General features: G+C 62.8%; 56 protein-coding genes and 1 other RNA gene (2 of these 57 cut by a window edge). 40 read left to right on the top strand and 17 right to left on the bottom strand.

Annotated elements, in window-relative coordinates; translation table 11 throughout:
• From OCX61_RS22820 to OCX61_RS22805, 4 genes are all read left to right on the top strand, one after another.
• Window positions 1-523, top strand: the 3' portion of a protein-coding gene (locus OCX61_RS22820) for a Nif3-like dinuclear metal center hexameric protein (protein WP_261941490.1). Its footprint begins 236 nt before the window's first position; 523 of the gene's 759 nt are visible here — the last part of the coding sequence; its start codon lies beyond the left edge, outside the window; its stop codon occupies window positions 521-523.
• A 229-nt stretch (window positions 524-752) separates the two neighbouring features.
• On the top strand, window positions 753-1,670 hold the full coding sequence (gene cysD, locus OCX61_RS22815) for a sulfate adenylyltransferase subunit CysD (protein ID WP_009684445.1): 918 nt from the start codon (window positions 753-755) through the stop codon (window positions 1,668-1,670).
• 15 nt (window positions 1,671-1,685) lie between these two features.
• Window positions 1,686-3,587 (top strand): sulfate adenylyltransferase subunit CysN, encoded by a 1,902-nt coding sequence (cysN, locus tag OCX61_RS22810; protein WP_261941489.1) that lies wholly within the window; start codon window positions 1,686-1,688, stop codon window positions 3,585-3,587.
• Between the two features lie 154 nt (window positions 3,588-3,741).
• Window positions 3,742-4,374, top strand: a complete 633-nt coding sequence (locus OCX61_RS22805) for a hypothetical protein (RefSeq protein WP_261941488.1) — start codon at window positions 3,742-3,744, stop codon at window positions 4,372-4,374.
• Between the two features lie 32 nt (window positions 4,375-4,406).
• Here the strand turns inward: OCX61_RS22805 and OCX61_RS22800 are convergent, their stop codons facing one another.
• From OCX61_RS22800 to OCX61_RS22780, 5 genes are all read right to left on the bottom strand, one after another.
• Window positions 4,407-4,670, bottom strand: a complete 264-nt coding sequence (locus OCX61_RS22800) for an RES domain-containing protein (RefSeq protein ID WP_261941487.1) — start codon at window positions 4,668-4,670, stop codon at window positions 4,407-4,409.
• The gene (locus tag OCX61_RS22795; protein ID WP_261941486.1) at window positions 4,671-4,853 is read right to left on the bottom strand and encodes a hypothetical protein; all 183 of its coding nucleotides are present in this window, start codon (window positions 4,851-4,853) and stop codon (window positions 4,671-4,673) included.
• Window positions 4,853-5,116, bottom strand: coding sequence for a bacteriocin immunity protein (locus tag OCX61_RS22790; protein ID WP_261941485.1), 264 nt, complete (start codon window positions 5,114-5,116; stop codon window positions 4,853-4,855). The genes OCX61_RS22795 and OCX61_RS22790 overlap by 1 nt, the downstream gene beginning before the upstream one ends.
• Window positions 5,110-5,430 carry a pyocin-S2/colicin E7-DNase domain-containing protein gene (locus OCX61_RS22785; protein WP_261941484.1) on the bottom strand — a complete coding sequence of 107 codons (321 nt, stop codon included), beginning with the start codon at window positions 5,428-5,430 and terminating at the stop codon, window positions 5,110-5,112. The genes OCX61_RS22790 and OCX61_RS22785 overlap by 7 nt, the downstream gene beginning before the upstream one ends.
• Before the next feature lie 404 nt (window positions 5,431-5,834).
• Window positions 5,835-6,314, bottom strand: coding sequence for an Lrp/AsnC family transcriptional regulator (locus OCX61_RS22780; RefSeq protein ID WP_261941483.1), 480 nt, complete (start codon window positions 6,312-6,314; stop codon window positions 5,835-5,837).
• 127 nt (window positions 6,315-6,441) lie between these two features.
• On the opposite strand from OCX61_RS22780, the gene OCX61_RS22775 reads away from it, so the two are divergent.
• On the top strand, window positions 6,442-7,638 hold the full coding sequence (locus OCX61_RS22775; protein WP_261941482.1) for a methionine gamma-lyase: 1,197 nt from the start codon (window positions 6,442-6,444) through the stop codon (window positions 7,636-7,638).
• Between the two features lie 149 nt (window positions 7,639-7,787).
• Here OCX61_RS22775 and OCX61_RS22770 read toward each other — a convergent pair whose 3' ends face one another.
• The gene (locus OCX61_RS22770) at window positions 7,788-8,225 is read right to left on the bottom strand and encodes a Z-ring associated ZapG family protein (RefSeq protein WP_027918018.1); all 438 of its coding nucleotides are present in this window, start codon (window positions 8,223-8,225) and stop codon (window positions 7,788-7,790) included.
• Window positions 8,226-8,360: 135 nt separating this feature from the next.
• Here OCX61_RS22770 and OCX61_RS22765 point away from each other — a divergent pair, with 135 nt between their 5' ends.
• The 3 genes from OCX61_RS22765 (at window position 8,361) to zapE (ending at window position 11,643) form a co-directional block, all read left to right on the top strand.
• The gene (locus OCX61_RS22765) at window positions 8,361-8,996 is read left to right on the top strand and encodes an alpha/beta hydrolase (RefSeq protein WP_261941481.1); all 636 of its coding nucleotides are present in this window, start codon (window positions 8,361-8,363) and stop codon (window positions 8,994-8,996) included.
• 25 nt (window positions 8,997-9,021) lie between these two features.
• Complete coding sequence (locus OCX61_RS22760; RefSeq protein WP_261941480.1) at window positions 9,022-10,365, top strand: tryptophan--tRNA ligase; 1,344 nt, start codon at window positions 9,022-9,024, stop codon at window positions 10,363-10,365.
• 183 nt (window positions 10,366-10,548) lie between these two features.
• On the top strand, window positions 10,549-11,643 hold the full coding sequence (gene zapE, locus OCX61_RS22755; protein ID WP_261941479.1) for a cell division protein ZapE: 1,095 nt from the start codon (window positions 10,549-10,551) through the stop codon (window positions 11,641-11,643).
• A 171-nt stretch (window positions 11,644-11,814) separates the two neighbouring features.
• Here the strand turns inward: zapE and OCX61_RS22750 are convergent, their stop codons facing one another.
• Together OCX61_RS22750 and OCX61_RS22745 are read right to left on the bottom strand one after the other, a co-directional pair.
• Window positions 11,815-12,735, bottom strand: coding sequence for a GlxA family transcriptional regulator (locus OCX61_RS22750; protein WP_261944355.1), 921 nt, complete (start codon window positions 12,733-12,735; stop codon window positions 11,815-11,817).
• Window positions 12,736-13,121: 386 nt separating this feature from the next.
• A complete protein-coding gene (locus tag OCX61_RS22745) occupies window positions 13,122-14,162 on the bottom strand; it encodes an NADP(H)-dependent aldo-keto reductase (protein ID WP_261941478.1) in 1,041 nt (346 codons plus the stop codon).
• A 257-nt stretch (window positions 14,163-14,419) separates the two neighbouring features.
• Between OCX61_RS22745 and rplM the strand changes: the two genes are divergently transcribed.
• From rplM to OCX61_RS22710, 7 genes are all read left to right on the top strand, one after another.
• Entirely contained in the window at window positions 14,420-14,848 is a 429-nt protein-coding gene (gene rplM, locus OCX61_RS22740) for a 50S ribosomal protein L13 (RefSeq protein ID WP_003251819.1), read from the top strand.
• 14 nt (window positions 14,849-14,862) lie between these two features.
• Window positions 14,863-15,255: a 30S ribosomal protein S9 gene (gene rpsI, locus OCX61_RS22735; RefSeq protein WP_003260797.1), complete on the top strand. Its 393-nt coding sequence runs from the start codon at window positions 14,863-14,865 to the stop codon at window positions 15,253-15,255.
• A gap of 264 nt (window positions 15,256-15,519) precedes the next feature.
• Window positions 15,520-16,113 carry a ubiquinol-cytochrome c reductase iron-sulfur subunit gene (gene petA, locus OCX61_RS22730; RefSeq protein WP_027918012.1) on the top strand — a complete coding sequence of 198 codons (594 nt, stop codon included), beginning with the start codon at window positions 15,520-15,522 and terminating at the stop codon, window positions 16,111-16,113.
• A complete protein-coding gene (locus tag OCX61_RS22725; RefSeq protein WP_016395499.1) occupies window positions 16,113-17,324 on the top strand; it encodes a cytochrome b in 1,212 nt (403 codons plus the stop codon). Before petA ends, OCX61_RS22725 begins: the two co-directional genes overlap by 1 nt.
• A complete protein-coding gene (locus OCX61_RS22720; protein ID WP_027918011.1) occupies window positions 17,324-18,103 on the top strand; it encodes a cytochrome c1 in 780 nt (259 codons plus the stop codon). Before OCX61_RS22725 ends, OCX61_RS22720 begins: the two co-directional genes overlap by 1 nt.
• Before the next feature lie 117 nt (window positions 18,104-18,220).
• Window positions 18,221-18,844, top strand: a complete 624-nt coding sequence (locus tag OCX61_RS22715) for a glutathione S-transferase N-terminal domain-containing protein (RefSeq protein WP_261941477.1) — start codon at window positions 18,221-18,223, stop codon at window positions 18,842-18,844.
• A 10-nt stretch (window positions 18,845-18,854) separates the two neighbouring features.
• Entirely contained in the window at window positions 18,855-19,286 is a 432-nt protein-coding gene (locus OCX61_RS22710; RefSeq protein ID WP_261941476.1) for a ClpXP protease specificity-enhancing factor, read from the top strand.
• Between the two features lie 51 nt (window positions 19,287-19,337).
• Here the strand turns inward: OCX61_RS22710 and OCX61_RS22705 are convergent, their stop codons facing one another.
• From OCX61_RS22705 to OCX61_RS22685, 5 genes are all read right to left on the bottom strand, one after another.
• Window positions 19,338-19,556: a YgdI/YgdR family lipoprotein gene (locus tag OCX61_RS22705; RefSeq protein ID WP_261941475.1), complete on the bottom strand. Its 219-nt coding sequence runs from the start codon at window positions 19,554-19,556 to the stop codon at window positions 19,338-19,340.
• Window positions 19,557-19,660: 104 nt separating this feature from the next.
• On the bottom strand, window positions 19,661-20,239 hold the full coding sequence (locus OCX61_RS22700) for a BON domain-containing protein (RefSeq protein WP_085675072.1): 579 nt from the start codon (window positions 20,237-20,239) through the stop codon (window positions 19,661-19,663).
• Window positions 20,236-20,829: a phosphoheptose isomerase gene (locus tag OCX61_RS22695; RefSeq protein WP_008097558.1), complete on the bottom strand. Its 594-nt coding sequence runs from the start codon at window positions 20,827-20,829 to the stop codon at window positions 20,236-20,238. Before OCX61_RS22695 ends, OCX61_RS22700 begins: the two co-directional genes overlap by 4 nt.
• An 86-nt stretch (window positions 20,830-20,915) precedes the next feature.
• Window positions 20,916-21,287 carry a YraN family protein gene (locus OCX61_RS22690; RefSeq protein ID WP_261941474.1) on the bottom strand — a complete coding sequence of 124 codons (372 nt, stop codon included), beginning with the start codon at window positions 21,285-21,287 and terminating at the stop codon, window positions 20,916-20,918.
• Window positions 21,287-23,104 (bottom strand): penicillin-binding protein activator, encoded by a 1,818-nt coding sequence (locus tag OCX61_RS22685; RefSeq protein ID WP_261941473.1) that lies wholly within the window; start codon window positions 23,102-23,104, stop codon window positions 21,287-21,289. The genes OCX61_RS22690 and OCX61_RS22685 overlap by 1 nt, the downstream gene beginning before the upstream one ends.
• A gap of 221 nt (window positions 23,105-23,325) precedes the next feature.
• Between OCX61_RS22685 and rsmI the strand changes: the two genes are divergently transcribed.
• The 18 genes from rsmI (at window position 23,326) to lpxC (ending at window position 42,714) form a co-directional block, all read left to right on the top strand.
• Window positions 23,326-24,168 carry a 16S rRNA (cytidine(1402)-2'-O)-methyltransferase gene (gene rsmI, locus OCX61_RS22680; protein ID WP_261944354.1) on the top strand — a complete coding sequence of 281 codons (843 nt, stop codon included), beginning with the start codon at window positions 23,326-23,328 and terminating at the stop codon, window positions 24,166-24,168.
• 67 nt (window positions 24,169-24,235) lie between these two features.
• An RNA gene (rnpB, locus tag OCX61_RS22675) (RNase P RNA component class A) lies at window positions 24,236-24,595 on the top strand.
• 310 nt (window positions 24,596-24,905) lie between these two features.
• Complete coding sequence (gene mraZ, locus OCX61_RS22670) at window positions 24,906-25,361, top strand: division/cell wall cluster transcriptional repressor MraZ (RefSeq protein ID WP_011535546.1); 456 nt, start codon at window positions 24,906-24,908, stop codon at window positions 25,359-25,361.
• Entirely contained in the window at window positions 25,358-26,305 is a 948-nt protein-coding gene (gene rsmH / locus OCX61_RS22665) for a 16S rRNA (cytosine(1402)-N(4))-methyltransferase RsmH (protein WP_409261876.1), read from the top strand. Before mraZ ends, rsmH begins: the two co-directional genes overlap by 4 nt.
• The gene (ftsL, locus tag OCX61_RS22660; RefSeq protein ID WP_261941472.1) at window positions 26,302-26,595 is read left to right on the top strand and encodes a cell division protein FtsL; all 294 of its coding nucleotides are present in this window, start codon (window positions 26,302-26,304) and stop codon (window positions 26,593-26,595) included. The genes rsmH and ftsL overlap by 4 nt, the downstream gene beginning before the upstream one ends.
• Window positions 26,595-28,328 (top strand): peptidoglycan D,D-transpeptidase FtsI family protein, encoded by a 1,734-nt coding sequence (locus tag OCX61_RS22655; protein ID WP_177408517.1) that lies wholly within the window; start codon window positions 26,595-26,597, stop codon window positions 28,326-28,328. Before ftsL ends, OCX61_RS22655 begins: the two co-directional genes overlap by 1 nt.
• Window positions 28,325-29,815, top strand: a complete 1,491-nt coding sequence (locus OCX61_RS22650) for a UDP-N-acetylmuramoyl-L-alanyl-D-glutamate--2,6-diaminopimelate ligase (RefSeq protein ID WP_410011088.1) — start codon at window positions 28,325-28,327, stop codon at window positions 29,813-29,815. Before OCX61_RS22655 ends, OCX61_RS22650 begins: the two co-directional genes overlap by 4 nt.
• Window positions 29,808-31,175 (top strand): UDP-N-acetylmuramoyl-tripeptide--D-alanyl-D-alanine ligase, encoded by a 1,368-nt coding sequence (locus OCX61_RS22645; protein WP_261941470.1) that lies wholly within the window; start codon window positions 29,808-29,810, stop codon window positions 31,173-31,175. The genes OCX61_RS22650 and OCX61_RS22645 overlap by 8 nt, the downstream gene beginning before the upstream one ends.
• Entirely contained in the window at window positions 31,175-32,257 is a 1,083-nt protein-coding gene (gene mraY, locus OCX61_RS22640) for a phospho-N-acetylmuramoyl-pentapeptide-transferase (RefSeq protein WP_261941469.1), read from the top strand. Before OCX61_RS22645 ends, mraY begins: the two co-directional genes overlap by 1 nt.
• A gap of 6 nt (window positions 32,258-32,263) precedes the next feature.
• The gene (gene murD / locus OCX61_RS22635; protein ID WP_261941468.1) at window positions 32,264-33,610 is read left to right on the top strand and encodes a UDP-N-acetylmuramoyl-L-alanine--D-glutamate ligase; all 1,347 of its coding nucleotides are present in this window, start codon (window positions 32,264-32,266) and stop codon (window positions 33,608-33,610) included.
• Window positions 33,607-34,821, top strand: coding sequence for a putative lipid II flippase FtsW (gene ftsW, locus OCX61_RS22630; protein ID WP_409261879.1), 1,215 nt, complete (start codon window positions 33,607-33,609; stop codon window positions 34,819-34,821). Before murD ends, ftsW begins: the two co-directional genes overlap by 4 nt.
• The gene (murG, locus tag OCX61_RS22625) at window positions 34,811-35,890 is read left to right on the top strand and encodes an undecaprenyldiphospho-muramoylpentapeptide beta-N-acetylglucosaminyltransferase (protein WP_261941467.1); all 1,080 of its coding nucleotides are present in this window, start codon (window positions 34,811-34,813) and stop codon (window positions 35,888-35,890) included. The genes ftsW and murG overlap by 11 nt, the downstream gene beginning before the upstream one ends.
• Complete coding sequence (gene murC / locus OCX61_RS22620) at window positions 35,883-37,331, top strand: UDP-N-acetylmuramate--L-alanine ligase (RefSeq protein ID WP_027917994.1); 1,449 nt, start codon at window positions 35,883-35,885, stop codon at window positions 37,329-37,331. Before murG ends, murC begins: the two co-directional genes overlap by 8 nt.
• A complete protein-coding gene (locus OCX61_RS22615) occupies window positions 37,328-38,284 on the top strand; it encodes a D-alanine--D-alanine ligase (RefSeq protein ID WP_261941466.1) in 957 nt (318 codons plus the stop codon). Before murC ends, OCX61_RS22615 begins: the two co-directional genes overlap by 4 nt.
• Before the next feature lie 5 nt (window positions 38,285-38,289).
• On the top strand, window positions 38,290-39,159 hold the full coding sequence (locus tag OCX61_RS22610; protein WP_085675083.1) for a cell division protein FtsQ/DivIB: 870 nt from the start codon (window positions 38,290-38,292) through the stop codon (window positions 39,157-39,159).
• 14 nt (window positions 39,160-39,173) lie between these two features.
• Window positions 39,174-40,436 (top strand): cell division protein FtsA, encoded by a 1,263-nt coding sequence (gene ftsA / locus OCX61_RS22605; protein WP_027594020.1) that lies wholly within the window; start codon window positions 39,174-39,176, stop codon window positions 40,434-40,436.
• A 55-nt stretch (window positions 40,437-40,491) separates the two neighbouring features.
• Window positions 40,492-41,688, top strand: coding sequence for a cell division protein FtsZ (gene ftsZ, locus OCX61_RS22600; protein ID WP_003260772.1), 1,197 nt, complete (start codon window positions 40,492-40,494; stop codon window positions 41,686-41,688).
• Window positions 41,689-41,802: 114 nt separating this feature from the next.
• Complete coding sequence (gene lpxC / locus OCX61_RS22595) at window positions 41,803-42,714, top strand: UDP-3-O-acyl-N-acetylglucosamine deacetylase (RefSeq protein ID WP_060508542.1); 912 nt, start codon at window positions 41,803-41,805, stop codon at window positions 42,712-42,714.
• Between the two features lie 343 nt (window positions 42,715-43,057).
• Here the strand turns inward: lpxC and OCX61_RS22590 are convergent, their stop codons facing one another.
• Window positions 43,058-43,513 (bottom strand): DUF721 domain-containing protein, encoded by a 456-nt coding sequence (locus OCX61_RS22590; RefSeq protein ID WP_261941465.1) that lies wholly within the window; start codon window positions 43,511-43,513, stop codon window positions 43,058-43,060.
• 307 nt (window positions 43,514-43,820) lie between these two features.
• Between OCX61_RS22590 and secA the strand changes: the two genes are divergently transcribed.
• The 4 genes from secA (at window position 43,821) to OCX61_RS22570 (ending at window position 49,676) form a co-directional block, all read left to right on the top strand.
• Entirely contained in the window at window positions 43,821-46,556 is a 2,736-nt protein-coding gene (secA, locus tag OCX61_RS22585) for a preprotein translocase subunit SecA (protein ID WP_261941464.1), read from the top strand.
• A gap of 192 nt (window positions 46,557-46,748) precedes the next feature.
• The gene (argJ, locus tag OCX61_RS22580; protein ID WP_085675085.1) at window positions 46,749-47,966 is read left to right on the top strand and encodes a bifunctional glutamate N-acetyltransferase/amino-acid acetyltransferase ArgJ; all 1,218 of its coding nucleotides are present in this window, start codon (window positions 46,749-46,751) and stop codon (window positions 47,964-47,966) included.
• 136 nt (window positions 47,967-48,102) lie between these two features.
• A complete protein-coding gene (locus OCX61_RS22575; RefSeq protein ID WP_261941463.1) occupies window positions 48,103-48,735 on the top strand; it encodes a glutathione S-transferase family protein in 633 nt (210 codons plus the stop codon).
• Window positions 48,732-49,676 (top strand): Nudix family hydrolase, encoded by a 945-nt coding sequence (locus OCX61_RS22570; RefSeq protein WP_261941462.1) that lies wholly within the window; start codon window positions 48,732-48,734, stop codon window positions 49,674-49,676. The genes OCX61_RS22575 and OCX61_RS22570 overlap by 4 nt, the downstream gene beginning before the upstream one ends.
• 132 nt (window positions 49,677-49,808) lie before the next feature.
• Here the strand turns inward: OCX61_RS22570 and OCX61_RS22565 are convergent, their stop codons facing one another.
• The 3 genes from OCX61_RS22565 to OCX61_RS22555 are packed head-to-tail and all read right to left on the bottom strand — an operon-like array spanning window position 49,809 to window position 53,355.
• On the bottom strand, window positions 49,809-50,375 hold the full coding sequence (locus OCX61_RS22565; RefSeq protein WP_261941461.1) for a cob(I)yrinic acid a,c-diamide adenosyltransferase: 567 nt from the start codon (window positions 50,373-50,375) through the stop codon (window positions 49,809-49,811).
• 1 nt (window position 50,376) lies between these two features.
• A complete protein-coding gene (locus tag OCX61_RS22560) occupies window positions 50,377-52,407 on the bottom strand; it encodes a sensor histidine kinase (RefSeq protein WP_261941460.1) in 2,031 nt (676 codons plus the stop codon).
• A 30-nt stretch (window positions 52,408-52,437) separates the two neighbouring features.
• Window positions 52,438-53,355, bottom strand: a complete 918-nt coding sequence (locus OCX61_RS22555) for a putative 2-dehydropantoate 2-reductase (protein ID WP_261941459.1) — start codon at window positions 53,353-53,355, stop codon at window positions 52,438-52,440.
• A gap of 102 nt (window positions 53,356-53,457) precedes the next feature.
• Between OCX61_RS22555 and OCX61_RS22550 the strand changes: the two genes are divergently transcribed.
• The 3 genes from OCX61_RS22550 to OCX61_RS22540 all read left to right on the top strand — a co-directional run.
• On the top strand, window positions 53,458-53,943 hold the full coding sequence (locus OCX61_RS22550) for a YajQ family cyclic di-GMP-binding protein (RefSeq protein ID WP_054884610.1): 486 nt from the start codon (window positions 53,458-53,460) through the stop codon (window positions 53,941-53,943).
• Between the two features lie 113 nt (window positions 53,944-54,056).
• Window positions 54,057-54,899, top strand: coding sequence for a mechanosensitive ion channel family protein (locus OCX61_RS22545; RefSeq protein WP_261941458.1), 843 nt, complete (start codon window positions 54,057-54,059; stop codon window positions 54,897-54,899).
• Window positions 54,900-55,115: 216 nt separating this feature from the next.
• Window positions 55,116-55,169: the 5' portion of an MFS transporter gene (locus OCX61_RS22540; protein WP_261941457.1), read on the top strand. Its footprint extends 1,191 nt past the window's final position; 54 of the gene's 1,245 nt are visible here — the first part of the coding sequence; its start codon is at window positions 55,116-55,118; the stop codon falls past the right edge of the window.

Below are 55,169 nucleotides of genomic sequence, written 5' to 3'. Positions count from 1 at the left end.
GATCCGTCAGCGCCGGCTGAAGACCTTGCTGAAGCACGACATCAGCCTGTTGGCGTTTCATCTGCCATTGGATGTGCATCCTGAGGTCGGCAACAACGTGCAGCTGGCGCGGCAGCTCGACATCACCGTCGAAGGCCCGCTGGACCCGGAAAACCCCAAAGTGGTGGGGCTGGTCGGTTCGTTGGCGGAGCCGGTGACTGCACGGGATTTCGCCCGTCGGGTGCAGGAAGTGCTCGGGCGTGAGCCATTGCTGGTGGAAGGTGAGCAGATGATCCGCCGGGTCGGCTGGTGCACCGGGGGTGGGCAGGGTTACATCGATACCGCGATTGCCGCCGGGGTGGACCTGTACCTCACCGGTGAGGCGTCGGAGCAGACCTATCACAGCGCCCGGGAGAACGGGGTCAGCTTTGTTGCCGCGGGCCACCATGCCACCGAGCGGTACGGCGTGCAGGCGCTGGGCGATTACCTGGCGCGTCGGTTTGCCCTGGAGCATCTGTTCATCGACTGCCCGAATCCGATCTGATATCGGTGTCGCCTGCTTCGCGGGCAAGCCCGCTCCCACAGGATTATGCGATCCCTGTGGGAGCGGGCTTGCCCGCGAAGAGGCCGGTCCTGACAGCCCAAACCCCCAGTCATATCGTTAGACTTTTTCGATCTAGTGCGCCGCCTAAATAGAAGCAGCCGCTGTGATAAAGTGGCTCGCTCGAACACGGCCCGCAGGCCGTCCATAAGATCGTTTTACGTGAGTAGCCATGGTCGACAAACTGACGCACTTGAAACAGCTGGAGGCGGAAAGCATCCACATCATCCGCGAGGTGGCCGCCGAGTTCGACAACCCGGTGATGCTGTACTCGATCGGCAAGGATTCCGCCGTGATGCTGCACCTGGCGCGCAAGGCCTTCTTCCCGGGCAAGCTGCCGTTCCCGGTGATGCACGTCGACACCCAGTGGAAATTCCAGGAAATGTACCGCTTCCGCGACAAGATGGTCGAGGAAATGGGCCTGGAGCTGATCACCCACGTCAACCCCGAGGGCGTGGCGCAGGGCATCAACCCGTTCACCCATGGCAGCTCCAAGCACACCGACATCATGAAGACCCAGGGCCTCAAGCAGGCGCTGGACAAGCATGGTTTCGACGCCGCCTTCGGTGGCGCGCGCCGCGACGAAGAGAAGTCGCGGGCCAAGGAGCGCGTTTACTCGTTCCGTGACAGCAAGCACCGCTGGGACCCGAAGAACCAGCGCCCGGAGCTGTGGAACGTCTACAACGGCAAGGTCAACAAGGGCGAGTCGATCCGCGTCTTCCCGCTGTCGAACTGGACCGAGCTGGACATCTGGCAGTACATCTACCTCGAAGGCATCCCGATCGTGCCGCTGTACTTCGCCGCCGAGCGTGAAGTCATCGAGAAGAACGGCACCCTGATCATGATCGACGACGAACGCATCCTCGAGCACCTTTCCGAGGAAGAGAAGGCGCGCATCGTCAAGAAGAAGGTGCGTTTCCGTACCCTCGGCTGCTACCCGCTGACGGGCGCTGTCGAGTCGGAAGCCGAGACCCTGACGGACATCATTCAGGAAATGCTCCTGACCCGTACGTCCGAACGCCAGGGCCGTGTCATCGACCACGATGGCGCCGGTTCCATGGAAGACAAGAAACGCCAAGGCTACTTCTAATTTCAGGGTTACTCCATGTCGCACCAATCTGATCTGATCAGCGAGGACATCCTCGCTTACCTGGCCCAGCACGAGCGCAAGGAACTGCTGCGCTTCCTGACTTGCGGCAACGTCGACGATGGCAAGAGCACCCTGATCGGGCGCCTGCTGCACGACTCGAAGATGATCTACGAGGACCACCTCGAGGCCATCACCCGTGATTCGAAGAAAGTCGGCACCACCGGCGAAGAAGTCGACCTGGCACTGCTGGTCGACGGCCTGCAGGCCGAGCGCGAGCAGGGCATCACCATCGATGTCGCTTACCGCTACTTCTCCACGGCCAAGCGCAAGTTCATCATTGCCGACACCCCCGGCCACGAGCAGTACACCCGCAACATGGCCACCGGTGCATCCACCTGTGACCTGGCGATCATCCTGGTCGATGCCCGCTACGGCGTGCAGACCCAGACCCGCCGCCACAGCTACATCGCCTCGCTGCTGGGCATCAAGCACATCGTGGTCGCGATCAACAAGATGGACCTCAAGGGCTTCGATGAAGCAGTCTTCGAGTCGATCAAGGCCGATTACCTGAAGTTCGCCGACGCCATCAACCTGGCCCCGAGCAGCCTGCACTTCGTGCCGATGTCGGCGCTCAAGGGCGACAACGTGGTCAACCACAGCGAGCGTTCGCCGTGGTATGCCGGCCCGACGCTGATGGAAATCCTCGAAACCGTCGAAGTGTCGGCCGACCGCAACTTCACCGACCTGCGTTTCCCGGTGCAGTACGTCAACCGTCCGAACCTGAACTTCCGCGGCTTCGCCGGCACCCTCGCCAGCGGCGTGGTGCACAAGGGCGATGAAATCGTCGTGCTGCCTTCGGGCAAGAGCAGCCGGGTCAAGTCCATCGTCACCTACGAAGGTGAACTGGAAAGCGCTGGCCCAGGCCAGGCCGTGACCCTGACCATGGAAGACGAGATCGACATCTCCCGTGGTGACCTGCTGGTTCACGCCGATAACGTGCCGCCGGTGACCGACCAGTTCGATGCCATGCTGGTGTGGATGGCCGAAGAACCGATGCTCCCAGGCAAGAAATACGACATCAAGCGCGCCACCAGCTACGTGCCGGGCTCGATTGCCAGCATCACCCACAAGGTCGATGTGAACACCCTGGAGCAGGGCGCTGCCAGCGCGCTGCAGCTGAACGAGATCGGCCGCGTCAAGGTGGCCCTGGACGCCTCGATTGCCCTGGACGGTTACGACAGCAACCGCACCACCGGTGCGTTCATCGTCATCGACCGCCTGACCAACGGCACCGTCGGCGCCGGCATGATCATCGCGCCGCCAGTCCTGCCCCACGGCAGCACCGGCCAGCATGGCAAGCTCGCTCACGTGGCCACCGAAGAGCGTGCCCTGCGCTTCGGCCAGCAGCCGGCCACCGTGCTGTTCAGCGGCCTGTCTGGCGCTGGCAAGAGCACCCTGGCCTATGCCGTCGAGCGCAAGCTGTTCGACATGGGCCGTGCGGTGTACGTGCTCGATGGCCAGAACCTGCGCCACGACCTGAACAAGGGCCTGCCGCAGGACCGCGCCGGCCGCACCGAGAACTGGCGCCGCGCCGCCCATGTGGCGCGCCAGTTCAACGAAGCCGGCCTGCTGACCCTGGCTGCATTCGTCGCCCCGGATGCCGAAGGCCGCGAGCAGGCCAAGGCGCTGATCGGCAAGGAGCGCCTGGTGACCGTTTACGTGCAGGCCTCGCCGCTGGCATGCCGCGAGCGTGACCCGCAGGGCTTGTACGCTGCCGGTGGCGACAACATCCCGGGCGAAAGCTTCCCGTACGATGTGCCGCTGGATGCCGACCTGGTGATCGATACCCAGAACACCAGCGTTGAAGAAGGCGTGAAGCAGGTGCTGGATGTGCTGCGTCAGCGTGGCGCGATCTAAGTAGTGCTGCTTGTGAAAAACCCCGCTTCGGCGGGGTTTTTTGTTCTTGGGCGATAAAGGCTTGTTTACAAGTGGACAGGTTGACAAGTTGACAGTTTGCCGGGGGCGCCCTAGTCTATGGGCTGAGGGGCTTTTCAGGCCCTGAGGAGGATCCATGAGTACCCTTACCCACGAACCCCTTCATCCTGCGATTGCGCGCATTGAAGCGGCGAAGACTGCTTTGCGGGAGCGCTTCGAAGAGCACCTTGCTCGTGCATCGGCAGCAGTTCTCATGAAGGCTGTCGCGCTTGCAGACGATAAGGCTTTTGCTGCGCTTGCCAAGGTTGAGGTCGAGACCAAGCGCAGTACTGCGACGCGCAATCAGGAGGCCATTGCCAGGATGAAAGCGCGGGCCTTCGAGCGTGTAGCCAGTCGGTGTGAGTTGCTCGATGCCAAGGCGGCCTGCGAAATCCTGGGTATTACCAAACAAGCTCTGAGTCAGAAGACCAAGGTTGGCAAGCTCCTCGCCTATACCAATACCGGTAATCGCAGGAAGTTCTACCCGTCGTTTCAGTTTGTCGAGAACAAGCCGAAGGCTGTTGTCGAGATGCTGATTACTTCGCTCGGTGTCGATCCCGCCGATACCGAAGCCATGAATACGCTGGTGCAACATTTGGTCGGCAGAATGGATTATTCGGACCCTGGTGAGCCAAGTAATGAACTGCCTCGGTTCCAATTGCTGGATGATCCTGCGGCTCTGGACATCATCAAGCGGGATTATGTGAATGCGTTGATGGCGGGGCAGTGAGAGCCTGGCTCCTGGGCGATGCGTTCAAGCGTTTACTCCAGCGCAACACCTTGGCCTGACTGGAAGGATTCGGCAACGGCGACTTCCTCGCTGAAGCCGAGATAATAGACGCCGATCTGCCTGGCAGGGTCGGCATAGCGTGTATCGGCATCGGCACGATAGTTGACCGGGTTGGCATCGTAACGAGAGGGTTGAATACGATGCAGAAGTGTTCCCGCAGAGATCTGTCGCACCAGCTCCGGGTACTTGTCGAGGGTTGCCAGAACCTGTTGGAAAATCGTGTTCTCGGGACTCATCTAGCGCTTGCTGTCTTCGATAGACTTGAAGTGCCGATCATAGTCGCTTTGCCTTTCGCACCCTGGCTTGTAAGGGTCCATATCACAGGCGAACTTGAGATCCTGCTGATTCGGCAGCAGGAAGAATCTGCCGTCTACACACCCGGAAAGCAGCAGAACCCATAGTAATACCGTCTTTTTCATCACGCATCCTTGAATAGCGGAAGTCCCTGCGATTTTCGCCAGGCGATGATACGGGCAATCACCCTCTCGGTGCAGCCCTCCTGTTCGGTTACCGGGTAATAGATCAGGTCCGAGCCGTTCGGATGCCCGGCCATATCGATGAAGTGCTCGAGCAGACGATCCTGCCAGGCTGAACTGCCGGCGGCATGCAGCAATTCTTCCACGATGGCGGCGAATTCGGCGCAGGTGTAGTCGGCAAGGCTGTGTTTTTGGCTGATTACCACTGTACCTCCGAAGACAACGCGTATTGCAGGGCGCTCATGATCCGCAGATTGTCCGCGTCATAAAGTGCGCCACCGAACTCGGGTGAATCTAGGTGGCAAATCTGGTACGAGCGCAGGCCCTTGGCTGTTTCTGCGAATGGTGCTCGGGGTGGCCAGCCTTTCTTGATGCGCTTTAGTTGCGAGGTGACGAAAAGCTGGGAGTAGACCGGGTCTTCGGCGATTGCCAGCCAGAATGCCTGGGAGAAATCGTCGAAATTGGCGAAAGTTTGTCTGGAAAGTGATTTTGCGATGTGGTCAGGGAGGAGAGCTGCCATGGGAATGCTTCTTGATTGAAGTGTTGTTGAGATCTTCGCCTTACTCAATTGTGATGGAAATAGATCCAGTGCTGAGTCAGGCGTGAGTCTTTTCTTGCTGGTTTGTAGGAATAATCCTTGGCGGCTTTTTAGGTTAGACCCTGCATAAAATTCAGTGCCCCAGACTAACGCTTCAGATCATTGGTTTCTTGATTTGGCGATAATGCTCTTGGTAATCCATCATTCTTTCGCAACCCTGCTTGTAAGGTTCGATGACGAATTTGAACTTAATGTCCTCTCGGTTAGGGAGGATCAGGGTTCTCCTGATCACTACATGGCAAGCGTGCGCTGTCGGAATTTTTCTGTATGCTGGGCGCGGGGGCGTCAATCGGTAGGAATGCTCCTACCGACAGGAAAGCTCTACATTAGATGTGTGTTTCAGACACAGGAATTACCCGTTTCTCCTTGACCGCCTTGTAGGAAAAACTTGAGTAAATCTCCTTCACCCCCGGCAACCGCTGCAGTACTTCCCGAGTAAACTCCCCGAACGATTCCAAGTCCCTTGCCAGAATCTCCAGCAGGAAATCATACCGTCCAGATATGTTGTGACACGCCACTATCTCGGGAATCTCCATCAGCCTTCGCTCGAACGCCAAAGCCATGTCTTTGGTATGCGAATCCATCATGATGCTGACAAACGCCGTCACGCCAAACCCCAATGATTTGGGCGAAAGAATGGCCTGGTAACCGGTGATATATCCGTTGTCCTCCAGCAACTTGACCCGTCGCCAGCACGGCGAGGTGGTCAGCGCGACGTGGTCGGCAAGCTCGGAAACAGTGAGGCGCGCGTTGTCCTGCAGGGCGGCGAGCAGGGCGCGGTCGGTGCGGTCGAGGCTTGAAGGCATGATTTGCCCTCCTGGTATTTTATTTGTTGTTTTCTTTCCAAAAAGTGCGCAAATGCGTGGGCAATTTTGGAAAAATTCAGGCAGCTCGGTGGCATAAGCTTATAACAAACCACCAGAGGCTGTTGCCATGCGCGACTCCCATAACAACACCGGTTTTTCCACCCGCGCCATCCACCATGGTTACGACCCGCTTTCCCACGGCGGCGCACTGGTGCCGCCGGTTTACCAGACTGCAACTTATGCCTTCCCCAACGTCGAATACGGCGCGGCGTGTTTTGCCGGGGAGGAGGGCGGGCACTTCTACAGCCGCATCTCAAACCCGACCCTGGCGTTGCTGGAGCAGCGCATGGCCTCGCTGGAAGGGGGCGAGGCGAGCCTGGCGCTGGCGTCGGGCATGGGCGCCATCACCTCGACCTTGTGGACCCTGCTGCGCCCTGGCGACGAGCTGATCGTCGGGCGTACGGTGTATGGCTGCACCTTTGCCTACATGCACCATGGCATCGGCGAGTTCGGGGTGAAGGTGCGCCATGTCGACCTCAATGACACCAAGGCGCTGAAAGCAGCGATCACCCGCAAGACCCGGATGATCTACTTCGAAACCCCCGCCAACCCGAACATGCAACTGGTCGATATCGCCGCAGTGGCCGAAGCGGCAAGGGGGCATGACCTGCATATCGTGGTCGACAACACCTATTGCACGCCGTACCTGCAGCGGCCACTGGAACTGGGGGCCGACCTGGTGGTGCATTCGGCGACCAAGTACCTCAGTGGCCACGGTGATATCACGGCCGGGCTGGTGATCGGGCGCAAGGCGCTGGTGGACCGGATCCGCCTTGAAGGCCTCAAGGACATGACTGGGGCGGTGCTGTCGCCGCACGATGCCTCGCTGTTGATGCGTGGCATCAAGACACTCGCGTTGCGCATGGACCGCCATTGTGCGAATGCCCAGCAGGTTGCCGAATTCCTTGCGCGCCAGCCGCAAGTCGAGCTGATCCAGTATCCGGGGCTGCCATCGTTTGCCCAGTACGAACTGGCGCAGCGGCAGATGCGCTTGCCGGGCGGAATGATCGCTTTCGAGCTCAAGGGTGGGATCGAGGCCGGGCGGCGCTTCATGAATGCGCTGCAACTGTTTGCCCGGGCGGTGAGCCTGGGCGATGCCGAATCGCTGGCGCAGCATCCGGCGAGCATGACCCATTCCAGCTATACGCCCGAAGAGCGGGCGCATCACGGGATTTCCGAGGGCCTGGTGCGGTTGTCGGTGGGGCTGGAAGATGTCGAGGACTTGTTGGCGGACGTAGGGCAGGCGCTTAAGGCTTGCAGCTAGGTTACCTGGCCCTGTGGGAGCGGGCTTGTCCCGCGAACACCGGCGAAGCCGGTGCCTGCCACCGAGTCGCCTTCTTCGCGGGTCAAGCCCGCTCCCGCAGAAGCCATGATCCAGACCAAAAAAAGGCCTCTTTCGAGGCCTTGTTCATGTCAGCGCTTGAGCCCGTAGCTCTCGTCGAGCATGCCCGGCGAGTTCGGCGACTTCGGTGCATAGTCGCGTGGCACTTCGGCGGTATCCTTCGGCGGGGTCAGGCGGTCACGCGGCCCCTGGGTGCCCTCGGAGTGCAGGGCGGCGAGCAGGCGCTGGCGGGTCAGCTCGTCGAGCGCCAGGTGGTTGGCGCCGTCGGCCAGGTGATCCTGCACGTCCTGGTAGCTCTGGGTCAGCTTCTTGACCAGTACCGCGGTGCTGTTGAAGTGGGTAACCACCTGGTTCTGGTAGCTGTCGAAGCGCTGCTGGATATCGTCCAGCTGACGCTGGGTGCTGCTGGGCGCCGCATTGGGCAACAGGCGGGCCACGATGAAACCGACCGCCACACCGATGACCAGGGCCAGGGTTGGCAACAACCAAACAAGGAGCGAGAGTTCCACGAGTCCTTCCTCTATAAACGGCTTTGCTTTACGTTAACGGCTCAGACCTGCGCTGTATACCGCGAGCGATCGCAAATCAGAACAGAATTCCTCACCTAGACGAAACGACCCCCTTCGAGGTCACGGAGTAGTGCCTTGCTTGTTCGCGAAACCCCCTTGTTCATCGACGGCCCGATCGGCCAGCTGGAAGCCTTGTACCTGGATGTGGCCGATGCCCGCGGTGCGGTGCTGATCTGCCACCCCAACCCGGTCCAGGGCGGCACCATGCTCAACAAGGTGGTCTCGACCCTGCAGCGCACCGCCCGCGACGCTGGCTATGTGACCTTGCGCTTCAACTACCGCGGTGTCGGCCAGAGTGCCGGCAGCCATGACATGGGCGCTGGCGAGGTGGCCGATGCCGAGGCCGCTGCAGCGTGGCTGCGCGAGAAGCACCCGCAGTTGCCGCTGGTGCTGATGGGCTTCTCGTTCGGCGGCTTCGTCGCCACCAGCCTGGCCGGGCGCCTGGAGGCGCAAGGTGTGGCGCTGCAACAGCTGTTCATGATCGCCCCGGCGGTGATGCGCCTGACCGCCGACTTCCCGCTGCCGCAGCGCTGCCCGATCGCCGTGGTGCAGCCCGATGCCGACGAAGTCGTCGATCCACAGCTGGTTTACCAATGGTCCGACGCACTGGGGCGCCCCCATGAGCTGCTGAAAGTGGCAGAATGCGGACACTTCTTCCATGGCAAGCTGACCGATCTGAAGGATCTGCTGCTGCCGCGCCTTTCGAACTGAGCCAAGCCTGAATAAGCGAACACCCATGACCACGCGCATCCTCACCGGTATCACCACCACCGGCACCCCGCACCTGGGCAACTACGCCGGCGCCATCCGCCCGGCGATCGTCGCCAGCCAGCAGCCTGGTGTCGACTCGTTCTACTTCCTGGCCGACTACCACGCCCTGATCAAGTGCGACGACCCGCTGCGCATCCAGCGCTCGCGCCTGGAAATCGCCGCCACCTGGCTGGCCGGTGGCCTGGACCCGAACAAGGTGACCTTCTATCGCCAGTCCGACATCCCCGAGATCCCGGAACTGACCTGGCTGCTGACCTGCGTCGCGGCCAAGGGCCTGCTCAACCGTGCCCACGCCTACAAGGCCTCGGTGGACAAGAACGTCGAAAACGGTGAAGACCCGGATGCCGGCGTGACCATGGGCCTGTTCAGCTATCCGGTGCTGATGGCGGCGGACATCCTGATGTTCAACGCCAACAAGGTTCCGGTCGGTCGCGACCAGATCCAGCACGTGGAAATGGCCCGTGACATCGGCCAGCGTTTCAACCACCTGTTCGGCCAGGGCAACGATTTCTTCGCCCTCCCCGAAGCGGTGATCGAGGAGAGCGTGGCAACCCTGCCGGGCCTGGACGGGCGCAAGATGTCCAAGAGCTACGACAACACCATCCCGCTGTTCACCAGCGCCAAGGAGATGAAAGACGCCATCTCGCGCATCGTCACCGACTCGCGTGCCCCTGGCGAAGCCAAGGATCCGGACAACTCGCACCTGTTCACCCTGTTCCAGGCCTTCTCGACGCCGGCGCAGTGCGCCGAGTTCCGCGAAGAGCTGCTGCAGGGCCTGGGCTGGGGCGAGGCCAAGCAGCGCCTGTTCCAGCTGCTCGACGGCCAGCTGGCCGAAAAGCGTGAGCACTACCACCAGCTGATCTCGCGCCCGAACGACCTGGAAGACATCCTCCTCGCTGGCGCCACCAAGGCCCGCAAGATCGCCACCCCGTTCCTCGAGCAACTGCGCGAAGCAGTTGGCCTGCGTTCGTTCCGCAGCAGCGTGCAGGCGACCACCGAAGTGAAGAAGAAGGCCGCCAAGAGCGCGCGCTTCGTCAGCTTCCGTGATGAAGACGGCAGCTTCCGCTTCCGCCTGCTGGCCGCCGACGGCGAGCAACTGCTGCTGTCGCGCAGCTTCGCCGATGGCAAGAGCGCCGGTGCCGTGAGCAAGCAACTGCAGCAGGGTGGCGAAGCCGACGTACGCGTCGATGGCCTTGGCTTCAGCCTGTGGCTGGACGGCGAGCAGGTGGCCGACGGACCGCAGTTCGACAGCGCCGAAGCCCGAGATTCGGCTATCGAAAGCCTGCGTGTAGCGCTTGCGCCACTGTAGGAGCGGATTTATCCGCGAACACCGGCATAGCCGGTGCCAGGCACCGCGCTGCCTGCTTCGCGGGTAAACCCGCTGCCACAGGAATGCACACCGCCTGAGGCATTTCGCCGCAAGTCTGATTGCCATTAAGCGGGCCTGTCGCTACAGTGACGGCCCGTTTTTTGTTGCCTCGCTAACGAAATCATGACGCCCCTAGAACGATATCAAGCAGATCTGAAACGTCCCGACTTCTTCCATGATGCGGCGCAGGAAACTGCGGTTCGTCACCTGCAGCGTCTGTACGACGACCTGGTGCACGCGCAGAACAACAAGCCGGGCATGTTCGGCAAGCTGTTCGGCAAGAAGGAGCAGACGCCGGTCAAAGGCCTGTACTTCTGGGGCGGAGTAGGGCGCGGCAAGACCTACCTGGTCGACACCTTCTATGAGGCACTGCCGTTCAAGCAGAAGATGCGCACGCACTTCCACCGCTTCATGAAGCGCGTCCATGAGGAAATGAAAACCCTCAAGGGCGAGAAAAACCCGCTGACCATCATCGCCAAACGCTTCAGCGAAGAAGCCAAGGTGATCTGCTTCGACGAATTCTTCGTGTCCGACATTACCGACGCGATGATCCTCGGCACTCTGATGGAAGAGTTGTTCAAGAACGGCGTATCGCTCGTGGCTACCTCCAACATCGTGCCGGACGGCCTGTACAAGGACGGCCTGCAGCGCGCGCGCTTCCTGCCGGCCATCGCCATGATCAAGCAGTACACCGACGTGGTGAACGTCGACAGCGGGGTCGACTACCGCCTGCGTCACCTGGAGCAGGCCGAGCTGTACCACTACCCGCTCGATGACGCGGCGCACCAGAGCCTGCGCGCCAGCTTCAAGGCGCTGACCCCTGAGTGCACCCAGGCGGTCGAGAACGACGTGCTGATGATCGAGAATCGCCCGATCAATGCCCTGCTTACCTGTGACGACGTGGCCTGGTTCGACTTCCGCGCCCTGTGCGACGGCCCCCGCAGCCAGAACGACTACATCGAACTGGGCAAGATCTTCCATGCCGTGCTGTTGAGCAACGTGGAGCAGATGGGCGTCACCACCGACGACATCGCCCGCCGCTTCATCAACATGGTGGACGAGTTCTACGACCGCAACGTCAAGCTGATCATCTCGGCCGAGGTGGAGCTCAAAGACCTGTACACCGGCGGGCGCCTGAGCTTCGAGTTCCAGCGGACCCTGAGCCGCTTGCTGGAAATGCAGTCGCACGAATTCCTGGCGCGCGCGCACAAGCCCTGAGATCCTGGGGCCGCTTGCGGCCCATCGCCGGCAAGCTCGGCTCCCACAAGGTATTGCGCAATACCTTGGACTGCCCCCAAGGGTTGGATTTTTTGTCCAACTTCTTGGGGGCAGTCCACCTTGTGGGAGCCGCGCTTGCCGGCGATGGGCTGCGCAGCAGCCCCATTGGCCTCATGCCTCTTGCATGAACTGCTGGCGATACTGGTTCGGCGACAGCTCGGTATGCTGGCGGAACAACCGCGCAAAGAAACTCGCATCGTCATAGCCGACCTCGTAACTGATGGTCTTGATGCTCTTGCGCGTGCTCGACAGCAGCCCCTTGGCCGTCTCGATGCGTAACCGCTGCAGGTAGTGCAGCGGTTTGTCACCCGTCGCCCCCTGGAAGCGGCGCATGAAGTTGCGGATGCTCATGCCATGGTTGCGGGCCACGTCCTCGAAGCGGAACTTGTCGGCGAAGTGTTCTTCCAGCCAGTGCTGGATCTGCAGGATGATCAGGTCCTGGTGCAGCTTCTGGCCGCCGAAGCCCATGCGCCCTGGCGTGTAGTTGCGCTGCACTTCGTAGAGGATGTCGCGGGCCACGGCACGCGCCACGTTGGCGCCGCAGAAGCGCTCGATCAGGTAGATGTACAGGTCGCAGGCTGAAGTGGTACCGCCAGCGCAGTACAGGTTGTCAGCGTCGGTCAGGTGCTTGTCCTGGTTCAGGCGGATCTTCGGGAAGCGCTCGGCGAAGCTGTTGAAGAAGCGCCAGTAGGTGGTCGCCTCCTTGCCGTCGAGCAAGCCGGATTCGGCCAGCCAGAATACCCCGCTGGCTTCGGCGCACAACACCGCGCCACGGGCGTGCTGTTTGCGCAGCCATGGCAGCACCTGTGGATAACGTTGCTGCAGATTGTCGAAATCTTCCCAGAAGGCCGGGAGGATGATCACGTCGGCATCGTCGAGGCCTCCATCGACCGGCAACTGCACATTGCTGAAGCTGTCCACCGGCTGGCCATCGGGGCTCACCAGATGGATCTCGAACATGGGCTGCAAGCCCAGGCCCAGCTGCTTGCTGTAGCGCAGGCTGGCGAGATGGAAGAAATCCTTGGCCTGCATCAAGGTCGAAGCGAACACCTTGTCAATGGCCAGGATGCTGACGCGCCGCAACGACGCGGAGGGTTGGGTAAACATCATTGTCATTGTTCTTATAGGGTAGAGTGGTCAATCACCGGCTGGATCGTCTTATTTTTTGGCGATTGTGTCTACCCCGCACCCTCAAGGTCTGCACCGAACCCTGTGGGAGCAACTGTCTTGCTCAATTTCTAGAATCTGGCGCGATCCTGTGGGAGCGGGCTTGCCCGCGAAGCCGACATCGTGGTGAATGGCACGGGCTTCGCCCGTGTTCGCGGGCAAGCCCGCTCCCACAGGGATCGCGCCAGGTTCTAATCCCACCTCAGGACACAAGCGGGTTCACCCGCGAAGAAGTCGACACCGGGTTCAGCTCAAGGCGCCGGGTTCGGCTGCTCCTGATGGACGGCCTCGATTGCCGCGAGCAGCTCGTCACTGAGGTTAAGCCGCAGGCTGTCGAGGTTGCTCTGCAGTTGCACAAGGTCGGTCGCGCCGATGATGTTGCTGGTCACGAACGGCTGCCGGGTGACGAACGCCAGGGCCATCTGCGCCGGGTCCAGGCCGTGCGCCTGGGCCAATTGCACATAGCGGCTGCAGGCCGCCACGGTCTGCGGGTTGGAGTAGCGGGCGAAGCGGCTGAACAGGGTCAGGCGGCCTTTCTCTGGCCGGGCGCCGTGCTCGTACTTGCCCGAGAGCATGCCGAATGCCAGTGGCGAATAGGCCAGCAGGCCGCATTGCTCGCGGATCGCCACTTCCGCCAGGCCCACTTCGAAGCTGCGGTTCAGCAGGTTGTAAGGGTTCTGGATCGACACCGCCCGCGGCCAGCCACGGGTATCGGCCAGGTGCAGGAACTTCAGGGTGCCCCACGGGGTTTCGTTGGACAGGCCGATGTGGCGGATCTTGCCGGCACGCACCTGCTCGTCGAGCACTTCGAGAGTTTCTTCCAGTGGGGTGAACAGGTCGTTGGCCTGGTGCTGGTACCCGAGCTTGCCGAAGAAGTTGGTGCTGCGCTCCGGCCAGTGCAGCTGGTAGAGGTCGATGCGGTCGGTCTGCAGGCGCTTGAGGCTCTCGTCCAGCGCGGCAACGATGTGCTGGCGGTTGTGCTTGAGCTGGCCGTCGCGGATGTGGCTGATGCCGTTGCCAGGGCCGGCGACCTTGCTGGCCAGCACCCAGTCGTCGCGGTCGCCGTTGGCGCGGAACCAGTTGCCGATGATGCGCTCCGTGGCGGCGTAGGTCTCGGGGCGCGGCGGCACCGGGTACATCTCGGCGGTGTCGATGAAGTTGATGCCGCTGGCCTTGGCCAGGGCAATCTGCTCGAAGGCCTCATCCTGGGTGTTCTGCTCACCCCAGGTCATGGTGCCCAGGCACAGGGCGCTGACGTCGAGGTCGGTACGGCCGAGCTTGCGGTATTCCATCGGGAAAACACTCCTTGGCAAAGAAGCCCATCAAAGCAGGTTGAAATTTTTCGTGCAATCTGGATAATTCTGCCCCTCTCCGTGTGGCGGAAGTGATGCACCACCACGCAGGAAGAACCCCGTCGAACATTGGCGTGCCCGACCCGAGCCCCCAAAAGCGTCAGCGTTCGGCTGCGCGCTTGCCCTTGGCAAGCTGTGCACTATCCAGTAAGATTCGCCGTCTATTTTTCGCTGGGCGGCCTCTGAGGCTTTAGAGAATGAAAACTTTTACTGCTAAACCGGAAACAGTAAAGCGCGAGTGGTTCGTAGTTGACGCCGCTGGCCAGACCCTGGGTCGTCTGGCTACCGAAATCGCTACCCGTCTGCGTGGCAAGCACAAACCAGAATACACCCCTCACGTTGACACCGGCGACTACATCGTCGTCATCAACGCTGAACAGGTTCGTGTGACTGGTGCCAAGTCTTCCGACAAAATGTACTACTCCCACTCCGGTTTCCCAGGCGGTATCAAGGAAATCAACTTCGAGAAGTTGATCGCCAAGGCCCCTGAGCGTGTTATCGAAACCGCGGTCAAAGGCATGCTGCCTAAGAACCCGCTGGGTCGCGACATGTACCGCAAGCTGAAAGTGTACGCGGGTGCTGCTCACCCACACACTGCTCAGCAGCCTCAAGAACTGAAGATCTAACGGGAAAGTTCATTATGTCGGCGACTCAAAATTACGGCACTGGCCGTCGCAAGACCGCAACCGCTCGCGTTTTCCTGCGTCCGGGTACTGGTAACATTTCCATCAACAACCGTTCTCTGGACGTGTTCTTCGGTCGCGAAACCGCTCGCATGGTTGTTCGCCAGCCGCTCGAGCTGACTGAAACCGTTGAGAAGTTCGACATCTACGTCACCGTTTCCGGTGGTGGTGTCAGCGGTCAGGCCGGTGCGATCCGTCACGGTATCACCCGCGCTCTGATGGAATACGACGAAACCCTGCGTGGCGCTCTGCGTCGTGCTGGCTACGTCACCCGCGACGCTCGTGAAGTCGAGCGTAAGAAAGTGGGTCTGCGTAAAGCGCGTAAGCGTCCTCAGTACTCCAAGCGTTAATACCGCTTCGGCAGTCGAAAAAAGCCCGGTTCCTTGGAACCGGGCTTTTTTTTGTGCTTGAACTAACCTGTCAGCATGTCGGTGACCGTTTGTCGCATAGACGCAGATCAAGCAAAGCGCGGGTTATGGCTCCCCGTGGGGGTAATCACCTTGTCACTGTGTGGATTTGTTTCTTACCATGGCGGCCAATTTTTAGCGCCACAGACACAACCTAAGTACAGGCCAGGTCCAACTGGCCAAGCAAAGCTGATGGGAGAGGACTGAATGAGCAATGACGGCGTCAACGCAGGCCGGCGCCGCTTCCTCGTAGCCGCGACATCCGTGGTCGGGGCAGCGGGGGCAGTGGGGGCTGCGGTACCGTTCGTGGGGTCATGGTTTCCCAGTGCCAAGGCGAAGGCGGCCGGCGCACCGGTGAAGGTCAATATTGCCAAGGTCGAGCCGGGGCAGCAGATGGTTGCCGAGTGGCGTGGCCAGCCGGTGTTCATCGTGCGGCGAACGCAGGAGATCCTTGGCAACCTGAAGAAGATCGAAGGTGACCTCTCCGACCCTCAATCGAAGAGCTCGGTGCAGCCGGCCTATGTCGACCCTGAGGTTCGCTCGATCAAGCCGGAAATCCTCATTCTCGTCGGTCTTTGCACGCACCTGGGATGCTCGCCGACCTTCCGTCCGGAAGTCGCGCCTGCAGACCTCGGGCCGAAGTGGGTTGGTGGCTATTTCTGCCCTTGCCACGGCTCCCACTACGACCTGGCCGGTCGTGTCTACAAGTCGCAGCCGGCGCCTCTCAACCTGCCAGTGCCGCCGCATTCTTATGAGTCGGACGACATCGTCGTCATCGGCGTCGACCAGGAGAAAGCATGATGAGCAAGTTCATGGACTGGATTGACGCTCGCTTCCCCGCCACCAAGATGTGGGAAGACCACCTGAGCAAGTATTACGCGCCCAAGAACTTCAACTTCCTGTATTTCTTCGGCTCGCTGGCGCTGCTGGTGCTGGTCAACCAGATCGTCACTGGCGTGTGGCTGACCATGAGCTTCACGCCCTCGGCGGAAGAGGCCTTCGCCTCGGTCGAGTACATCATGCGTGACGTCGAGTACGGCTGGATCCTGCGCTACCTGCATTCCACCGGTGCTTCGGCGTTCTTCATCGTGGTCTATCTGCACATGTTCCGCGGCCTGCTCTACGGTTCCTACCAGAAGCCCCGTGAGCTGGTATGGCTGTTCGGCATGCTGATCTACCTGGCGCTGATGGCCGAAGCCTTCATGGGCTATCTGCTGCCATGGGGGCAGATGTCGTACTGGGGTGCTCAGGTGATCATCTCGCTGTTCGGTGCCATCCCGGTGATCGGTGGCGACCTGACCCAGTGGATTCGCGGGGACTACCTGATCTCGGGCATCACCCTGAACCGCTTCTTCGCCCTGCATGTGGTGGCCCTGCCGATCGTGATTCTCGGCCTGGTCGTGCTGCACATCCTGGCCCTGCACGAAGTGGGTTCGAACAACCCTGATGGTGTGGACATCAAGAAGAAAAAGGACGAAAACGGCATTCCGCTCGACGGCATTCCGTTCCACCCGTACTACACCGTCAAGGACATCGTCGGCGTGGTGGTATTCCTCTTCGTGTTCTGCGCCGTGGTGTTCTTCTTCCCGGAAATGGGTGGTTACTTCCTGGAAAAACCCAACTTCGAGCAGGCGAACGCGTTCAAGACGCCGGAGCATATCGCCCCTGTCTGGTACTTCACGCCGTTCTACGCGATCCTGCGTGCGGTGCCTGACAAGCTCATGGGCGTAATCGCCATGGGTGCCGCGATCGCCGTGCTGTTCGTGCTGCCCTGGCTTGATCGCAGTCCGGTGCGCTCCATGCGCTACAAGGGCTGGATCAGCAAGGTCTTCCTGCTGGTGTTCTGCATTGCCTTCGTCATCCTAGGCATTCTCGGCGTCCTGGCACCTACGCCTGGGCGGACCTTGCTGTCACAGGTGTGCACGGTGCTGTACTTCGCCTACTTCCTGTTGATGCCGTTCTACACAAGGCTTGAGAAGACCAAACCGGTTCCGGAAAGGGTGACTGGCTGATGAAAAAGTTGATTGCAGTATTTTTGCTGGCAGTGATGCCTGCCTTTTCCTTCGCTGCCGAACATGGCCTGGAACTGGACAAGGTCGACATCGACCTTACCGACAAGGCGGCCATGCAGGACGGTGCGCGCACCTTCGCCAACTATTGCATGGGTTGCCACAGCGCCAAGTTCCAGCGTTACGAGCGGGTGGCCGATGACCTTGGCATCCCCCATGAGCTGATGCTCGAGAAGCTGGTGTTCACCGGTGCCAAGATCGGCGACCACATGCAGATCGGCATGCAGCCCAGCGATGCCAAGACCTGGTTTGGCGCCGCGCCGCCCGACCTGACCCTGGTCGCCCGGGTGCGCGGTACCGATTGGTTGTACACCTACCTGCGCAGCTTCTATGAAGACAAGTCGCGCCCGTACGGGGTCAATAACAAGGTATTCCCTAACGTCGGCATGCCCAATGTGCTGGTCGGCCTGCAAGGTAATCAGGTGGTTGGCTGCAAGCAGGTGCAGATGGTGGTCGATGGCAAGAAGCAATTCGACCCATTGACGGGTAGCCCGCTGACCCATGAGGCCTGCGACCAGCTGACCATTACGCCGAATTCCGGTACCCTGAACACCGAGCAGTTCGACGAGAAGGTCAAGAACCTGGTGACCTTCCTGGCCTATTCGGCCAACCCGGTCAAACTGGAAAGCCAGCGCATCGGTACCTACGTGTTGCTGTACCTGGCTTTCTTCTTCGTATTTGCCTACTTGCTCAAGCGCGAATACTGGAAGGACGTGCACTGATCACGCAGTAGTTTCTGGTAGTTGAACGCGCCCGCGGGGGCCTGGCAGATGTGCCGGGTCCCCGCGGGCGCGTTTTCATTTAGAGTTTTACAAGCATTCCTTGCGAGGAGGCGCTACATGGGCGCAACCAACCGGTTAGCCTGCTATTCCGACCCTGCTGACCATTATTCTCATCGGGTGCGCCTTGTGCTTGCCGAGAAGGGCGTCAGCGTGCAGGTCATCGACGTCGATCCTGCGCGGCTGCCAGCCAAGCTGGCAGAGGTGAATCCTTACGGCAGCGTGCCGACCTTGGTCGATCGTGATCTGGCGTTGTATGAGTCGACCGTGGTGATGGAATACCTTGAGGAGCGTTACCCGCATCCGCCTTTGATGCCCGTGTACCCGGTGGCGCGTGGCAATAGCCGCCTGCTGATGCACCGCATCCAGCGCGACTGGTGCGCCCTGGCTGATACCATTCTCGACCCGCGCAGCGCTGAGGCCGCCCGCACCGAGGCGCGCAAGGCGCTGCGCGAGAGCCTGACCGGTGTCTCGCCGCTGTTTGGCGAGTTTGCTTGCTTCATGAGCGAGGAGCAAAGCCTGGTCGACTGTTGTCTATTGCCCATACTATGGCGTTTGCCGGTCATGGGTATCGAATTGCCCCGGCAGGCCAAGCCGCTGCTGGATTACATGGAGCGACAGTTCGCCCGCGAGCCTTTCCTGGCGAGCCTGTCCTCCGTTGAACGTGAAATGCGCAAGCTTTAAGGAGCCGTTGATGAACTCCAGTCGCCCCTATCTGGTTCGAGCACTGTACGAGTGGATCGTCGACAACGATTGCACCCCCCATATGCTGGTCAATGCCGAATTCCCGGCGGTCCAGGTGCCCCAGGGCTTTGCCAGTGATGGTCAGATCGTCCTGAATATCTCGCCGAGTGCTGTGCGCAATCTGCACATGGACAATGACGCGGTCAGCTTCGAGGGGCGTTTCAGTGGCGTCTCCCATTCGCTGTTCGTGCCGGCTGGTGCCATTCTGGGCATCTATGCCCGGGAGAACGGCCAAGGCATGGTCTTCGAGCTGGAGTCGCCGATGATGGATGGCGATGACATTGAAGACGAAGACGTTGAGCCGGATGACGATGGTCCGCCGGAAGGGGGTGGCCAGCCACCGCGCCCAAGCGGGCGGCCCAGCCTGAAGGTGGTCAAGTAACAAAAAAGGCGATCCGCATGGATCGCCTTTTTCTTTGCTGCAACGTTGCGCTTACAGATCGCTGATGGTGCGGACCTGATCGCGGTTGATGCGGGTGCGCTTGCCGTCGAGCTGCTGGAATTCGTAGAAGCCGGTGTCCTTCTCGAAGTGCGGGGTGTCGACGGCCTGGATTTCGCGGCCGTCGTTGAGGGTGATCAGGCTTGGGGTGGAGCAGCCGGCCAGGGTGGCGAAGGTGCCGAGCAGCAGAGCGGGCAGCAGAAGCTTTTTCATGCGGTGTTTCCTGGATATCGGGAAGGTTGAAGCGGGTGGTTTCCTGTGCCGGCCTCTGTGTGGGCGGGCTTGCCCGCAAAGGGTCGGCACGGGACAAGGCTTGATCAGTCGATGTACTCGAACAGCTTGACGATCTTCTGCACGCCAGACACACCCTGAACCACGGCAGTGGCGGAGTTGGCCTCTTGCTGAGTCACCAGGCCCAGCAGGTAGACGATGCCGTTCTCGGTGATCACCTTGATCCGCGAGCTTGGCACGGCATTGTCGGTGAGCATCTGGGTCTTGATCTTGGTGGTCAGCCAGGCGTCGTTATTGCGTGCCAGGATGGAGGAGGGCTGCATCACCTGCAGCTCGTTGTGCACTTTCTTCACGCGCTGGACCTGGCTGGCGGTCTGTTCGGCCAGGCTCTTGAGGTCGGCGCGCGGGGTTTGCCCGGCGAGCAGGACGATACCGTTGTAGCTGCTGACAACGATGTGCGAGCTCTTGTCCAGGTCAGGGCTGGCCTTGGCAATGTTGACCGAGGCCTTGGTCTCGATCAGCGAGTCGTCGATCTTGCTGCCGATGGTGCGAGTGCCGCGATCATCCTCGATCGGCGAGTTGCGGGTCGAGGTCAGCACCGAGCTGCAGCCGGTGACGCTCAGGCACAGGGTCAGGGCCATCAGGCCGAGGCGTATGGGGGTCATTCTTCACTCCCGAACAGTTGGCTGTCGATCAGATCGCACAGGCAGTGGATCGCCAGCAGGTGGACTTCCTGGATACGTGCAGTGACCGTCGACGGTACGCGGATTTCCACGTCTTCGGGCAACAGCAGCGAAGCCATGCCGCCGCCGTCACGTCCGGTCAATGCTACGACAATCATTTCGCGATCATGTGCGGCCTGGATCGCTTGAATCACGTTGGCAGAGTTGCCACTGGTCGAAATCGCCAGCAGTACGTCGCCGGGCTGGCCCAGGGCACGGATCTGCTTGGAGAAGATTTCGTTGTAGCTGTAATCGTTGGCGATCGAGGTCAGCGTCGAGCTGTCGGTGGTCAGGGCGATGGCCGGCAGGCTCGGGCGCTCACGCTCGAAGCGGTTGAGCAGTTCCGAAGAGAAGTGCTGGGCATCGCCGGCCGAGCCGCCGTTGCCGCAGGCGAGCATCTTGCCCTCGTTGAGCAGCGCATTGACCATGACCAGGCTTGCCTGCTCGATGTGCGGTGCCAGGATGTCCATTGCCTGTTGCTTGGTGTCGATGCTGGCCTGGAACAGCCGGCGAATTCGGGATTGCATGTCCATCTGGTGACCTTAAGTGGGGCGGTGGCCGGCGCGACGCGCAACAGGGACCAGCCCGCGAAACATAGAGCAAAAAAAACGGAGTGGGTTCAGCATTCGAAGGCGTTTTTCAGCCATTGAAATGGCCGGCCTGCATGGTGGCTGCCCTGCAGGGCGACAACGTCGAAGCGGCAGGGGTGATCGGCCCAGCGGGACTCCTTCTGCAGGAACAGGGTGGCGGCAAGCACCAGCCGTTTCTGCTTGCGCCCGTCAATGCTGCCGAGGGCGCCACCGAAGTCCGCGTGCAACCGATAGCGGACTTCGACGAATACTACTGTATCGGCGTCGAGCATGACCAGATCAAGCTCGCCGCCTTTGCATCGCCAATTGCGTGTCAGCAGTTGCAGGCCTTGCCCTTGAAGGTATTCAAGGGCTTGGGTTTCTGCCGCCTGGCCGGCGCTGCTCGGCGATGCCTTGGGCATCAGTGCGCGGTGTCCGGCAGGCGCTTGACCTGGCCGCCAGAGAACTCGGCCCACGGCAGCTGGCGCTCGACGCGCTGGTTGGCGTTGATGCTCAGGCTGCCCGACAGACCTTGCACGCGGTTGTCCGGCAGTGCCTTGAGCTGGCCCAGGCGAGGTGCCAGGCTGTAGGCATCGACGCCCATGGCGTACAGGCGACCGAGGCTGCCTGCGGCTTGTGGCCATTGCTGCACCACCTGCTGGCGCAGGCTGTTGCTGGTGTCGAGCAGCCACGGGGTTTCGCAGAAGCGAATGCCGTTCATGTCGTTGTACTGGTTGACGTCACCGCTGGCGCTATACAGGTTCGAGGTGGCGTAGACCGGTACATCACCGGCGTACTGGAAGTTCAGGGTCGGTTTGATCTGTTGCGCCTGCTGTGGGGTCGAGGCGAGGAAGATGAAATCGATGTCCTGGCGGCGCGACGGTTGTGCCGCGATGTTGCCGCCCACGGTGCTTTGCAGGCTTTGGGCGCGGCCTTCGCTCTGGCGCAGCTGGAACAGGTTGGCGATCTGCTGGGCCAGGGCGACGGGTTGGGCGATGCGCTCGGCAGCGATGATGGTGCCGCCATTGCCTTCCCAGTCCTGGCGGAAGGCGGCCAGCACGCGGTCGCCCCACTCACCGCTCGGTACCAGGGCCACAGCGCGGACCATGCCGTCGGCGCGGGCGCGGCGTGCCACTTCGCGGGCTTCGTCCTCGGCGGCGAGGCCGAACTGGAACAGCTGCGGTGGTGCCTTCTGGCCGGCGTCGGCGTAGTTCAGGGCGAGGGTGGTGATAGGCAGTTGCGCATTGGCCGCGAGCTTTTTCACCAGCGGCTTTTCCAGTGGGCCGACCACCAGCTGTACGCCGTCGGCCTGGGCCTGGCGATAGAAATCGTCGAGCGAACCGATGCGCGAGCTGTCATAGACCTGCACGGCCGGCGCTTGCCCGCCAGCCTGCTGGGCCTGGAAGTGGGCAGCCATGAAGCCGTCACGCAGGGCGCGGGCAACGCCGGCCAGCGGGCCTTCCTGAGGCAGCAGCAGGGCGATCTTGGTCAGCGGCTGGCTGGCCAGTTCCTTGAGCTTGGTCAGGGCCAGCGGCAGTTGCTTGGCGGCTGGGTGGTCAGGGTGCTGCTTGCGCCAGGCTTCGATGGCGGCCTGCTGCTGCTCCAGGGTGCCAGCGCTTTTCACCGCCAGCGCCAGGCTGGTCCAGCCGGCCAGGATTTCGTTGTTGGCAGGTTGCTGCAGCTGTTCGGCCGGCAGCGAAGCGACCAGGGCCCAGATGGCGTCATTGTTCGCGCTGGCGGCCTGGCCGCTGAGCAGCGGGCTCAGCAGCACGCGTTGCTGGGCGGCGGCCAGGGCCTGGCCGTCGGCCTCGAGGGCGGCGGCGTGGACGCTGTAGGTGCGCATCTGCTGTTGCTCTGGCAGTTCAGCGATGTGCTGCAGGCTCGGGTGAGACAAGGCAGTCAGGGCGGCCTTGGGCTGGTTGCGGCTCATTGCCAGTTCGGCGCCGAGGGTGGCAGCGAAGATTTGCTGGGCCGGCTTGAGCGTGTCCATCGGCACCTGCTCGAGGATGCGTGCGGCGCGTGGGAAGTCCTTCTGCTTGTAGGCCAGGTCGGCGGCGCTCAGGCGCAGCAGGGCAGCGTCTTCGGCGGACTTGCTGGTGGCGGCCTTCTCGAGCAGTTGCTCGATGCTGGCGTCCGGGGTGCGTGGCAGTTCGCCCAGGCTGGATGAGGGCGAGCTGGCGCAGGCTGCCAGCAGAGCAGCGAGGCAGAGGGCTGTGAACAGCCGCAGGCAAGCGATCATGTAAAGGTCCTGTTACTCGATCAAGTTGGCCGGCAATTGTACCCAAGCGGCGGCCGGGGCGCGATCTGCCGTTAGCAGAACCTTCACTATAGGCGGCTCGCCGATGGCTGCTGATGAAGTTCTTTGCGCCCTGTTACCGGCGCTCGGGCTACAATGGCGCCTTTGATCCGAAAGGCAGGGTGTGTGCAGTGACTGATGTGGCCGGGACTTCGAAATCCACCATGGGGACGCTTTATGTGGTCGCGACCCCCATCGGCAACCTTGACGACATGAGCGCCCGGGCGCTCAAGGTGCTGGCCGATGTCGCCCTGATCGCCGCCGAGGACACCCGGCATTCGGTTCGTCTGCTGCAGCACTTCGGCATCGATACGCCGCTGGCGGCCTGCCATGAGCACAACGAACGCGACGAAGGCGGGCGCTTCATCACCAAGTTGCTGGCGGGTGAGGATGTGGCGCTGGTGTCCGATGCTGGTACACCGCTGATTTCCGACCCAGGCTACCACCTGGTGCGCCAGGCCCGGGCCGCAGGCGTCAGCGTGGTGCCAGTGCCAGGCGCCTGCGCTTTGATTGCCGCGCTATCGGCTGCCGGCCTGCCTTCTGACCGCTTCATCTTCGAAGGCTTCCTGCCGGCCAAGGCTGCCGGTCGTCGGGCGCGCCTGGAGCAAGTCAAGGAGGAGCCGCGCACGCTGATCTTCTACGAGGCGCCACACCGCATCCTCGAATGCCTCGAGGACATGGAGCGGGTGTTCGGGGGTGAGCGCCCGGCGTTGCTGGCGCGTGAGCTGACCAAAACCTTCGAGACCCTCAAAGGCCTGCCACTGGCTGAGTTACGCGCTTTCGTCGCCGGCGACAGCAATCAGCAGCGGGGTGAGTGCGTGGTGCTGGTCGGGGGCTGGAGTGCGCCTGAGGGCGAGGAGGCGATCAGTGCCGAGGCGCAGCGTGTACTGGATCTGTTGCTGGCCGAGCTACCGCTGAAAAGAGCGGCGGCACTGGCGGCGGAAATCACCGGTGTGCGCAAGAACTTGCTTTATCAGGTGGCCTTGGAAAAGCAGAAAGCACAGTAGTGGCAATTAGACATAATTGACGGTATCGCTTGTTCTTGGGCGCGCGTGCCGTTAACCTTGTCGGCGGAGAGTCGATCGGACAGTCGCTGCCGTCTTTTGTTCCGCAAAAGATGGGGGAGGAAAGTCCGGGCTCCATAGGGCAGAGTGCCAGGTAACGCCTGGGAGGCGCGAGCCTACGGAAAGTGCCACAGAAAATAACCGCCTAAGCACTTCGGTGCCGGTAAGGGTGAAAAGGTGCGGTAAGAGCGCACCGCACGGCTGGCAACAGTTCGTGGCTAGGTAAACCCCACTCGGAGCAAGACCAAATAGGGTTCCATCAGGCGTGGCCCGCGTCGGAACCGGGTAGGTTGCTAGAGGCGTCCAGTGATGGCCGTCGTAGAGGAATGACTGTCCTCGACAAAACCCGGCTTACAGATCGACTCTCCACCTCCCCCCCCTCCTGCTTGAATCGATAGCAGATCCAATCTGGTAATACCAAAAAGATCTTACTCTTAATAAATCACTTTAACTTCGAACTGCATTCATTTGAGTCGGTTTGATTTTTCACGTTTTTTTCATCCTCCGGTACACCTTCCTCCTTCCTTTAATGCGCTAAATCTCGGTCCTGTAAGGGTTTTCCTTATGAACGTGCCTTGACGGTGCAGCGGGCGGATTCCTATAGTGTGCGCAAGTGGCAGAAAGTGGGATGAAGTGGGTTTTCTGGCACAAAAAAGCTAACATTGTGGGGAATCACAGCCGTGTTCCGCGGAGCCAACGCCGTCAGCCTCGATGCCAAGGGCCGTCTCGCAATGCCGAGCCGGTACCGTGACGAGCTCGATTCGCGTTGCAATGGTCAGCTGATCGTGACCATCGACGCCGTTGACCCCTGCTTGTGTGTTTATCCCCTCGATGAGTGGGAACAGATTGAAGCCAAGTTGCGTGCCTTGCCGTCGTTGCGTGAGGAAAACCGCCGCCTGCAGCGTTTGCTGATCGGTAATGCGGTTGACCTGGAGCTCGATGGCAGTGGGCGTTTCCTGGTTCCGCCCCGCCTGCGTGAGTACGCCAAGCTGGACAAGAAGGCGATGCTGGTGGGGCAACTGAACAAATTCCAGCTGTGGGATGAGGATGCCTGGAACGCGGTTTCGGCAGCCGACCTTGCAGCTATTCAACAACCGGGCGCCATGCCCGACGATTTGCGTGACCTGATCCTGTGACCATAGATAGCGGCTTCAACCACATCACCGTCCTGCTCGATGAAGCTGTCGAGGCATTGGCCCTGCGCGCCGACGGTTGCTATCTGGACGGCACCTTCGGGCGTGGCGGCCATAGCCGCCTGATCCTCAGCAAGCTCGGGCCGCAAGGGCGGCTGCTGGGCTTCGACAAAGATCCTCAAGCGATTGCCACCGGGCAAGCGCTGGCGGCCGAAGACGGCCGCTTTGTCATTGTGCAGCGCAGCTTTGCCGAGTTGGGCGCGGAAGTGGTCGCGCGTGGTCTGCACGGCAAGGTCAGTGGCATCCTGCTTGACCTGGGCGTGTCCTCGCCGCAGCTGGATGACCCCGAGCGCGGCTTCAGTTTCCTCAACGATGGCCCGTTGGACATGCGCATGAACCCGAACCAGGGCATCAGTGCCGCCGAGTTCATCGCCACCGCTCCCGTCGAAGAAATTGCCCGTGTTTTCAAGGAGTACGGCGAAGAGCGCTTCGCCGGGCGCATGGCGCGTGCCGTGGTCGAACGCCGCGAGAAGCAGCCGTTCACCCGTACCGCCGACCTGGCTGAAGTGCTCAAGGTCGCCAACCCTGCCTGGGAAAAGGGCAAGAACCCGGCGACCCGCGCCTTCCAGGGCCTGCGCATCCACGTCAACAACGAGCTGGGCGACCTCGAGACAGGCCTTGAGGCTGCACTCGACGCCCTGGAAGTGGGCGGCCGCCTGGCTGTCATCAGCTTCCACTCGCTGGAAGACCGCATCGTCAAACTGTTCATGCGCAAGCTGGTCAAGGGCGAGGCTGACAACCTGCCACGCAACCTGCCAGTGCAGCACAAGGTCTTCGAGCCGAAGATCAAGCTGATCGGCAAGGCCCAGTTTGCTTCCGAAGCCGAACTCAAGGCCAACCCGCGGTCGCGCAGCGCCGTGATGCGTGTGGCGGAGAAGCTTCGGTGAGCCGGCTATTCGCCAAACCTCTGCCAGGCGGAAGCTTCCTGATGCTTCTGCTGTTCGTCGGTGTGCTCGTTTCGGCCATCGCCGTGTCTTACAGCGCCCACTGGAATCGCCAACTGCTCAATACCCTGTACGGCGAGTTGAACGAGCGTGACAAGGCTCAGGCCGAGTGGGGCCGGCTGATTCTTGAGCAAAGCACCTGGACCGCCTCCAGCCGCATCGAGAGCCTGGCCTCCGAACAGCTGAAGATGCGCGTGCCCGCGGCTGACGAAGTACGGATGGTGGCGCCATGATGAAGCTCGAAGGCGCACTCTACCCCTGGCGCTTCCGGGTGGTGATCGGTTTGCTGGCGCTGATGGTCGGCGCGATCTGCTGGCGCATCATCGACCTGCAGGTTGTCGACCGTGACTTCCTCAAGGGCCAGGGCGATGCCCGCAGCCTGCGTCACATTCCGATTCCCGCGCACCGTGGCCTGATCACCGACCGCAACGGCGAGCCGTTGGCCGTCAGTACCCCAGTCACCACCTTGTGGGCCAACCCCAAGGAAATGCAGGTGGCCAAGGACCGCTGGCCGCAGCTGGCCGCTGCCCTTGGGCAGAACGCCCAGCAGCTGACCGAGCGCCTGACCCAGCAAGCCAACAAAGAATTCATCTACCTGGTCCGCGGCCTGACCCCGGAGCAGGGTCAGCACGTGCTCGATCTGAAAGTGCCGGGCGTGTACGGCCTGGAAGAATTCCGCCGTTTCTATCCGGCCGGTGACGTGACCGCGCACATGGTCGGCTTCACCGACCTCGACGACCACGGTCGCGAAGGTGTGGAGCTGGCCTACGATGAATGGTTGGCCGGCGTGCCCGGCAAGCGGCAGGTGATCAAGGACCGGCGTGGCCGGTTGATCAAGGACATCCAGGTCACCAAGAACGCCAAGGCCGGCAAGACCTTGGCGTTGTCGATCGACCTGCGCCTGCAATACCTGGCCACCCGTGAACTGCGCAACGCCATCGCCGAGCAGGACGCCAAGGCCGGCAGCCTGGTGATCATGGACGTCAAGACCGGTGAAGTCCTGGCCATGGTCAACCAGCCGACCTACAACCCTAACAACCGTCGCAGCATGTTCCCGGCCGCGATGCGTAACCGGGCGATCATCGACGTGTTCGAGCCGGGCTCGACGGTGAAGCCGATCTCGATGAGTGCGGCGCTGCAGAGCGGTCGCTGGAAGCCGACCGACAAGGTCGAGGTGTATCCGGGCAGCCTGCAGATCGGCCGCTACACCATCAAGGACGTGTCCAAGAGCGAGGGCCCGATCCTCGACCTGACCGGCATCCTGATCAACTCCTCCAACGTCGGCATGAGCAAGATCGCCTTCGACATTGGCGGCGAAGCCATTTACCGGGTGATGTCCCAGGTCGGCCTGGGCCAGTACACCGGCCTCGGCTTCCCGGGCGAGCGCGTCGGCAACCTGCCCAACCACCGCGAGTGGCGCAAGGCTGAAACCGCGACCCTGTCCTACGGCTACGGTGTGTCGGTCACCGCCCTGCAGTTGGTGCACGCCTACGCGGCACTGGCCAACGACGGCAAGATGGTGCCGCTGTCGATCCTCAAGGTCGACAAGGCGCCTGAAGCGGTGCAGGCCATTCCGAAGGAAACCGCCGAAACCATCCAGGGCATGCTGCAGCAGGTGATCGAAGCGCCGCGCGGCGTGTTCCGTGCCCAGGTGCCGTTCTACCACGTGGCCGGCAAGTCCGGTACCGCACGTAAGGCGACTGTGGGCTCCAAGGGTTACACCGAAAACGCCTACCGTTCGCTGTTTGCCGGCTTCGGCCCGATGAGCGATCCGCGCTACGCCATCGTCGTGGTCATCGACGAGCCGGGCAAGGGTGGCTACTTCGGCGGCCTGGTATCGGCCCCCGTATTCAGCAAGGTCATGTCGGGCACCCTGCGCCTGATGAATGTGCCGCCAGACAACCTGCCGCCGCCGAGTGACCCGCAGCAGGCCAGTGCAGTACCCGCCAAGGGAGGGCGTGGATGATGACGATGCCTTTGAGCAAGCTGTTCGCCCATGCCAGCCGTGATCCGCTGATCCGTGAACTGACCCTGGACAGCCGTCAGGTGCGTCAGGGTGACCTGTTCCTGGCTGTGCCCGGTGCCAAGGTTGATGGCCGTGAGCACATTGCCGATGCGCTGTCGCGTGGCGCTGCGGCCGTGGCTTATGAAGAGCAGGGCGTCACCGTGCTGCCGATCACCGATGTGCCGCTGATTCCAGTGAAGGGGCTGATCGGCCAGCTGTCGCAGATTGCCGGGCGTTTCTACGGCGAGCCGAGCCGCCAGCTGAACCTGGTGGGCGTCACCGGCACCAACGGCAAGACCAGCGTTACGCAACTGGTGGCTCAGGCGCTCGATGAGCTGGGCCAGCGCTGTGGCCTGATTGGTACACTTGGCACCGGCTTCTATGGCGAGCTGCAGAGCGGCCGACTGACCACGCCTGACCCGATTGCCGTGCAGTCGACCCTGAACGACCTCAAGAAAGGTGGCGCCAAGGCCGTGGCCATGGAGGTTTCCTCCCACGCCCTTGAGCAGGGCCGAGTCGCTGCGCTGGAATTCGACATCGCGGTCATGACCAACCTGTCCCGCGATCATCTGGATTATCACGGCAGCATGGAGGCTTACGAGGCCGCCAAGGCCAAGCTGTTTGCCTGGCCGAGCCTGCGTTGCCAGGTGGTCAACCTGGATGATGACTTCGGCCGTCGCCTGGCCGACGATTTTGCCCGCCGCCCGAGTGTCGACCATATCGAGACCCGGCTGCTCAGCTACAGCCTGGAAAACCCGGACGCTTCGCTGTTCTGCCGCGAAGCGCATTTCGATGATGGTGGCGTGCGTGCCACACTGGTCACTGCCCAGGGCGAACGCATCCTGCGCAGCCAGCTGCTGGGCCGCTTCAACCTGAGCAACATGCTCGCGGCCGTGGCCACGCTGCTGGCGCTGGATTACTCGCTGGACGAGATTCTCAAGGTCACCCCGCAGCTGCAGGGCCCGGTCGGCCGCATGCAGCGCCTGGGTGGTGGTGCCAAGCCGCTGGTGGTGGTCGATTACGCCCATACCCCCGACGCGCTGGAAAAAGTCCTCGAAGCCCTGCGCCCACATGCCCACGGCAAGCTGCTGTGCCTGTTCGGCTGCGGTGGCGACCGCGATCGCGGCAAGCGCCCGCTGATGGCCGAAGTGGCCGAGCGCCTGGCCGACCGCGTGCTGGTTACCGACGACAACCCGCGTACCGAAGACCCGCTGCGTATCTTCGACGACATTCGCCCCGGTTTCGCCAAGCCTGGCGACGTCGAGTTCGTCGCTGGCCGCGGCGAGGCCATTGCCCACCTGATCGCCACCGCAGCGGCTGACGACGTGATCGTCCTGGCCGGCAAGGGGCACGAGGACTACCAGGAGATCCATGGCGAGCGCCATGCCTTCTCCGACCTGATCGAAGCCGACAAGGCACTTGCAGCCTGGGAGGCTCCACATGCTTAAGCCCATGACCCTCAGCCAACTGACCGGCGCCTTGAATGCGCGCCTGGTCAACGCCGACGCCAGCTTCAGCGGGGTCAGCATCGACAGCCGCAGCGTCACCGCCGGTCAGTTGTTCGTTGCGCTGACCGGGCCGCGCTTCGATGGCCATGACTACCTCACCGACGTGAAGGCCAAGGGTGCCGTTGCTGCGCTGGTCGAGCGTGAAATCGCCGATGTCGATCTGCCGCAACTGCTGGTCGCCGACTGCCGTGTCGCACTGGGCCAGCTGGGTGCGCTGAACCGCGCCGCCTTCGACAAGCCAGTGGTCGCCATCACCGGTTCCAGCGGCAAGACCACGGTCAAGGAGATGCTTGCCAGCATCCTGCGCACCCGTGGCCTGGTGCATGCCACCCGCGGCAACCTGAACAATGACCTCGGTGCTCCGCTGACCTTGCTGGAAATCGCCCCGGAGCACAGCGCTGCGGTGATCGAGCTGGGCGCCTCGCGCATCGGCGAGATCCGCTACACCGTCGGCCTCACCCGGCCTCAGGTGGTGATCATCAATAACGCCGGCACCGCCCATGTGGGCGAGTTCGGAGGCCCGGAGAAGATCGTCGAAGCCAAGGGCGAGATCCTCGAAGGCCTGGGCGAGGGCGGCACCGCCATCCTCAACCTGGCCGACAAGGCGTTCGAGATCTGGCGCAAGCGCGCTGGCAAACACCGCATCTTCAGCTTTGCCCTGGACAACCCGCAGGCCGACTTCCATGCCAGCGACATTGGCCGTGATGCCCGTGGCTGCCCATCCTTCACCCTGCACGGCCCTGATGGCAGTGTGCCGGTGCAACTGAACCTGCTGGGCACCCACAACGTCAGCAACGCCCTGGCCGCTGCCGCCGCTGCCCATGCCGTTGGTCTGAGCCTGAGTGGCATCGCCGCCGGCCTCAACGCCGTGCAACCGGTCAAGGGCCGCACCGTGGCGCAAATCGCCCCGAGTGGTGTGCGGGTTATCGACGACAGCTACAACGCAAATCCCACCTCCATGTGTGCGGCCATTGATATACTCGCCGGCTTTTCCGGGCGCACCGTTCTGGTGCTTGGAGATATCGGCGAACTGGGCCAGTGGGCGGAAGAAGGCCACCGGCAGGTGGGTGACTACGCACGTGGCAAGGTTGACGCCGTGTATGCAACGGGTTCCAACATGATTCATGCGGTCAAGGCGTTCGGCGCCAATGGCCGTCATTTCGCTACTCAAGCTGAGCTGATCGACGCCGTTCGCGGCGAGACTGCCAGCGACACCACTATCTTGATCAAGGGATCGCGCAGCGCTGCGATGGAAAACGTCGTGGCTGCACTGTGCGGTGCCAGCGGGGAGAAACATTAATGCTGCTGCTGTTGGCCGAGTATCTGCAACAGTTCCACAAGGGCTTCGCGGTCTTCCAGTACCTGTCCCTGCGCGGGATTCTGGGTGTACTGACCGCGTTGTCGCTGGCGCTGTGGCTGGGGCCGTGGATGATCCGTACCCTGCAGATTCGCCAGATTGGTCAGGCCGTGCGTAACGACGGCCCGCAATCGCACCTGTCCAAGTCCGGCACCCCGACCATGGGTGGCGCACTGATCCTGTCTGCCATTGGCGTCAGCACACTGCTGTGGGCCGACCTGTCCAACCGCTACGTCTGGACCGTGCTGATCGTCACCCTGCTGTTCGGGGCCATCGGCTGGGTCGACGACTACCGCAAGGTGATCGAAAAGAACTCTCGGGGCCTGCCGAGCCGCTGGAAGTACTTCTGGCAGTCGGTGTTCGGCCTGGGCGCGGCCGTGTTCCTGTACATGACCGCACCGACCAGCGTCGAAACCACCCTGATCGTGCCGTTCCTCAAGGACGTCACCATCCCGCTGGGTATCGGCTTCATAGTCCTGACCTATTTCGTCATCGTCGGCTCCAGTAACGCGGTCAACCTGACCGACGGCCTCGATGGCCTGGCGATCATGCCAACCGTGATGGTCGGCGGAGCGCTGGGTATCTTCTGCTACCTGTCGGGTAACGTGAAGTTCGCCGAATACCTGCTGATCCCTTACGTGCCGGGCTCGGGTGAGCTGATCGTGTTCTGCGGCGCGCTGATCGGTGCCGGCCTGGGCTTCCTGTGGTTCAACACCTATCCGGCCCAGGTGTTCATGGGTGACGTCGGCGCGCTGGCGCTGGGCGCCGCCCTGGGCACCATCGCCGTGATCGTGCGCCAGGAAATCGTGCTGTTCATCATGGGCGGCATCTTCGTGATGGAAACCCTGTCGGTGGTGATCCAGGTCGCCTCGTTCAAGCTCACCGGCAAGCGCGTGTTCCGCATGGCGCCGATTCACCACCACTTTGAACTCAAGGGCTGGCCTGAGCCACGCGTGATCGTCCGCTTCTGGATCATCACCGTGATTCTGGTACTGATCGGCCTGGCAACCCTGAAACTGAGGTAGAAAAGCGTGTCATTGATCGCTTCCGACCAATTCCGCATCGTTGTCGGCCTCGGCAAGAGCGGCATGTCCCTGGTTCGCTTCCTGGCGAACCGGGGCATTGCCTTTGCGGTCGCCGACACCCGCGAGCAACCGCCGGAACTGGAAACCCTGCGCCGTGATTACCCGCAGGTGGAAGTGCGCTGTGGCGAGCTGGACGTGGACTTCCTGTGCCGCGCCAACGAGCTGTACGTGAGCCCGGGCCTGGCCCTGGCCACTCCGGCCTTGCAGCAGGCGGCGGCGCGTGGCGTGCAACTGTCCGGTGACATCGAACTGTTCGCCCGCCATGCCAAGGCACCGATCGTGGCGATCAGCGGCTCCAACGCGAAAAGCACCGTCACCACCCTGGTCGGCGAAATGGCCGCCAAGGCCGGCAAGCGCGTGGCCGTGGGTGGCAACCTGGGCACCCCGGCGCTGGATCTGCTGAGCGACGACGTCGAGCTGTATGTGCTGGAGCTGTCCAGCTTCCAGCTGGAAACCACCGACCAGCTCAACGCCGAAGTCGCCACCGTGCTGAACATCAGCGAAGACCACATGGACCGCTACAGCGGCCTGCCGGCCTACCACCTGGCCAAGCACCGGATCTTCCGCGGTGCCCGCCAGGTGGTGGTCAACCGCCAGGATGCCTTGAGCCGGCCATTGCCGGTGGAAGGTCGCCCGTGCTTCACCTTTGGCCTCAACCAGCCGGACTTCAAGGCTTTCGGCCTGCGTGAAGTCGACGGTGAGAAGTACCTGGCGTACGAATTCCAGACGCTGATGCCGGTGCGTGAGCTGAAGATTCGTGGTGCCCACAACCAGAGCAACGCCCTGGCGGCCCTGGCCCTCGGCCATGCCGCCGGCCTGCCGTTCGCGCCGATGCTCGAAGCGCTGCGTGAGTTCAAGGGCCTGGCGCATCGCTGCCAGTGGATCCGTGAGCGCAACGCCGTCAACTGGTACGACGATTCCAAGGCCACCAACGTCGGCGCCGCACTGGCGGCGATCGAAGGCCTGGGGGCGGACATAGACGGCAAGCTGGTGCTGATCGCCGGTGGCGACGGCAAGGGCGCCGATTTCGCTGCCCTGCGCGAGCCGGTCAAACGCTTCTGCCGCGCCGTGGTGCTGCTCGGCCGTGATGCCGAACGCCTGGCCGAGGCCCTGGGCGATGACGTGCCGCTGGTACGGGTCAAGACCCTGGACGACGCCGTGCAGCGATGCGCCGAGCTGGCCGTGGCGGGCGATGCGGTGCTGCTGTCGCCGGCCTGCGCCAGCCTCGACATGTTCAAGAACTTTGAAGAACGCGGGCGGCTGTTCGCCCAGGCGGCGGGAGGGCTGGCATGATCTTCGGCATCCTCAAGCCGTACCCGTCGCCGCTGATCAGTGGCCGTGGCATCGACCTCGACTTCGCCATGCTGGCCGGTTGCCTGGCGCTGCTCGGCCTGGGCCTGGTGATGATCACCTCGGCATCCTCGGAAGTGGCCGCGGTGCAGTCCGGCAACCCGCTGTATCACATGTTCCGCCACCTGGTGTACGTGTTCCTTGGCCTGGTCGCCTGTGGCGCAACCATGATGGTGCCGATCGCCACCTGGCAGCGCATGGGCTTCATGATGCTGATCGGTGCCTTCGGCCTGCTGGTGCTGGTGCTGGTGCCGGGGATCGGGCGCGAAGTGAACGGTTCGATGCGCTGGATCGGCTTCAGCTTCTTCAACGTCCAGCCTTCGGAAATCGCCAAGGTCTTCGTGGTCATCTACCTGGCCGGTTACCTGGTACGTCGGCAGACCGAGGTGCGCGAAACCTGGATGGGCTTCTTCAAGCCGTTCATCGTGCTGTTGCCGATGGCCGCCCTGCTGCTGATGGAGCCGGACTTCGGCGCCACCGTGGTAATGATGGGGGCCGCTGCCGCCATGCTGTTCCTCGGCGGGGTGGGGCTGTTCCGCTTCAGCCTGATGGTGGTGCTGGCGGTGGTCGCGGTGTTCGTGCTGGTGCAGGCGCAGCCTTACCGGATGGCCCGTCTGATTACCTTCACCGACCCGTGGTCCGACCAGTTCGGCTCCGGCTACCAGCTGACCCAGGCGTTGATCGCCTTTGGCCGTGGCGAGTGGCTGGGCGTTGGGCTGGGCAATAGCGTGCAGAAGCAGTTCTACCTGCCCGAAGCGCACACCGACTTCGTGTTCTCGGTGCTGGCCGAAGAGCTGGGCGTGGTCGGTTCGCTGGTGACCATCGCGCTGTTCGTGTTCGTCACCATCCGCGCCTTGTACATCGGCCTGTGGGCGGAGAAGGCCAAGCAGTTCTTCGCTGCCTACATGGCATTCGGCCTGTCGTTCCTGTGGATCGGCCAGTTCCTGATCAACATCGGCGTGAACGTCGGCCTGCTGCCGACCAAGGGGCTGACCCTGCCGTTCCTCAGCTACGGCGGTTCATCGCTGGTGATCTGCTGTGCCTGTGTGGGGCTGTTGCTGCGCATCGAATGGGAGAGTCGCACGCACCTGGGCAGCGAGGAACACGAATTCAAAGAGAGCGATTTTGCCGAGGAGACCAGTCATGGCCGCTGACGGCAAGAACGTACTGATCATGGCCGGTGGTACTGGGGGGCACGTGTTCCCGGCCCTGGCCTGTGCCCGTGAATTCCAGGCGCGCGGTTATACCGTGCACTGGCTGGGCACCCCGCGCGGTATCGAGAACGAGCTGGTGCCGCAAGCTGGTCTGCCCTTGCACCTGATCCAGGTCAGCGGCCTGCGCGGCAAGGGCAAGCTCTCGTTGCTCAAGGCGCCGTTCACCCTGGTCAAGGCGGTGCTCCAGGCACGCCGTATCGTGCGCGAGCTCAAGCCCGTGTGCGTGGTCGGCTTCGGCGGCTATGTAACCGGCCCGGGCGGCGTTGCCGCACGGCTGTGCGGCGTGCCGTTGGTGATCCACGAGCAGAACGCCCGCGCCGGCACCACCAACCGGCTGCTGCTGCCGCTGGCTGCGCGTGTCTGCGAAGCCTTCCCGGCGACCTTCGATGCCAGCGACAAGCTGCGTACCACCGGCAACCCGGTGCGTCCGGAGCTGTTCATGGATGCCCAGCGGGCGCCCCTGGCCGAGCGCCGCGCGCGCCTGCTGGTGATGGGTGGCAGCCTGGGTGCGGAACCATTGAACAAATTGTTGCCTAAGGCCCTGTCCGAAGTGCCGGCGAACCTGCGCCCAGAGGTGTTTCACCAGGCCGGCAAGCACCACGCGCCGGCCACTGCCGAGCGTTACCGCGAGGCGGGTGTCGAGGCCCAGGTCGAACCGTTCATCAAGGACATGGCCCATGCCTACGGCTGGGCCGATATCGTGGTCTGCCGGGCCGGTGCCCTGACCGTCAGCGAGCTCGCGGCGGCGGGCCTGCCTTCGATGCTGGTGCCCTTGCCCCACGCAATCGACGACCACCAGACCCACAATGCCCAATATCTGGCCCGGGAAGGCGCTGCCTTCCTCATGCCACAAGCGACAACTGGCGCAGCGCAACTCGCTGAACGCCTGAACGAGGTGCTGATGCAACCCGAGAAACTCAACACCATGGCTGGCACCGCACGGCGCCTGGCCAAACCTGCTGCAACCAGCACCGTGGTCGATATCTGCCTGGAGGTGGCCCATGGTTGAAAGCCAGAAAGCCATGCCCCAGCCGAAGATGGGCCGGATCAACCGCATCCATTTCGTCGGTATCGGCGGTGTGGGCATGTGCGGTATCGCTGAAGTGCTGCTGAACCTGGGCTACCAGGTGTCCGGTTCCGACCTAAAGGCGTCGCCGGTCACCGAGCGCCTGGAGTCGTTCGGTGCCGAAATCTTCGTCGGCCACCGTGCCGAGAACGCTGCCAATGCCGACGTGCTGGTAGTGTCCAGTGCGATCAACCCGGCCAACCCGGAAGTTGCCACTGCCCTGGAGCGTCGCATCCCGGTGGTGCCGCGGGCCGAGATGCTCGCCGAGCTGATGCGCTACCGGCATGGCGTGGCGGTTGCCGGTACCCACGGCAAGACCACCACCACCAGCCTGCTGGCTTCGGTGTTCGCCGCCGGTGGCCTGGACCCGACCTTCGTCATCGGTGGCCGGCTGACCGCCGCCGGCACCAACGCGCAGCTGGGCACCAGCCGTTACCTGATCGCCGAAGCTGACGAAAGCGATGCCAGCTTCCTGCACCTGCAGCCGATGGTTGCCGTGGTCACCAACATCGACGCCGACCACATGGCGACCTACGAAGGCGACTTCAACAAGCTGAAGAAGACCTTCGTCGAGTTCCTGCACAACCTGCCGTTCTACGGCCTGGCCGTGATGTGCCTGGACGACCCTGTCGTGCGCGAGATCCTGCCGCAGGTCAAGCGCCCGACCGTCACCTACGGTTTCAGCGAAGAAGCCGACATCCGTGCCATCAATGTGCGCCAGCAAGGCATGCAGACCCACTTCACCGTGCTGCGCCGCGACCGCGAGCCGCTTGAGGTGTCGGTGAACATGCCCGGCAACCACAACGTGCTCAACGCCTTGGCCACCATCGCCATCGCCACTGACGAAGGCATCAGCGACGAAGCCATCGTCCAGGGCCTGTCCGGTTTCCAGGGCGTTGGCCGACGCTTCCAGGTTTACGGCGAACTGCCTGTCGACGGCGGCAGCGTGATGCTGGTCGACGACTACGGTCACCACCCGACCGAAGTGGCCGCGGTGATCAAGGCCGTGCGCGGTGGCTGGCCAAGCCGCCGTCTGGTGATCGTCTACCAGCCGCACCGCTATAGCCGTACCCGCGACCTGTACGACGATTTCGTCCAGGTGCTGGGCGATGCCAACGTGCTGCTGCTGATGGAGGTGTACCCGGCCGGCGAAGAGCCGATCCCCGGTGCCGACAGCCGCCAGCTGTGCCACAGCATCCGCCAGCGCGGCAAGCTGGACCCGATCTACATCGAACGTGGTGCCGAGCTGGCGCCGCTGGTCAAGCCGCTGCTGCGCGCCGGCGACATCCTGATCTGCCAGGGTGCCGGTGACGTCGGCGGCCTGGCCCCGCAACTGATGAAAAGCCCGCTGTTCGCTGGCGCCAAGCAGGAGAAGTCGAAATGACCAGCGCTTACGAACAACTGCACTCGACTCTGGACGTGAATGCATTCGGCCGCGTGGCCGTGCTGTACGGCGGCAAGAGCGCCGAGCGTGAAGTGTCGCTGAAGTCCGGTGCTGCGGTGATCGACGCATTGACCACGGCCGGTGTCGACGTGGTCGGCATCGATGTCGGTGACGACCTGCTGGCGCGTCTGCAGAGCGAGAAGATCGACCGTGCCTTCATCATCCTCCACGGCCGTGGCGGTGAGGACGGCAGCATGCAGGGCCTGCTCGAATGCCTGGGCATCCCCTACACCGGCAGCGGTATCCTCGCTTCGGCGCTGGCCATGGACAAACTGCGCACCAAGCAGGTGTGGCAGAGCCTGGGTATTCCGACCCCGCGCCACGCGGTGCTGGCCAGCGAACGCGATTGTGTTGCCGCCGGTACGGAACTGGGCTTCCCGTTGATCGTCAAACCGGCCCATGAAGGTTCCAGCATCGGCATGGCCAAGGTGAACAGCGTGGAAGAGCTGGTCGCCGCCTGGAAGGATGCCGCCCGTTACGATTCGCAAGTCCTGGTCGAGCAATGGATTCACGGCCCGGAGTTCACCATCGCCGTTCTGCGTGGCCAGGTGCTGCCGCCGATCGCCCTGGGTACTCCGCACGTGTTCTACGACTACGACGCCAAGTACATCGCCAATGACACCCAGTACCGCATCCCGTGCGGCCTGGACAGTGCCAAGGAGCAGGAACTGATCGACCTGACCGCGCGCGCCTGCGATGCCATCGGCATCGAAGGCTGGGGCCGGCTGGACGTGATGCAGGACGAGCAGGGCCGGTTCTGGCTGCTCGAAGTCAACACCGCACCCGGCATGACTGACCATAGCCTGGTGCCCATGGCGGCCCGCGCGGCCGGCCTGGACTTCCAGCAACTGGTGCTGGCGATCCTGGCCGAAAGCGTGGCGACGCGAGGTTAACCATCATGCAAGGCGCAATGATACGTCAGCAGCAACCCGTTACCGGCCGCAGCAAGCCGGTGCCGCGCGGTGCCAGCCGACTGGTGGCCGACGAGCCCGTATCGGCGCGCCTGCCGCGGCCCAGCCTGGGCGGCCTCAAGCGTCTGCTGTGGCCAATCGTGCTGGTGGCTGCAGGCTTCGGCGCCTATGAGGGCGCCATCCGCCTGATGCCATATGCCGACCGGCCGATCACCAAGATCGACGTGCAGGGCGACCTCAGCTACATCAGCCAGCAGTCGGTGCAGCAACGCATCGCGCCGTATGTGGCGGCGAGCTTCTTCAGCGTTGACCTCACGGCGATGCGTGCCGAGCTCGAGCAGATGCCGTGGATCGCCCACGCCGAAGTGCGCCGGGTGTGGCCGGATGAAGTGGTAATCCGCCTGGAAGAACAGCTGCCGGTGGCACGCTGGGGTGACGAGGCCCTGCTCAACAACCAGGGCCAGGCCTTCACCCCGCGCGAACTGGCCAACTACGAGCACCTGCCGCAGCTGGCCGGGCCGCAGCGCGCTCAGCAACAAGTCATGCAGCAATATCAGGTATTGAGCCAGATGCTGCGCCCCCTGGGCTTTTCCATCGCTCGCCTGGAGCTGCGCGAGCGCGGTAGCTGGTTCCTGACCACCGGCGCGAGCAGCGCAGGGCCAGGTATCGAGCTGCTGTTGGGGCGCGACCATCTGGTGGAGAAGATGCGCCGTTTCATTGCCATATACGACAAGACACTCAAAGAGCAGATCACCAATATCGCCCGCATTGATCTGCGTTACGCCAACGGACTTGCCGTTGGCTGGCGGGAACCGAACGCACCGACGACGGCCCAACCCGCCGTTGCGAAGAATTAGAGAGAGGCAGGACCATGGCAAACGCGCATAGCGGCAAAATGATCGTCGGGCTGGACATCGGCACCTCCAAGGTGGTGGCGCTGGTGGGTGAAGTGGGCGAAGACGGCACCCTCGAAATCGTGGGCATCGGCACCCATCCGTCCCGCGGCCTGAAAAAAGGCGTGGTGGTGAACATCGAGTCGACCGTGCAGTCGATCCAGCGCGCAGTGGAAGAAGCCCAGCTGATGGCCGGCTGCCGCATCCACTCGGCGTTCGTCGGCGTGGCCGGCAACCACATCCGCAGCCTGAACTCTCACGGTATCGTCGCCATCCGCGATCGCGAGGTCAGCGTAGCCGACCTCGAGCGCGTGCTCGACGCCGCCCAGGCCGTGGCCATTCCGGCTGACCAGCGCGTGCTGCACACCCTGCCGCAGGACTACGTGATCGACAACCAGGAAGGCGTGCGCGAGCCGCTGGGCATGTCCGGCGTGCGTCTGGAAGCCAAGGTTCACGTGGTCACCTGCGCCGTCAACGCGGCGCAGAACATCGAGAAGTGCGTACGCCGCTGCGGCCTGGAAATCGACGACATCATCCTCGAGCAGTTGGCCTCGGCCTACTCGGTGCTGACCGATGACGAGAAAGAGCTGGGCGTGTGCCTGGTGGACATTGGTGGTGGCACCACCGACATCGCCATCTTCACCGAGGGCGCGATCCGCCACACCGCAGTGATCCCGATTGCCGGCGACCAGGTTACCAACGACATCGCCATGGCCCTGCGTACGCCGACCCAGTACGCCGAAGAAATCAAGATTCGCTACGCCTGCGCCCTGGCCAAACTGGCCGGCGCCGGCGAGACCATCAAGGTGCCGAGCGTGGGCGACCGCCCACCGCGCGAGCTGTCGCGCCAGGCCCTGGCCGAGGTGGTGGAGCCACGTTACGACGAGCTCTTCACCCTGATCCAGGCCGAGCTGCGCCGCAGCGGCTACGAGGACCTGGTGCCAGCCGGCATCGTCCTCACCGGCGGCACCGCGAAGATGGAAGGCGCCGTGGAACTGGCCGAAGAAATCTTCCACATGCCGGTACGCCTGGGCGTACCGCACAGCGTTCGGGGGCTGAGCGACGTGGTGCGCAACCCGATCTATTCCACCGGCGTGGGCTTGCTCACCTACGGCCTGCTCAAGCAGTCCGAGGACATGGTCCTGACCGGCAACAGCAACAGCAGCAGCAACAGCTATGGCGATGAACCGAAGGCTCCAGTGCTTGAACGCTTCAAGCGCTGGGTCCAGGGCAACTTCTAAGTTTCAAAGCAGTAGTGGTAGGCGCGACAACTAGAGAACTGTAAGGAGAGGGAAAATGTTCGAGCTCGTAGACAACGTCCCGCAAAGTCCGGTCATCAAGGTGATCGGCGTCGGCGGTGGCGGCGGCAACGCCGTCAACCACATGGTGAAGAGCAGCATCGAAGGCGTCGAGTTCATCTGCGCCAACACCGATGCCCAGGCGCTGAAAAACATTGGCGCACGCACCATCCTGCAACTGGGTACCGGCGTGACCAAGGGTCTGGGTGCCGGTGCCAATCCGGAAGTCGGCCGTCAGGCCGCGCTGGAAGACCGTGAGCGCATCGCCGAGGTGCTGCAGGGCACCAACATGGTGTTCATCACCACCGGCATGGGTGGCGGTACCGGTACCGGTGCGGCGCCGATCATCGCCGAAGTGGCCAAGGAAATGGGCATCCTCACCGTTGCGGTGGTGACCCGTCCGTTCCCGTTCGAGGGTCGCAAACGTATGCAGATCGCCGATGAAGGCATCCGCATGCTGGCTGAGAGCGTCGACTCGCTCATCACCATCCCCAACGAGAAGCTGCTGACCATCCTGGGCAAGGATGCCAGCCTGCTGTCCGCCTTTGCCAAGGCCGACGATGTACTGGCCGGTGCCGTTCGCGGTATCTCCGACATCATCAAGCGCCCGGGCATGATCAACGTCGACTTCGCCGACGTGCGCACCGTCATGGGTGAAATGGGCATGGCGATGATGGGTACTGGTTGCGCCAGTGGCCCGAACCGTGCTCGCGAAGCCACCGAAGCGGCGATCCGCAACCCGCTGCTCGAAGACGTCAACCTGCAGGGCGCCCGCGGCATCCTGGTGAACATCACCGCAGGTCCTGACCTGTCGCTGGGTGAGTACTCCGACGTGGGTAGCATCATCGAAGCCTTCGCCTCCGACCATGCCATGGTCAAGGTGGGCACCGTGATCGACCCTGACATGCGCGACGAACTGCACGTGACCGTGGTTGCCACTGGTCTGGGCGCGCGCATCGAGAAACCGGTGAAAGTGGTCGACAACACCCTGCAGACCGCTCAGCAGGTGTACGAGGCTTCCAACCCGGCGCCGGTTCGTCAGGAGCAGCCAGCCGTCAACTACCGTGATCTGGAGCGCCCGACCGTGATGCGCAACCAGGCCCACGCAGGGGCTGCTGCGGCGGCTAAACTCAACCCACAGGATGACCTGGACTACCTCGATATCCCAGCCTTCCTGCGTCGTCAGGCTGATTGATGGAATTTATCAGGGGTATAAGGGTGATTGGTGTTCAGCAAAGGCCGGGTCTGTTATCATCCCCAGCCTTTGTTGATACCTGTTCGCATTATTTGCGCTGAAGCGGCCAATGCCATGATTAGACAACGCACCCTGAAGAATACCATCCGTGCCACGGGCGTCGGCCTGCACTCCGGGGAGAAGGTCTACCTGACCCTCAAGCCTGCGCCTGTCGACACCGGCATCGTCTTCCGTCGCGCCGACCTTGACCCTGTGGTCGAGATCCCGGCGCGTGCGGCCAATGTGGGTGAGACCACCATGTCCACCACGCTGGTCAACGGTGACGTCAAGGTCGATACGGTCGAGCACCTGCTCTCCGCCATGGCGGGCCTGGGCATCGATAACGCCTACGTCGAGCTCTCCGCCTCGGAAGTGCCGATCATGGATGGCAGCGCCGGTCCCTTTGTATTCCTGATTCAGTCTGCCGGCCTGGAAGAGCAGGACGCAGCCAAGAAGTTCATCCGCATCCTGCGCGAAGTGACAGTGGTGGAGGGCGACAAGAGCGCCACCTTCCTGCCATTCGACGGGTTCAAGGTGAGCTTCGAGATCGACTTCGATCACCCGGTCCTCAAGGGCCAGACCCAGAGTGCGGTCGTCGACTTCTCCAGCACCTCGTTCGTGAAGGAAGTCAGCCGCGCCCGTACCTTCGGCTTCATGCGTGACATCGAGTACCTGCGCAAGCACAACCTTGCGCTGGGTGGCAGTGTCGAGAACGCCATCGTGGTCGACGAGACTGGTGTGCTCAACGAAGACGGCCTTCGTTCCGATGACGAATTCGTCAAGCACAAGATCCTCGACGCCATTGGCGACCTTTACCTGCTGGGCAACAGCCTGATCGGCGAGTTCAAGGGCTACAAGTCCGGCCACGCGCTGAACAACCAGCTGTTGCGCAAGCTCATTGCTGAAACCGATGCCTGGGAAGTGGTCACTTTCGAAGATGCCAGCACGGCACCGATCTCGTACATGCGCCCTGTTGCGGCCGTGTAAGTTCGAACACTCTCTAGTTCATTGAGGCCACCTTCGGGTGGCCTTTTTTATGGCTGGTTCCTGGCTCAAGGTTTTCAGCGCCTGCGAGATCGAGCGCCGCCCGCGCGGCGCATCGCGAGCTGCGCTCGCTCCTACGTTTGTTTCGGGCCAATTTTTCCTGTGGGATTTGCGCGCGAACGCCTTGGTGCATGCCGCGATATCGTGTCGTACAAACAAGGCGGTCGCGCGCGCCTGTCACAGGCGTTACTGGCCAGAAACAAACGTAGGAGCGAGCGCAGCTCGCGATGCGCCGCGCGGGCGGCGCTCGATCTGCGCGCCAGCACAAAACCCGAGGCAGGCGCCCTTAGCCTTTACCCTTCGCATGAGTCGCCAACCGCTCCAGGGCGGCGCGCAGCTTGGGGTCGGCGATGCCTTCAGCGGAATCGCGGATGCTCGCGGCGGCGGTGTTCGACAGCACGGTGGTGTTGCCGCCGCGCTTGGCCGGCACCAGTGGTGGCTGTACCTTGTAGAGGATGCGCTGCAGGTTGCCGAAGGCTTCCAGCGCCTGCAGCTGGCGCTGCAGGCGCTTTTGCTGGTAGCGCAGGCGCGTAGCCCAGTGGCCGTCGGTAACCACCAGCAGCAGGGTGCCATCGCGCCAGGAGGCCACATGGCAATGCTCGCGGGCAGCCGGCTGCAACTGGCTTTCCAGCAGGCGCTGCAAGTGTTCCAGGCGTTCGGCCTGGTTCAGCAGCAGGCGCAGCGGGCGATTCTGACGCAGCAGGGTAGCGGGCGGCTGGGCGGGGGAGGGTTTGAAGGCCATGGCGGTATGCATGAGGTGACAAGCAAGGTGGGCAGTCTAACACCTCTGTTGCCCGCGAAGAGGCCAGTACAGGCAATACAAGATACGAGCCATTCTCGATAGCTTTCATCCTCCTCTGGGTTGAACTCAGGGAAAATGCCCCTATCTTAGTAAAGCCCCCGCCTAAGCGCTGTGCCAGCATCGTGGCAATCGACCACTTTCCTCACCATCGTTTCCGGGTAGAATGCTCGTTCGCATGCGGCCTCAGGGCTGCACGGGCGACTCATGGGGCCGCCCTCCATCCCTACGTGTGGAAGATCCTGCCGATATGTTTGCGCCTTTGTTAAAGAAACTTTTTGGAAGCAAGAACGAGCGTGAAGTCAAACGCATGCTCAAGACGGTGTCTATCGTCAATGCCTTCGAAGAGAAGATGGTGGCCCTCTCCGACGAGCAACTGCGCGCCAAGACCGCAGAGTTCAAGGAGCGCCTGGCCAAAGGCGAGACCCTGGACCAGCTGTTGCCCGAAGCCTTCGCCGTGGCCCGTGAGGCCGGCAAGCGCGTCATGGGCATGCGCCACTTCGACGTGCAGCTGATCGGCGGCATGACCCTGCACGAGGGCATGATCGCAGAAATGCGTACCGGTGAAGGCAAGACCTTGGTCGGTACCCTGGCCGTTTACCTCAATGCCCTGTCCGGCAAGGGCGTGCACGTGGTCACGGTGAACGACTACCTGGCCCGCCGTGACGCCAACTGGATGCGCCCGCTGTACGAATTCCTCGGCCTGTCCGTGGGCATCGTCTCGGCCTTCCAGCCGCCTGAAGAAAAGCGCGCCGCCTACGCTGCCGACATCACCTACGGCACCAACAACGAATTCGGTTTCGACTACCTGCGCGACAACATGGCGTTCAGCCAGGAAGAGAAGTTCCAGCGTGAACTGAACTTCGCCGTGATCGACGAAGTCGACTCGATCCTCATCGACGAAGCGCGCACCCCGCTGATCATCTCCGGCCAGGCCGAAGACAGCTCCAAGCTGTACATCGAGATCAACCGCCTGATCCCGCGCCTGACCCAGCACATCGAAGAAGTCGAAGGCCAGGTCACCCAGGAAGGCCACTTCACCATCGACGAGAAGAGCCGACAGGTCGAGCTCAACGAAGCCGGTCACCAGTACATCGAAGAGATGCTGACCCAGGCTGGCCTGCTGGCCGAAGGCGAAAGCCTGTACTCGGCGCACAACCTGGGCCTGCTGACCCACGTCTACGCCGGCCTGCGTGCACACAAGCTGTTCCACCGCAACGTCGAGTACATCGTCCAGGACGGCCAGGTCCTGCTGATCGACGAGCACACCGGCCGTACCATGCCCGGCCGTCGTCTGTCCGAGGGCCTGCACCAGGCCATCGAAGCGAAAGAGAACCTGAACATCCAGGCCGAAAGCCAGACCCTGGCTTCGACCACCTTCCAGAACTACTTCCGCCTTTACAGCAAGCTGTCCGGCATGACCGGCACGGCAGACACCGAGGCGTTCGAGTTCGCCCAGATCTACGCCCTCAACGTGATGGTCATTCCGCCGAACAAGCCGCTCGCGCGTAAGGACTTCAACGACCTGGTGTACCTGACCGCCGACGAGAAATACGCCGCGATCATCGCCGACATCAAAGAAAGCATGACCCAGGGCCGCCCGATCCTGGTGGGTACCGCCACCATCGAAACCTCGGAGCACATGTCGAACCTGCTGAAGAAGGAAGGTATCGACCACAAGGTACTGAACGCCAAGTACCACGAGAAGGAAGCCGAGATCATCGCGCAAGCCGGTGCTCCGGGTGCGCTGACCATCGCCACCAACATGGCTGGCCGTGGTACCGACATCCTCCTGGGCGGTAACTGGGAAGCCGAAGTGGCCGCCCTGGAAAACCCGACGCCCGAGCAGATCGCCCAGATCAAAGCCGATTGGCAGAAGCGTCACCAGCAGGTGATTCAAGCCGGTGGCCTGCACGTGATCGCCTCCGAGCGCCACGAATCGCGCCGTATCGACAACCAGCTGCGTGGCCGTTCCGGTCGTCAGGGCGACCCGGGTTCGAGCCGCTTCTACCTGTCGCTGGAAGACAGCCTGATGCGCATCTTCGCCTCTGACCGGGTGAAGAACTTCATGAAGGCACTGGGCATGCAGTCCGGCGAGGCCATCGAGCACCGCATGGTCACCAACGCCATCGAGAAAGCCCAGCGCAAGGTCGAAGGCCGCAACTTCGACATCCGTAAACAGCTGCTCGAATACGATGACGTGGCCAACGAACAGCGCAAGGTGATCTACCACATGCGCAACAGCCTGCTGGCGGCCGAGAACATTGGCGACACCATCGCCGAGTTCCGTCAGGAGGTGCTGGACGCCACCATCAGCCAGCACATTCCGCCGCAGTCGCTGCCGGAGCAGTGGGACGTGGCCGGCCTCGAAGCGTCGCTGGCCAGCGACTTTGCCATGAAGCTGCCGATCCAGCAGTGGCTGGACGAGGACGATCACCTCTACGAGGAGACCCTGCGCGAGAAGCTGCTGAACGAAATCACCACTGCCTACACCGAGAAGGAAGACCAGGCCGGTATCGACGCCCTGCGTACCTTCGAGAAGCAGATCCTGCTGCGTGTGCTGGACGACCTGTGGAAAGACCACCTGTCGACCATGGATCACCTGCGTCACGGTATCCACCTGCGTGGCTACGCCCAGAAGAACCCGAAGCAGGAGTACAAGCGCGAGTCGTTCTCGCTGTTCCAGGAACTGCTCGAGTCGATCAAGCGCGACACCATCCGCGTGCTGTCGCACGTTCAGGTACGCCGCGAAGACCCGGCCGAAGAAGAAGCCCGTCTGCGCCGCGAAGCCGAGGAACTGGCCAGCCGCATGCAGTTCCAGCATGCCGCCGCGCCGGGCCTTGAAAGCGAGCAGCTGAGCGAGGAGGGCGCCGAAGTGGCCGTGGCCGCTGCCCCGGTGCGCAACGACCTGAAGCTGGGCCGCAACGAGCCGTGCTGGTGTGGTTCGGGCAAGAAATTCAAGCATTGCCATGGTCAGATCGAGTGACCTGAACCATCCGCTGTAACGTGACAAAACCGGGGCCGCTGTGCGGCCCATTCGCGGCACAAGGCCGCTCCCACAGGGACTGCGCCGCATCAGGTTGCGAGCCTCTTGTGGGAGCGGCCTTGTGCCGCGAATGGGGCGCGAAGCGGCCCCGCTCTTCCATCATCAGTTCACCGTTTTTCTAGGAGCGCTCTAATGGCTGTTGGTCTTGGTCCTTTGCCCACCCTGCACCCGGTTCCGGGTTTTGAACTCGGCATCGCTTCTGCTGGCATCAAGCGCCCCGGGCGCAAGGACGTGGTGGTCATGCGCTGTGCCGAAGGCTCCAGCGTGGCTGGCGTGTTCACCCTCAACGCCTTCTGTGCCGCTCCGGTGATCCTGTCCAAGCAGCGCGTGCAGGGCACCGTGCGCTACCTGCTGACCAACACCGGCAATGCCAACGCCGGTACCGGCGCGCCAGGCCTGGCCGCTGCCGAACGTACCTGCGCCAAGCTGGCCGAGCTGACCGGCGTGCCGGCCGAATCCGTGCTGCCGTTCTCCACGGGTGTGATCGGTGAGCCACTGCCGGTCGAGAAGATCGAAGGCGCGCTGCAGGCCGCCCTGGACAACCTGTCGGAAAACCACTGGGCTGAAGCCGCCACCGGCATCATGACCACCGACACCCTGCCAAAAGGTGCCAGCCGCCAGTTCCAGCACGATGGCGTGACCGTCACCGTGACCGGTATCAGCAAAGGCGCCGGCATGATTCGCCCGAACATGGCCACCATGCTTGGCTACATCGCCACCGACGCCAAGGTTGCCCCGGCGGTGCTCAAGGACCTGATGCTCGACGGCGCCAACAAGTCGTTCAACCGCATCACCATCGACGGCGACACCTCGACCAACGACTGCTGCATGCTGATCGCCACCGGCAAGGCCAACCTGCCGGAAGTGACCGAAGCCAGCGGCGCGCTGTTCGAAGCACTGAAGAAGGCGGTGTTCGAAGTGTGCATGGACGTGGCCCAGGCCATCGTCCGTGACGGCGAAGGCGCGACCAAGTTCGTCACCGTGCAGGTCAACGGTGGTGGCAATCACCAGGAGTGCCTGGATGTCGGTTACGCCGTGGCCCACTCGCCACTGATCAAGACCGCGCTGTTCGCCTCCGACCCGAACTGGGGCCGGATTCTGGCTGCCGTGGGCCGTGCCGGCGTGCCGGAGCTGGATGTCAGCCTGATCGACGTGTACCTCGACAACGTGTGCATCGCCAGCCAGGGCGGCCGCAGCCCGAGCTACACCGAAGCGCAGGGTTCGGCGGTGATGGCCCAGGAAGAGATCACCATCCGTATCGAACTTGGTCGTGGCCAGTGCAGCGAAACCATCTGGACCACCGACCTGTCCCACGAATACGTGAAGATCAACGCCGAATATCGCACCTGATGTCACTGGGGCCGCCTTGCGGCCCTTTCGCGGATGAATCCGCTCCTACAAGGGGTCATGCGCTCCCTGCAGGCGCGGATTCACCCGCGATGGGCTGCAAAGCAGCCCCGACATTCCAAACACATGGAGCCGAACCATGAGCTATCACCTGATCATCGGCGACAAGCTGTATTCCTCCTGGTCGCTGCGGGGCGCCCTGGCCCTCGAACTGGCCGGCGTGGCGTACGATGAAACGCTGATCAAACTGAACCAGCCCGACACCCGCAAACGCATCCTCGAATTCTCCGCCACCGGCAAGGTGCCGCTGCTCAAGACCGAGCACGGGGTGATCGCCGATTCCCTGGCCATTGCCGAATACCTCAACGAACGCCACCCCGAGGCCCAACTGTGGCCGGCCGATGTGGCCGCCCGTGCCCAGGCTCGTTCGGCCTGCGCGCAGATGCACAGCGGCTTCTTCGCCCTGCGCGGTGCCATGCCATTCGACCTGACCCGTGACCAGGCGCTGGAGAACATGCCGCTGGAGGTGCAGGTGGACATCGACCGCATTGTCGCGCTGTGGTCCGAGTGCCGCCTGGTCGCCAAGGACAGCGGGCCGTTCCTGTTCGGCAAGCCGACCCTGGCCGATGCCTTCTTCGCTCCGGTGGCGGTGCGCCTGCGCACCTACCGCGTGGAAGTGCCCGCTGAAGCCGCCACCTATATCGAGACCATTTATCAGTGGCCGGCCTTCCAGGCCTGGCAGCAAGCTGGCCTGGCGGAGCGTGAAGGTTGAAACGGATTCATGTTGTAGCCGCGGTGATCCGCGGTGCTGACGGGCGCATTCTGATTGCGCGCCGCGCCGATACCCAGCACCAGGGCGGCCTGTGGGAATTCCCTGGCGGCAAGGTGGAAGAAGGCGAAGGCGTCGAAGCGGCGCTGGCCCGTGAGCTGCGTGAAGAACTGGGCATCGAAGTGACCACTTCACGGGCACTGATCAAGGTCAGCCACGACTACCCGGACAAGCAGGTGCTGCTGGATGTTCACGAGGTCGACGCGTTTACCGGCGAGCCCCATGGCGCAGAAGGCCAGCCTCTGGCCTGGGTTGCACCGCGTGACCTGGCGCAATACGAATTCCCAGAGGCCAACAAGCCGATCGTCGCGGCTGCCCGCTTGCCGGATCAGTACCTGATCACACCGGATGGCCTGGAAGTACCGGCGATGCTCAAGGGTATCCAGAAGGCCGTGGCCAGTGGTATCCGCCTGATCCAGCTGCGCGCCCCGGACATGTACGACCCCAAGTACCGCGATGTGGCGGTGGACGCTGTGGGGCTGTGCGCCGGCAAGGCGCAGCTGATGCTCAAGGGGCCGCTGGAGTGGCTGGGGGACTTCCCGTCCGCCGGTTGGCACCTGACCGCCGCACAGCTGCGCAAGTACGCAGCCAAAGGCCGTCCGTTCCCCAAGGAGCGCTGGCTGGCGGCGTCGTGCCACAGCGCCGAGGAGCTGGCGCTGGCCGAGCAGATGGGCGTGGATTTCGTCACCCTGTCGCCGGTGCAGGCGACCCAGACCCACCCCGAGGCGGTACCGTTGGGGTGGGATGAGGCGCAGCGGCTGATTGCCGGGTTCAATCAGCCGGTGTACCTGCTGGGTGGTGTCGGGCCGGGTGAGCGGGAGAAGGCCTGGGAGGCTGGAGCCCAAGGTGTTGCCGGGATACGCGCCTTCTGGCCTGAGGCCTGAGAAACCGGTGCAGCTGTGCGGCCTTCGCGGGTAAACCCGCTCCCACAGATACCGCGCCGGATTCGAAGGCTGCGCCGTACCTGTGGGAGCGGGTTCACCCGCGAATGGGCTGCAAAGCAGCCCCCGGCGATATCAAGCCTGAGGCTTCTCTGCGGGTTGCCACAACACTTCAGCCACCCCTTGCCGCCGCCCGATGATCCGCGCCGCCACGAACAGCAGATCGGAAAGCCGGTTGATGTACGCCAAGCCAACCCCCTCCAGCGGCTCCAGGGCATTCAACTGCTGGCAGCGCCGCTCCGCACTGCGCGCCAGGCTACGGCATACATGGGCCTGCGCCACCAACGCCGAACCGCTGGGCAGGATGAAATTCTGCAACGGCCCCAGTTCTTCGTTCCACACATCGATCGCCGCCTCCAGCCGCTCCACCTCGGCCTGGTTCAAGGCCTGGTAGCTGGGCATCGCCAACTCGCCGCCAAGGTCGAACAAGCGATGCTGGCAAGGCGCCAGAACATTGCTCACTTCCTCCAGCCCCAGCTCGGCAAGGCCGGCGAGCAACAGCCCGAGCTGGCTGTTGAGGCTGTCTACCTCACCGATCGCTTCGACCCGTGGGTGGTCCTTGGGCACCCGCCGCCCGTCGCCCAGGCCGGTCTCGCCCTTGTCGCCAGTGCGGGTGTAGATCTTCGACAGGCGATAGCCCATGTCATGCCTCCGTGTGGGTCGGCACCGCCGCCGGCGGTTGGCCGAGGGGCAGGCGCAGGGTGAAGCAGGTGCCCTGGCCGGGCGTGGACTGCACTTCCATCTGCCCCTTGTGGTTGTTGGTGATGATGAAGTACGAAACCGACAGCCCGAGCCCGGTGCCCTGGCCGATTTCCTTGGTGGTGAAGAACGGCTCGAAGGTGCGTTTGCGCACGGTTTCGGGCATGCCCACACCGTTGTCTTCGACCTGGATCTCGGCCCAGGGCGGGTTGAGCCTGGTGCGCAGGGTAATACGCCCTGGCTCGCTGGGCTGCGGCCGCTGGTGGATGGCCTGGGCGGCGTTCTTCAGCAGGTTCAGCAGCACCTGCTCCAGCTCGTTGGCGGTGCAGGGCACCGGGCCCAGGTTGGGGTCGAACTGGCGGACGATGGCCTGGCCCTTGAAGTCGAAGCCGATGGTCAGGTCGAAGTCGTTGCTGGCAATTTCCACGGCCTGGTCGATCAGCGCCGGCAGCTCGCAAGGCGCCAGCTGGCGGTTGCTGCGGCGGCTGAAGCTGAGCATGTGAGTGACGATCTTGGCGGCGCGTGCGCCGGCCTGCTGAATGCCGTCGAGCAGCTGCGGCACTTCGCGGTTTTCCAGGTAGCGGTTGACGCTGGACAGGTCGATGCCCAGTTCGCTGGCCTGTTCCTGGTTGCGTGGCAGCTCCGGCGACAGGCGTCGGCGAATGTTCTGCACATTGTGCAGGATCGCGCCCAGCGGGTTGTTGATTTCGTGGGCCATGCCGGCCGCGAGGCCTCCGACCGAGAGCATCTTCTCCGACTGCACCATCATCTCCTCCAGCGACAGGCGCTGGGTGATGTCATCGATACGAATGACCACGCCGCGGCCGCCACCGCCCATCAGCGGGTAGAAGGTCAGGGCGTAATGGCGCAGTTCCTCGCCCTTGGGCCAGGTGACCCGCTCGATCTTCGCTACCCGGTGTTTTTCGACGCTTTCCTTGAGCTGCGGCAGAAAAGGCTTGAGCGGCTCGAAGGCGATGAAGATCGGCTGGTTCAGCGCTTCGTCCAGCGGCGTGCCAGAGAGCACCGTGGCCTCGTGGTTCCATTGGGTGACGTAGAGCTGCTCATCGAGGGCGATCAGTGCCGAGGGCATGGAGTCGATGATGCTGTTGAGGTAGTTCTGGAAACCGGTGAGTTTCTTCTCGATCTTGCTGCGCACCTGGACTTCCAGCTCCAGCTTGCGATTGGTGTGGCGGGTTTCTTCGGCCAGGCCCTGGGCCTGGTCATAGGCCATCTGGAACTCGTCGCGGGTGCGCTTGAGCTGCTGCTCGCGGGCCTCGATGCGCGAGAGCATGGTGTTGAAGGCTTCGGCCAGGCTGCCGATCTCGTCGTCGTTGCCGCGGGTGGCACGCAAGGCATAGCTCTCCTCGCGAGTGACCTGGCGGCTGAGTTCTTCGAGCTGGTTGATCGGCTGGGTGATCAGGCGTTTGATCTGCCGGGCGATGATGATCCACAGCAGGATGCTGAACACCAGGATCGCCAGGCTGGCGCTGAGTGTGCCGGTGTAGAACGCCGTGGGCAGCTCGCTGCTGGCCACCAGCAGCAGGTGTGCCGGTGGGCTGGCATCGCGGGGGATGCGAATGAGCTGGGTGCTGCGGAACTCCATCAAGCGCCAGCCGTCGATGTTGCGGTAGCGCTTGGGCAGGACCAGTGGCTCACCGTGCTGCAGCTGGGCCAGCATGCTGCCGTCGCCGCCGTAGATGGCAGCGGCGCGAAGCGGGGTGTAGCTGTCCAGTTCCTTGAGCAGGGCAGTGGCGGTCTCGGCTGAATCGCCGGCACGGGCCGACAGCTGCGGGTTGGCCACCAGTCTGCCGATGGTCTGCAACGCTTGCGGCGCCATGCTCTCCTGGGTGATCCAGTAGGCGGCGCTGATGAAGGTCAGGTTGGCCACCAGCAGGATGGTCACCAGCAGTACCAGCAGGGCCGCCAGCAGTTTCTGCCCGACCGGGAGGTTTTCCAGGCGTTGGCGCAGGCTCATGGGCAAGGCAATGTCCGTATTGGGTTGAGGTCAGGCGCTGGGTAAACCACGCGCTCGCAGGTTATCGACCAGACACCGGTGCAGGTGTTCCAGCCGTGGCAACTTCATGCCGTGGCGCTCAGCTGCCCGGCAGGCGTGGCCCAGGAGGTAGTGCACCTCGGTGCGCCGGCCAGCGCGCACGTCCTGGTACATGGAAGAGTAGTTGGCGGCGGTGGCCAGGATCACCCGCTGCGCTTCTTCGTCCAGATCAGTCGCCGCCTCGGGCTGGCCGCAACGGCGCAGCAGTTCGGCCAGTTCCTTGCTCAGTGCCTCGACCTCGTCGAGATGCCCGAGCAATCCGCCATTCTGGCAATCGTGCAACACGGTCAGTGGGTTGATGGCGCAGTTCAGCGCCAGCTTGCGCCACAGTCGGGTCATGATGTCGACAGTCCATTCGCCTGGGATGCCGGCGTCGTTCAGGTCAGTGAACCATTCGGGAGTGGTGGGGTTGGCCGGGTCCCCCAGCCAGTTGAAGCCATGGCCGGCGAAACGCACCCGCCAGTCGTCCTCGCGGAACGCGCCTTCGGTGCTGGAGGCGAAGATGCAGCGGGCGTGGGGCGCTTGGTCGGCGACCTCGTCCTGGCTGCCGAGGCCGTTCTGCAAGAGCACGATTTCGGCGCCTTCAGCCAGGCGCGGTGCCAGGCGGGCGATGGCAGGGGCGGCATCGTAGGCCTTGCAGGCCACCAGCAGGCGATGAATGGGCCCGCCGGATTCGGCCGTTTCGGCCGGGATGGCGTAGAGGCTTGTCTGGTCCTGTTCAACCAGCGTCAGGCCGCCGGCCTGCTGGTAGGTGCGCAGGCGCTGCGCATCGCGCAGGATCAGGCGTACTGCCTTGCCGGCGCGGGCCAGGCGGCAGGCCCAGAGGCTGCCGAGGCTACCGGCGCCGAGAATATGCCAGGTGCTGCTCATCTGCGTTTCGCAACCCGTTATAATGAGCCCGCATTTTAACCTTCTAACACCGACGCGCTCCATGTTCAGACTGAGCGCGCTTTTATTTTATGGAGAATACCCATGCCTTCGTTCGACGTGGTATCGGAACTGGACAAGCACGAAGTGCAGAACGCGGTCGACAACGCCATCAAGGACCTCGACCGCCGCTATGACCTCAAGGGCAAGGGCAGCTTCGAGTTCAAGGACAAGGAGCAGACCGTGGTGCTGACCGCCGAGGAAGAGTTCCAGCTCGAAGCCATGCTGGAAATCCTGCGCCTGGCGCTGGTCAAGCGCAAGATCGACGTGAAGTGCCTGGAAACCAAGGACCCGTACGCGTCGGGCAAGGAAAAGAAACAGGAAGCCAAGTTCCGCGAAGGCATCGACAAGGACCTGGCCAAGAAGATCGTCGCCACCATCAAGGATGGCAAGCTCAAGGTCCAGGCTGCCATCCAGGGCGAGCAGGTACGTGTCACCGGCAAGAAGCGCGACGACCTGCAGGAAGCCATTGCCCTGCTGCGCACCAAGGAATTCGACATGCCGCTGCAGTTCAACAACTTCCGCGACTGATCGCAGGGTTGTCCGGAACCCCGATGGCGTAATGATGTCCATGGGGTCCATGGCCGCCGAACCGACGGCGGCCTGCTCTACGTGTACATGCCGTTCGGCATCAGGAGATGAATATGGATTTGAACGCTGAAGTCGATCAGCTGGTCCGCCAATCGCAGACCTGGGTCCCCTTGATCATGGAATACGGCAGCCGCCTGCTGCTGGCACTGCTGACCTTGGCCATTGGCTGGTGGCTTACCAACGTGGTCAGCGATCGTCTCGCCAGGCTGGTGGGTTTGCGCGTACAAGACCCGGCACTGCAGGGCTTCATCCGCACCCTGGCCAACATCATCCTCAAGGTCATGCTGGCGATCAGCGTTGCCTCGATGATCGGCATTGAAACCACCTCGTTCGTGGCCGCGATCGGTGGTGCCACGCTGGCCATCGGTCTGGCCTTGCAGGGCAGCCTGGCAAACTTCGCCGGGGGTGTGCTGATCCTGCTGTTCCGCCCGTTCCGCATCGGCGACTGGATCGAGGCGCAGGGCGTGGCGGGCACCGTCGACAGCATCCAGATCTTCCACACCGTGCTGCGCACCGGTGACAACAAGACGGTGATCATGCCCAACGGCAGCCTGTCCAACGGCATCATCACCAACACCAACCGCCAGCCGACGCGCAAGGTGGTGTTCGATGTGGGCGTGGACTACGAGGCCGACCTGCAGAAGGCACGCCAGGTGCTGCTGGAACTGGCGCAGGACCCGCGCGTGCTGCCGGACCCGGCGCCGCAGGCGGTAGTCTCGACCCTGGGTGACAGTTCGATCACTGTGTCGTTGCGCCTGTGGACCAAGACCTCCGACTACTGGGACGTGATGTTCATGCTCAACGAGCATGCCCGTGACCGGTTGAAGGCCGAAGGAATCGATATCCCGTTCCCGCAGCGGGTGATTCGCGTGGTGCAGGAAACGGCTACGCAGTAACACCGAGTTGCAAGCTGGGGCCGCTTTGCGGCCCATCGCCGGCAAGCTCGGCTCCCACAGGTACTGCACAAGGCTCGAAGCCTGTGATCCTGTGGGAGCCGAGCTTGCCGGCGATGGGGCGCGAAGCGGCCCTGTGTTTTTACACTTGTTCACAGCAATTGCCCGCCATTTCTGGCATATACCCTGACCCCTCCTGCCTGCACCCGATACGCGATCATGAAACCACTGTTATACATCACCCCCCTCCGGGCCCTGCTGTTCGGCCTGACC

It is taken from the genome of Pseudomonas sp. LRP2-20 (assembly GCF_024349685.1).
Classification (GTDB): Bacteria; Pseudomonadota; Gammaproteobacteria; order Pseudomonadales; family Pseudomonadaceae; genus Aquipseudomonas.
The sequence above is the reverse complement of the archived record's forward strand: the minus strand, read 5'-3'. Positions and strand labels throughout refer to the sequence as shown.

What these genes read in the sequence shown, in the direction of transcription:
- OCX61_RS22795 (WP_261941486.1), bottom strand. Translation starts at nt 4,853, where the DNA reads ATGAAAAAGACGGTATTACTATGGGTTCTGCTGCTTTCCGGGTGTGTA.
- OCX61_RS22715 (WP_261941477.1), top strand. Translation starts at nt 18,221, where the DNA reads ATGGGCGCAACCAACCGGTTAGCCTGCTATTCCGACCCTGCTGACCAT.
- OCX61_RS22775 (WP_261941482.1), top strand. Translation starts at nt 6,442, where the DNA reads ATGCGCGACTCCCATAACAACACCGGTTTTTCCACCCGCGCCATCCAC.
- OCX61_RS22725 (WP_016395499.1), top strand. Translation starts at nt 16,113, where the DNA reads ATGAGCAAGTTCATGGACTGGATTGACGCTCGCTTCCCCGCCACCAAG.
- OCX61_RS22685 (WP_261941473.1), bottom strand. Translation starts at nt 23,104, where the DNA reads ATGATCGCTTGCCTGCGGCTGTTCACAGCCCTCTGCCTCGCTGCTCTG.
- OCX61_RS22650 (WP_410011088.1), top strand. Translation starts at nt 28,325, where the DNA reads ATGATGACGATGCCTTTGAGCAAGCTGTTCGCCCATGCCAGCCGTGAT.
- OCX61_RS22785 (WP_261941484.1), bottom strand. Translation starts at nt 5,430, where the DNA reads ATGGCAGCTCTCCTCCCTGACCACATCGCAAAATCACTTTCCAGACAA.
- OCX61_RS22545 (WP_261941458.1), top strand. Translation starts at nt 54,057, where the DNA reads ATGGATTTGAACGCTGAAGTCGATCAGCTGGTCCGCCAATCGCAGACC.
- rpsI (WP_003260797.1), top strand. Translation starts at nt 14,863, where the DNA reads ATGTCGGCGACTCAAAATTACGGCACTGGCCGTCGCAAGACCGCAACC.
- OCX61_RS22805 (WP_261941488.1), top strand. Translation starts at nt 3,742, where the DNA reads ATGAGTACCCTTACCCACGAACCCCTTCATCCTGCGATTGCGCGCATT.
- OCX61_RS22780 (WP_261941483.1), bottom strand. Translation starts at nt 6,314, where the DNA reads ATGCCTTCAAGCCTCGACCGCACCGACCGCGCCCTGCTCGCCGCCCTG.
- OCX61_RS22760 (WP_261941480.1), top strand. Translation starts at nt 9,022, where the DNA reads ATGACCACGCGCATCCTCACCGGTATCACCACCACCGGCACCCCGCAC.
- OCX61_RS22610 (WP_085675083.1), top strand. Translation starts at nt 38,290, where the DNA reads ATGCAAGGCGCAATGATACGTCAGCAGCAACCCGTTACCGGCCGCAGC.
- OCX61_RS22555 (WP_261941459.1), bottom strand. Translation starts at nt 53,355, where the DNA reads ATGAGCAGCACCTGGCATATTCTCGGCGCCGGTAGCCTCGGCAGCCTC.
- OCX61_RS22705 (WP_261941475.1), bottom strand. Translation starts at nt 19,556, where the DNA reads ATGAAAAAGCTTCTGCTGCCCGCTCTGCTGCTCGGCACCTTCGCCACC.
- lpxC (WP_060508542.1), top strand. Translation starts at nt 41,803, where the DNA reads ATGATTAGACAACGCACCCTGAAGAATACCATCCGTGCCACGGGCGTC.
- murG (WP_261941467.1), top strand. Translation starts at nt 34,811, where the DNA reads ATGGCCGCTGACGGCAAGAACGTACTGATCATGGCCGGTGGTACTGGG.
- petA (WP_027918012.1), top strand. Translation starts at nt 15,520, where the DNA reads ATGAGCAATGACGGCGTCAACGCAGGCCGGCGCCGCTTCCTCGTAGCC.
- OCX61_RS22550 (WP_054884610.1), top strand. Translation starts at nt 53,458, where the DNA reads ATGCCTTCGTTCGACGTGGTATCGGAACTGGACAAGCACGAAGTGCAG.
- OCX61_RS22655 (WP_177408517.1), top strand. Translation starts at nt 26,595, where the DNA reads ATGAAGCTCGAAGGCGCACTCTACCCCTGGCGCTTCCGGGTGGTGATC.
- ftsW (WP_409261879.1), top strand. Translation starts at nt 33,607, where the DNA reads ATGATCTTCGGCATCCTCAAGCCGTACCCGTCGCCGCTGATCAGTGGC.
- murC (WP_027917994.1), top strand. Translation starts at nt 35,883, where the DNA reads ATGGTTGAAAGCCAGAAAGCCATGCCCCAGCCGAAGATGGGCCGGATC.
- OCX61_RS22690 (WP_261941474.1), bottom strand. Translation starts at nt 21,287, where the DNA reads ATGCCCAAGGCATCGCCGAGCAGCGCCGGCCAGGCGGCAGAAACCCAA.
- rsmI (WP_261944354.1), top strand. Translation starts at nt 23,326, where the DNA reads ATGGGGACGCTTTATGTGGTCGCGACCCCCATCGGCAACCTTGACGAC.
- ftsZ (WP_003260772.1), top strand. Translation starts at nt 40,492, where the DNA reads ATGTTCGAGCTCGTAGACAACGTCCCGCAAAGTCCGGTCATCAAGGTG.
- OCX61_RS22750 (WP_261944355.1), bottom strand. Translation starts at nt 12,735, where the DNA reads ATGCAGGCCAAGGATTTCTTCCATCTCGCCAGCCTGCGCTACAGCAAG.
- OCX61_RS22575 (WP_261941463.1), top strand. Translation starts at nt 48,103, where the DNA reads ATGAGCTATCACCTGATCATCGGCGACAAGCTGTATTCCTCCTGGTCG.
- argJ (WP_085675085.1), top strand. Translation starts at nt 46,749, where the DNA reads ATGGCTGTTGGTCTTGGTCCTTTGCCCACCCTGCACCCGGTTCCGGGT.
- mraY (WP_261941469.1), top strand. Translation starts at nt 31,175, where the DNA reads ATGCTGCTGCTGTTGGCCGAGTATCTGCAACAGTTCCACAAGGGCTTC.
- OCX61_RS22720 (WP_027918011.1), top strand. Translation starts at nt 17,324, where the DNA reads ATGAAAAAGTTGATTGCAGTATTTTTGCTGGCAGTGATGCCTGCCTTT.
- cysD (WP_009684445.1), top strand. Translation starts at nt 753, where the DNA reads ATGGTCGACAAACTGACGCACTTGAAACAGCTGGAGGCGGAAAGCATC.
- zapE (WP_261941479.1), top strand. Translation starts at nt 10,549, where the DNA reads ATGACGCCCCTAGAACGATATCAAGCAGATCTGAAACGTCCCGACTTC.
- rplM (WP_003251819.1), top strand. Translation starts at nt 14,420, where the DNA reads ATGAAAACTTTTACTGCTAAACCGGAAACAGTAAAGCGCGAGTGGTTC.
- cysN (WP_261941489.1), top strand. Translation starts at nt 1,686, where the DNA reads ATGTCGCACCAATCTGATCTGATCAGCGAGGACATCCTCGCTTACCTG.
- OCX61_RS22745 (WP_261941478.1), bottom strand. Translation starts at nt 14,162, where the DNA reads ATGGAATACCGCAAGCTCGGCCGTACCGACCTCGACGTCAGCGCCCTG.
- OCX61_RS22560 (WP_261941460.1), bottom strand. Translation starts at nt 52,407, where the DNA reads ATGAGCCTGCGCCAACGCCTGGAAAACCTCCCGGTCGGGCAGAAACTG.
- OCX61_RS22565 (WP_261941461.1), bottom strand. Translation starts at nt 50,375, where the DNA reads ATGGGCTATCGCCTGTCGAAGATCTACACCCGCACTGGCGACAAGGGC.
- secA (WP_261941464.1), top strand. Translation starts at nt 43,821, where the DNA reads ATGTTTGCGCCTTTGTTAAAGAAACTTTTTGGAAGCAAGAACGAGCGT.
- ftsA (WP_027594020.1), top strand. Translation starts at nt 39,174, where the DNA reads ATGGCAAACGCGCATAGCGGCAAAATGATCGTCGGGCTGGACATCGGC.
- OCX61_RS22700 (WP_085675072.1), bottom strand. Translation starts at nt 20,239, where the DNA reads ATGACCCCCATACGCCTCGGCCTGATGGCCCTGACCCTGTGCCTGAGC.
- OCX61_RS22695 (WP_008097558.1), bottom strand. Translation starts at nt 20,829, where the DNA reads ATGGACATGCAATCCCGAATTCGCCGGCTGTTCCAGGCCAGCATCGAC.
- OCX61_RS22590 (WP_261941465.1), bottom strand. Translation starts at nt 43,513, where the DNA reads ATGGCCTTCAAACCCTCCCCCGCCCAGCCGCCCGCTACCCTGCTGCGT.
- OCX61_RS22710 (WP_261941476.1), top strand. Translation starts at nt 18,855, where the DNA reads ATGAACTCCAGTCGCCCCTATCTGGTTCGAGCACTGTACGAGTGGATC.
- OCX61_RS22645 (WP_261941470.1), top strand. Translation starts at nt 29,808, where the DNA reads ATGCTTAAGCCCATGACCCTCAGCCAACTGACCGGCGCCTTGAATGCG.
- OCX61_RS22615 (WP_261941466.1), top strand. Translation starts at nt 37,328, where the DNA reads ATGACCAGCGCTTACGAACAACTGCACTCGACTCTGGACGTGAATGCA.
- OCX61_RS22800 (WP_261941487.1), bottom strand. Translation starts at nt 4,670, where the DNA reads ATGAGTCCCGAGAACACGATTTTCCAACAGGTTCTGGCAACCCTCGAC.